The 42249-nt window shown below is 71.4% G+C and carries 33 protein-coding genes; 17 read left to right on the top strand and 16 right to left on the bottom strand.

Going from position 1 to position 42249, the window contains the following annotated elements; all coding sequences use genetic code 11:
* Positions 1-487: GTP-binding protein (locus HG543_RS18020; protein ID WP_169346030.1), on the bottom strand; the 487-nt coding region annotated here is incomplete at its 3' end.
* A gap of 289 nt (positions 488-776) precedes the next feature.
* Here HG543_RS18020 and HG543_RS18025 point away from each other — a divergent pair.
* The 3 genes from HG543_RS18025 to HG543_RS18035 all read left to right on the top strand — a co-directional run bounded on the left by HG543_RS18025 (position 777) and on the right by HG543_RS18035 (position 4379).
* The gene (locus HG543_RS18025) at positions 777-1313 is read left to right on the top strand and encodes a GNAT family N-acetyltransferase (protein ID WP_169346031.1); all 537 of its coding nucleotides are present in this window, start codon (positions 777-779) and stop codon (positions 1311-1313) included.
* Between the two features lie 281 nt (positions 1314-1594).
* Entirely contained in the window at positions 1595-3271 is a 1677-nt protein-coding gene (locus HG543_RS18030) for a type IV pilus twitching motility protein PilT (RefSeq protein ID WP_169346032.1), read from the top strand.
* A 1-nt stretch (position 3272) separates the two neighbouring features.
* Positions 3273-4379, top strand: coding sequence for a type IV pilus twitching motility protein PilT (locus HG543_RS18035; protein WP_169346033.1), 1107 nt, complete (start codon positions 3273-3275; stop codon positions 4377-4379).
* Between the two features lie 24 nt (positions 4380-4403).
* On the opposite strand, the gene HG543_RS18040 is transcribed toward HG543_RS18035, so the two are convergent.
* The gene (locus tag HG543_RS18040) at positions 4404-5507 is read right to left on the bottom strand and encodes a mannosyltransferase family protein (protein WP_169346034.1); all 1104 of its coding nucleotides are present in this window, start codon (positions 5505-5507) and stop codon (positions 4404-4406) included.
* Positions 5508-5645: 138 nt separating this feature from the next.
* Here HG543_RS18040 and HG543_RS18045 point away from each other — a divergent pair, with 138 nt between their 5' ends.
* Complete coding sequence (locus HG543_RS18045; RefSeq protein WP_169346035.1) at positions 5646-6044, top strand: VOC family protein; 399 nt, start codon at positions 5646-5648, stop codon at positions 6042-6044.
* 51 nt (positions 6045-6095) lie between these two features.
* Here the strand turns inward: HG543_RS18045 and HG543_RS18050 are convergent, their stop codons facing one another.
* Both HG543_RS18050 and HG543_RS18055 read right to left on the bottom strand, forming a co-directional pair.
* Positions 6096-6920 (bottom strand): SDR family NAD(P)-dependent oxidoreductase, encoded by an 825-nt coding sequence (locus tag HG543_RS18050; RefSeq protein WP_169346036.1) that lies wholly within the window; start codon positions 6918-6920, stop codon positions 6096-6098.
* 82 nt (positions 6921-7002) lie between these two features.
* On the bottom strand, positions 7003-7725 hold the full coding sequence (locus HG543_RS18055; protein WP_169346037.1) for a class I SAM-dependent methyltransferase: 723 nt from the start codon (positions 7723-7725) through the stop codon (positions 7003-7005).
* A gap of 283 nt (positions 7726-8008) precedes the next feature.
* Here HG543_RS18055 and HG543_RS18060 point away from each other — a divergent pair, with 283 nt between their 5' ends.
* The gene (locus HG543_RS18060) at positions 8009-8578 is read left to right on the top strand and encodes a regulatory protein RecX (protein ID WP_169346038.1); all 570 of its coding nucleotides are present in this window, start codon (positions 8009-8011) and stop codon (positions 8576-8578) included.
* Between the two features lies 1 nt (position 8579).
* Here HG543_RS18060 and HG543_RS18065 read toward each other — a convergent pair whose 3' ends face one another.
* Positions 8580-9968, bottom strand: coding sequence for a HEAT repeat domain-containing protein (locus tag HG543_RS18065; protein ID WP_169346039.1), 1389 nt, complete (start codon positions 9966-9968; stop codon positions 8580-8582).
* Positions 9969-10147: 179 nt separating this feature from the next.
* Here HG543_RS18065 and HG543_RS18070 point away from each other — a divergent pair, with 179 nt between their 5' ends.
* Positions 10148-11332 (top strand): cytochrome P450, encoded by a 1185-nt coding sequence (locus tag HG543_RS18070; RefSeq protein WP_169346040.1) that lies wholly within the window; start codon positions 10148-10150, stop codon positions 11330-11332.
* A 230-nt stretch (positions 11333-11562) separates the two neighbouring features.
* Positions 11563-11952 (top strand): response regulator, encoded by a 390-nt coding sequence (locus HG543_RS18075; RefSeq protein ID WP_169346041.1) that lies wholly within the window; start codon positions 11563-11565, stop codon positions 11950-11952.
* Positions 11953-11978: 26 nt separating this feature from the next.
* On the opposite strand, the gene HG543_RS18080 is transcribed toward HG543_RS18075, so the two are convergent.
* From HG543_RS18080 to HG543_RS18095, 4 genes are all read right to left on the bottom strand, one after another.
* A complete protein-coding gene (locus HG543_RS18080) occupies positions 11979-12656 on the bottom strand; it encodes a J domain-containing protein (protein WP_169346042.1) in 678 nt (225 codons plus the stop codon).
* A 187-nt stretch (positions 12657-12843) separates the two neighbouring features.
* Positions 12844-13650: a hypothetical protein gene (locus HG543_RS18085; RefSeq protein WP_169346043.1), complete on the bottom strand. Its 807-nt coding sequence runs from the start codon at positions 13648-13650 to the stop codon at positions 12844-12846.
* 26 nt (positions 13651-13676) lie between these two features.
* Entirely contained in the window at positions 13677-16877 is a 3201-nt protein-coding gene (locus HG543_RS18090) for a TonB-dependent receptor (RefSeq protein WP_169346044.1), read from the bottom strand.
* 182 nt (positions 16878-17059) lie between these two features.
* Positions 17060-17764: a hypothetical protein gene (locus HG543_RS18095; RefSeq protein WP_169346045.1), complete on the bottom strand. Its 705-nt coding sequence runs from the start codon at positions 17762-17764 to the stop codon at positions 17060-17062.
* A gap of 446 nt (positions 17765-18210) precedes the next feature.
* On the opposite strand from HG543_RS18095, the gene HG543_RS18100 reads away from it, so the two are divergent.
* Complete coding sequence (locus tag HG543_RS18100; RefSeq protein WP_169346046.1) at positions 18211-19200, top strand: ferritin-like domain-containing protein; 990 nt, start codon at positions 18211-18213, stop codon at positions 19198-19200.
* Between the two features lie 4 nt (positions 19201-19204).
* Here the strand turns inward: HG543_RS18100 and HG543_RS18105 are convergent, their stop codons facing one another.
* Complete coding sequence (locus HG543_RS18105; protein ID WP_246357123.1) at positions 19205-20950, bottom strand: hypothetical protein; 1746 nt, start codon at positions 20948-20950, stop codon at positions 19205-19207.
* Positions 20951-20958: 8 nt separating this feature from the next.
* A complete protein-coding gene (locus HG543_RS18110) occupies positions 20959-21609 on the bottom strand; it encodes a hypothetical protein (protein ID WP_169346048.1) in 651 nt (216 codons plus the stop codon).
* A gap of 534 nt (positions 21610-22143) precedes the next feature.
* Here HG543_RS18110 and HG543_RS18115 point away from each other — a divergent pair.
* The 3 genes from HG543_RS18115 to HG543_RS18125 all read left to right on the top strand — a co-directional run bounded on the left by HG543_RS18115 (position 22144) and on the right by HG543_RS18125 (position 24927).
* On the top strand, positions 22144-23085 hold the full coding sequence (locus HG543_RS18115) for a M28 family peptidase (RefSeq protein ID WP_169346049.1): 942 nt from the start codon (positions 22144-22146) through the stop codon (positions 23083-23085).
* Between the two features lie 149 nt (positions 23086-23234).
* Positions 23235-23960 (top strand): hypothetical protein, encoded by a 726-nt coding sequence (locus tag HG543_RS18120; protein WP_169346050.1) that lies wholly within the window; start codon positions 23235-23237, stop codon positions 23958-23960.
* A gap of 247 nt (positions 23961-24207) precedes the next feature.
* Positions 24208-24927: a type 1 glutamine amidotransferase gene (locus tag HG543_RS18125; RefSeq protein WP_169346051.1), complete on the top strand. Its 720-nt coding sequence runs from the start codon at positions 24208-24210 to the stop codon at positions 24925-24927.
* A gap of 79 nt (positions 24928-25006) precedes the next feature.
* Here HG543_RS18125 and HG543_RS18130 read toward each other — a convergent pair whose 3' ends face one another.
* Positions 25007-25675, bottom strand: a complete 669-nt coding sequence (locus HG543_RS18130) for a DUF2231 domain-containing protein (protein WP_169346052.1) — start codon at positions 25673-25675, stop codon at positions 25007-25009.
* A gap of 138 nt (positions 25676-25813) precedes the next feature.
* Entirely contained in the window at positions 25814-26638 is an 825-nt protein-coding gene (map, locus tag HG543_RS18135) for a type I methionyl aminopeptidase (RefSeq protein ID WP_169346053.1), read from the bottom strand.
* A 104-nt stretch (positions 26639-26742) separates the two neighbouring features.
* Here map and HG543_RS56355 point away from each other — a divergent pair, with 104 nt between their 5' ends.
* The 4 genes from HG543_RS56355 to HG543_RS18155 all read left to right on the top strand — a co-directional run bounded on the left by HG543_RS56355 (position 26743) and on the right by HG543_RS18155 (position 36864).
* Positions 26743-27021, top strand: a complete 279-nt coding sequence (locus HG543_RS56355) for a LysR family transcriptional regulator (RefSeq protein WP_169346054.1) — start codon at positions 26743-26745, stop codon at positions 27019-27021.
* Between the two features lie 311 nt (positions 27022-27332).
* The gene (locus HG543_RS18145; RefSeq protein WP_246357124.1) at positions 27333-29471 is read left to right on the top strand and encodes a TonB-dependent receptor; all 2139 of its coding nucleotides are present in this window, start codon (positions 27333-27335) and stop codon (positions 29469-29471) included.
* 161 nt (positions 29472-29632) lie between these two features.
* A complete protein-coding gene (locus HG543_RS18150; protein WP_169346055.1) occupies positions 29633-35737 on the top strand; it encodes a CARDB domain-containing protein in 6105 nt (2034 codons plus the stop codon).
* Between the two features lie 98 nt (positions 35738-35835).
* Positions 35836-36864 (top strand): Rpn family recombination-promoting nuclease/putative transposase, encoded by a 1029-nt coding sequence (locus tag HG543_RS18155; RefSeq protein ID WP_169346056.1) that lies wholly within the window; start codon positions 35836-35838, stop codon positions 36862-36864.
* A 35-nt stretch (positions 36865-36899) separates the two neighbouring features.
* Here the strand turns inward: HG543_RS18155 and yoaA are convergent, their stop codons facing one another.
* The 3 genes from yoaA to HG543_RS18170 form a co-directional block, all read right to left on the bottom strand.
* Complete coding sequence (gene yoaA / locus HG543_RS18160; protein ID WP_169346057.1) at positions 36900-38888, bottom strand: DNA repair helicase YoaA; 1989 nt, start codon at positions 38886-38888, stop codon at positions 36900-36902.
* 124 nt (positions 38889-39012) lie between these two features.
* A complete protein-coding gene (locus tag HG543_RS18165) occupies positions 39013-39807 on the bottom strand; it encodes a hypothetical protein (protein ID WP_169346058.1) in 795 nt (264 codons plus the stop codon).
* Complete coding sequence (locus HG543_RS18170) at positions 39804-40799, bottom strand: site-2 protease family protein (RefSeq protein WP_169346059.1); 996 nt, start codon at positions 40797-40799, stop codon at positions 39804-39806. The genes HG543_RS18165 and HG543_RS18170 overlap by 4 nt, the downstream gene beginning before the upstream one ends.
* Positions 40800-41010: 211 nt before the next feature.
* On the opposite strand from HG543_RS18170, the gene HG543_RS18175 reads away from it, so the two are divergent.
* Positions 41011-41358, top strand: coding sequence for a hypothetical protein (locus tag HG543_RS18175; protein ID WP_169346060.1), 348 nt, complete (start codon positions 41011-41013; stop codon positions 41356-41358).
* Between the two features lie 101 nt (positions 41359-41459).
* Positions 41460-42249 (top strand): hypothetical protein (locus HG543_RS18180; RefSeq protein WP_169346061.1); only part of this gene is annotated, 790 nt, incomplete at its 3' end.

Here is a 42249-nt window from a genome sequence, read left to right on the forward strand (position 1 = left end):
CCTCCCCACCCCGCCGCCGGGCCGCTTCGATTTCCGCTTCCGTCCGGGCGTCCGGCAAATCCCGCTTGTTGAACTGGATGACGACGGGCACCTGGTCCACGTCCAGGTTGTTCTCCTTCATGTTCTCCTGGAGGTTGCGCCAGTAGGTGTTGTTCTCCGCCGTGGCCGTGCGCCGGCTGTCGGCGATGAAGGCCACCCCGTCCGCCCCCTGGAGCACGATGCGGCGCGTCGCGTTGTGGATGACCTGGCCGGGCACGGTGAAGAGCTTCACCTTCACCTTGAAGCCGGAGGAGGTGGAGAAGAAGACGGGCAGCAGGTCGAAGAAGAGGGTCCGGTCATCGTGGGTCTCCACGGTGAGCAGGCGGCCTCGAATCTCGGCGGACGCCCGGGCGTGGAGATGGCGCAGGTTCGTCGTCTTCCCGCTCAGCCCGGGCCCGTAGTAGACGATCTTGAGCGTGAGCTCTCGCTGGGCGTGGTTGAGTTGCAAGGGCGGGACTCGGGCGGGCCAGGGGCGAGGTGGGCGCACCCGACCCTCGCACACGGCCCGGGTTTTTATAGTGGGAAGCAGGCCCACGCGGAAGCCCGGAAGGATTCCGGGCATGGAAGCAGGGCTCATCCCTGGAATGGGCTGAGCGCATGGGGGGTTTGGCGGAGTCCGGCTCCTCACAATTGAGGAAGACAGTCTCCTCACTTGTGAGGACAATGTGCGCGGAATCACCGCGTGCACGGGTGCCGGGAGAGCGGTTAGGATCTCAGCTCGACGGAGGAGCAAGGCGATGACGATGAAGCAGGTGGACCCGGGCGTGGAGACGACTCCAGCGCCGGTGCTGGATGTGGCGGGCCTGCCCAACGACTTGATGACGGCGGTGAAGTTCACCGCCCCCACCGACGAGGACATGACGGCGGTGGCGACCCTGCGCGCCGGCTCCGAACCCTGGAAGACCCGGGGTGAGACGCCGGAGGACAGCCTCAAGGCGCTGACCCAGCTGAAGCCCTACATCCACGTGGCGAAGGTGCAGAACCAGGTGGTGGGCTACGTGACGGTGGAGCGGGACGGCCCGGTGCCGGGCGCGGCGTACCTGCGCAACATCGTGGTGAAGCCCGAGCTGCGCCGGAAGGGTCTCGGCCACGTGCTGCTGGAGCAGGCGCTCAAGGCGGCCCGGGACATGTACCGGAAGACCATCGCCCTGCGGGTGGACCCGTCCAACTCGGCGGCGGTGAGCTTCTACCGGAAGGCGAACTTCACCACCGTGGCCACGGTGGTCTCGAAGAAGTCCGGCAAGCTTCGCCTCCTGATGTCCCGCGAGCTGTAGTCGGCGGCAGCCGGCTCTCGGGCGGGAGGTCCGTGCCTCCCGCCCCCCGCTCCGCGCGGGCCCTGGCAGCCGGGCCCCGGAGCCTGTGACTCCCACCGTGTAACCCACACGTTCTCCGGGTCTGGCGACCGGGCGGCGGATGACACCGCCAGGCGGTCGCCTGCCCGGAAGCTCTCGGGCCGGAGTGCGAGCGGACGGGCGTCACCCTCGGGTGACGCGCTCCGGGCGGATTGTCGATTATCCTGCCCTCCCCCCGTCCCCGTGGTCTGGATGGCCCTCGCATGAAACCCCTCGCAGAGCTGTTGCGGCATCTGGCGCGCCCTGGCGTCACCGAGCTGACCCTGGCGACCGGCCGCCCACCGATGATCCGCGGCAGCAACGGCTATGAGCCGTTGGACCCCACCGCCGTCACCGCCGAGGACGTCACCCGCGCCCTCCAGGCCATGGTGGGCGTGGCCCGCGCCAACACCGTGACGGAGACGCCGGTGCAGTGGTCGGTCAACGCCAACGGCCTGGGCGCGCTCTCCATCGCCGCCATGCGCAAGGGGGACCTCGTCCACCTGCGGCTGACCCGCGCCTCGGAAGGCGCGCCCGCGCCCGCCGCCGCGCCCGCGCAGCAGGCCGTGCCCGCACCAGCTCCGGCCGCCGCCCCGCGCGCGCCCGCGGCTCCGGCGGCCCCCGCGCCCGTGCCCGCCGCCGCGCGTCCGGCCCCCGCGGCGGCCCCGGTGCAACAGGCCCGGGCCCCGGAGCCCGCCGCGCAGCCGGCCCCCCGCGCCACCTCGCTGCCGCGCGCCTTCACCCAGACGCCGCGGGAGCTGACCGTGCTCCTGGAGTCGGCCCGGGGTCTCGGGGCCAGCGACGTGCACGTGGTCGCGGGCCGTCCCGCCCTCTTCCGCCTCGTGGGGGACCTGGTGCCCCAGGGCGAGCCGCTGGACCCGGCCCGGGTGGAGCAGCTGCTGCTCCCGGTGGTGCCCGAGCGACTGCGCCCGGTGCTGGAGAAGGACGGCAGCTGCGACTTCTCGCTGGAGTCGCCGGAGATGGGCCGCTTCCGCGTCAACGTGGGCCGCCAGCGCACCGGGCTCAAGGGCACCTTCCGCGTGATTGCGCGCGAGGTGCCCACGCTGGAGTCGCTGGGCCTGCCCATGGACATCGCCAAGGCGACGCACCACCACCAGGGCCTCATCGTCATCACCGGCCCGTCCGGTCACGGCAAGACGAGCACGCTGGCGGCCATCGTGGACATCATCAACCGCGAGACGACGCACCACGTGCTCACGGTGGAGGACCCGGTGGAGTTCGTCCACCCGCGCAAGAAGGCGCTCATCAGCCAGCGCGAGGTGGGCTCCCACACCCGCACGTTCGCCAGCGCGCTCAAGGGCAGCCTCCGCGAGGACCCGGACGTCATCGTCGTGGGCGAGCTGCGCGACACCGAGACGGTGCGCATGGCGCTGGCGGCCGCCGAGACAGGCCACCTGCTCATCAGCACCATGAACACGCCGAGCGCGGCGAAGACCATCGACCGGCTCATCGACCTCTTCCCACCCGCGGACCAGCAGCAGGTGCGCCTGTCGCTCTCCAGCGGGCTGCGGCTCATCGTCAGCCAGCGGCTCTTGCCGGCCGCGGACGGCAAGGGGCTGGTGGCGGCGGTGGAGGTGCTGCCGGGCTCGGTGGCGCTGGGCAACCTCATCCGCGACAACAAGACGTTCCAGATTCCCTCGCTGCAGCAGCGCGGCAAGAGCCTGGGCATCGTCCGCTTCGAGGACTCGCTGGCGGAGGTGGTCCGCTCCGGCAAGGTGAAGCTGGAGGTGGCGAAGGCGTTCGCGGACAACCCGGACGAGCTGGAGGCCGTGGTGACGGGCAAGCGCCCCGGCACCACGGTGCCGGCCCCGGAGACGGCGCAGGACAGCGCGCGACTCTTGAGCAAGATGGGCTCGCTGATGGGCAGGAAGGGCTCCTGAGATGACCACGCCTCGTATCGCCACCCTCTTCGACACGCTGCTGGACCAGAAGGGCAGCGACCTGCACCTGAGCGTGGGCTACCCGCCCCTGGGGCGCATCCGCGGCGAGCTGGTGCCGCTGCGCGAGCAGCCGCTCACCCAGGCGGAGATGGAGGCGCTGCTCTTCGAGCTCGTCACGCCGGAGCAGCAGCGCCAGATTCAAGAGGAGCTGGACCTGGACTTCGCCTACGGCTACGGGACGAAGGCCCGCTTCCGCGCCAACTACTTCAACAAGATGACGGGGCTGGCGGCCGTCTTCCGCACCATTCCCAGCAAGGTGCTGTCGCTGGAAGACCTCAAGACGCCCGAGGTGGTGCGCAAGCTGGCGGACCGGCGCAATGGGCTGGTGCTGGTGACGGGCCCCACCGGCAGCGGCAAGTCCACGACGCTGGCGGCGATGATCAACTACATCAACCACACCCGCCCGGCGCACATCCTCACCATCGAGGACCCGGTGGAGTTCGTCCACGAGTCGCGCAAGGCGCAGGTGACGCACCGCGAGGTGGGGCCGCATGCCTCCAGCTTCGCCACGGCCATCCGCTCGGCGGGCCGCGAGGACCCGAACGTCATCCTCATCGGCGAGCTTCGCACCAACGAGACGATGAAGCTGGCGCTGCAACTGGCGAGCTTCGGCGTGCTCGTGTTCGCCACGGTGCACACCAACAGCGCGCCGGCCACCATCGACCGCATCATCAACTCCTTCCCCGCCGATGAGCAGGGGCAGGTGCGCGGCATGCTGGCGGAGAGCCTCGCGGGCATCGTCGCGCAGCAGCTCATCAAGACGGCGGACGGCAAGGGCCGCGTGGCGGCGCTCGAAATCCTGGTGGGTGGCAGCGCCATCGCCTCCATGATTCGCGAGGGCAAGGTCTTCCAGATTGCGTCCAAGATGCAGGCCGGCCAGGGCCAGGGCATGCAGACGCTGGACATGCACCTGGAGCGGCTGGTGAAGGACGGGGTGATTACCCCCGAGGCCGCGCTGGAGAAGGCGCAGGACAAGGAGAACCTCGCCAAGCTCATCTCCCGCCTCAAGCCGGAGTGGGAGGTGCCCGAGTCGCTGAAGTCGCTGTGAGCCGGGGCCCACCCGTGCCCCGGGCTAGTTGATGGGGTACGAGTGGACGAAGAGGAAGACGAGCATGCCCTGGAAGAGCGCGAAGCCGAGCACCACGGGCCCTCGCAGCGCGGGGTGCCGGCCCAGCCACGCGCCCAGGGGCAGGAACGCGGGCCACACCGCCGCGCTGTAGCGGCCCAGGCCCACCAGCCCCACCGTCCACAACACGAGCATCAGCGGGATGCCGAAGGCGGCCAGCGGCCACCAGCGGCGGTGCCTCGCGAGCAGCAGGGCACCCACTCCCGGGATGAACGACATCGCCACGTAGAGGTTCACCTCGGGGGCCCAGTTGCCACGGAGCCAGTTCCCCAGCCCGGACCAGGCGCCCGCCCACTCGCTGTTGCGCACCTTCCACCAGAGCTGCGGGTCTCCGAACTGGCGCCAGAGGTAGACGAAGTAGAGCGACGTCATCACCAGCGGCAGCGCCAGCGCGAGGATGTCGCGGTGGAACCACGCCCGGAGCCCACCGCCGCGTGAGCGAAGCTGCTGGAACAGCAGGGCCAGGCCCGCCACGAGAGACAGGTGACGCGCCAGCCCTCCCAGGCCCAGGGCGAGCGCCGCCAGCCAGTGCCGCCCCCGCAGACTCAGCAACACCGAGAGCGCGGTGAGGCACACCAGCCAGGACTCGGGGTAGCCCGCGGAATGGAAGAAGGCGAACGGGTAGGCCGTGAAGAGCAGCAGGGAGACCCGGGCCGTCTCCTCGTCCTCCAGCGAGCGGAAGAGCCGGTACAGGACGATGAGCCCCAGGAGCCCGCCGAGATTCGCGATGAGCACCAGGGCGACCGGGATGCTCAACCCCGTGGCCTCGTGCAGGAGCCGCCCCATCAGGGGCAGGAGCGGAAAGAAGTTGGTGGCCTGGGGACGCACGTAGCCCTGCTGGGCAATCTCCGTGTACCAGCCACAGTCCCACCGGCAGAACGCGTCCAGCCCCGCGAGCCCCACCTGCTTGAAGGGCGCCCGGTGCAGCTGGTCATCGAACACGAGCGACACCCGCGCGAGCAGGAACAGCGCCAGCCGGCTGAAGAAGAAGAGCCCGACGGGAAAGGCCAGCTCCGCGCCCAGGACGCGCAAGCGGGTCATCCACCCCATGAACACACGGCCTCCCGCACGACGATACGAGTCCAGCCCACGGATGCCAGTAACCGGCCCACCTTCTTGCACAGCCCGGGGCCCGAGCGAAGGACGAACCCGCGGGCCGGCGGCTACAGTGCGCCGCCGGAGGCGCACATGAGCCAGGACAGCAAGCCGGTGGGAAGCGTGGGCTGGACGGACCTCACGGTGAAGGACGCCGTGGCGTTGAAGGACTTCTACCGGGACGTCGTCGGCTGGAAGGCCGTGGGCCTGGACATGGGCGGCTACGAGGACTTCCTCATGATTCCGCCCGGCAGCGACGCGCCCGCGGCCGGCATCTGCCACGCGCGCGGACCGAACGCGGAGCTGCCGCCCGTGTGGATTGTCTACATCACCGTGGAGGACCTGGACCGCAGCCTGGAGCGCGTCGCCGCGCTGGGCGGCAAGGCCCTCGGCAAGGTGCGCTCCGCCGGCCCCATGGGCCGCTATTGCGTCATCGAGGACCCGTCCGGCGTGGTGTCCGCCCTGTTCGAGTCCGCGAAGAAGCAGGGCTGAGCCGCCCGGGCCCCGTCATCCAGCAACGGGGCCGCTTCCGAGCCCGGCGTCTCACGAGTCGTGGGACGCCTTCGGGTCCTTCTCCGACATATGGCGGTGCATCGCCGTCTTCGCCGCGTCGGGGAGCACGCGCGAGGCGGCGGCCATGACCTTGTTGGTCAGCGCGCCGGCGACGACCTTGTCCTTGCCCGCCATGAGGGCCTCGAAGCCCTCGCGAGCCACCTGGGCCGGGTCGTCCTTCTCCTGCTGGCCCACGCGCGTGTCGTCCATGCCCGCGCGGTGGAAGAAGTTCGTCTCCGTCGGGCCCGGCATCAGCGCGGTGACGGTGATGCCCACGTCCTTCAGCTCGTTGCGCAGCGCATCCGAGAAGGACAGCAGGAAGGCCTTCGACGCGCCGTACACCGCCTCCAGCGGCGCGGGCAGCACGGCGGCGATGGACGACGTGAAGAGGATGCGCCCCGCGCCCCGCGCCACCATGTCGCGCACCACGCGCTTGGTGAGGTGCACGGCGGAGGTGATGTTGAGCTGGATGAGGTTGAGCTCGGCCTTCAGGTCCGTCTCGCGGGCGAAGTCACCGCCCACGCCCACGCCCGCGTTGACGGCGAGCACGTCCACCGGACGCCCCAGCGACTGGGCCTTCTTGTAGAGCTGCTCGACGCCGTCATGGGTGGCCAGGTCCACCTGGAGGGCTTCCACGAGCGCGCCGTTCTGGGTCGACAGGTCGGCCTGGGCGCGGGTGATGCCAGCGTCCTCGGCGGCGATGAGCACGTCGAAGCCATTCTGGATGAACTGCTTCGCCAGCTCGAAGCCGATACCACTGGAGGCGCCGGTGACGAGGGCCAGGGGACGGGTTCCGGGAGAGGTCTTCTGGGCCATGAGTGGGTCCTTCATGCGGGGAATGCTGCGGTGCACTCATGGGTGGGGACGGGGCAGGCTCCGGAAAAGGGCAGCAGGCTCGTCACTGGAGCGGCCGACCGGACGGGCCTCCATCCGTCGAAGCGAGCGAGTAGACGAGCAGGTGCTGCCAGGGCAATCCGTCGAAGCGCTGCACGCGCCTGAATCCCGCCGCCTCCAGCTCCGCGTCCACCTGCGCCACCGACATCTTGTGCTCCTGCTTGATGGGGACGTTCGGGTCCTCGGCGCGGAACTCCACCAGGGCCACGCGGCCTCCCGGCGCCAGCGCGCGCCGGAGCTTCGCGAGCATGCGCTCCGGCTCGGCCAGCTCGTGGAAGACGTCCACCATCAGCACCAGGTCGAGCTGTCCGTCGGGCAGGCCCGTCTCGTCCGGCTTCGTGAGGACGGGTGTCACGTTGTTCAGCCCCGCCGCCTCCACGTTGGAGCGCAGCCGAGAGACCATCTCCTCCTGGATGTCGGTGGCCCACACATGACCGCCAGGAGCCACGCGGCGCGCGAGCCGCACGGTGTGGAAGCCCACGCCCGCGCCCACGTCCGCCACGCGCATCCCGGGCTTCAGGCCCAGGGCGTCCAGCATCACCTCGGGCTGCTCCTCGGCCTCGCGCTCCTCGCGCGTGAGCCAGTCCGCGCCGAGCCACGACATGGGCTCCGCGGGCACCCGCGTCCGCGCGGGCGCGGCGGCGGGTACGGGAGGCGGAGGCGCCGGTGTCTCGCGCCGGCAGGCGGGAAGGGACAGCAGCAGGAGGGCCAGCAGCGACGCGCGCATGGGGCCTCCCTAACGGCCATCCCGCGTCGCCGCCGGGAGTACGGGCACCAGCTCACCAGCATCCCGAGCAGGGCCCCGACATCGCCGCCAGGCGTACGGGCACCAGCTCACCAGCATCCCGCTCTCACCCAGATGACCAGGACACCCGGCTGGCCACCGCCCGAAAGCGCACCACATCCCTCGGAGCGGGCATGGAGCCGCCCGGCTGCCCGGGAGCCCCTACCCGCCTGGGAGTCACCCCGGGCTTCTGAGCGTCAGACCCGGGTGGTAGACCCGTTCCGTCATGGACGAGGCGCGGGAAGGACAGGACAGGAAGCCGGCGGGGCCCCGCAAGCCCAAGCGGCCTCGCAAGGTGTCTCCGACGTACCTGGAGAACGCCGCGCTGCACTACCTCAAGCGGTACGCGGCCACGCAGAGCCAGCTCAAGCGCGTGCTCATGCGCCGGGTGGACAAATCCCTCAAGTTCCACGGAGGCGACCGCGCCGAGGCGCTCGGGTGGATGGACGCGCTCGTCGCCAAGCTCGTCCGCAACGGCCTCCTCAATGACGAGGCCTATGCCCGAATGAAGGCCCACTCACTGCGCGCCTCGGGCCGCAGCACGCGGGTGATTGCGCAGAAGCTGCGGCTCAAGGGCGTCTCGGCGGAGCTCGTCACCCAGAAGCTCGCGGACGCCACAGCCGAGGTCTCCGACGAGGAGGCCGCGCGCATCTGGGCCCGGAAGAAGCGCCTGGGCCCCTTCCGGAAGAACGCCAGCACCCGCGAGGAGAACCGCCAGAAGGACCTCGCCGCGCTGGCGCGGGCCGGGTTCTCCTTCGGCATCGCGAAGAAGATCATCGACTCGACGCCCGAGTAGCTCACTGCGTCTGGCGCGACAGCCATGCCTTCCACTGCTCGGGGGCCTCGTGCTTCTCCCCCGACAGCCGCTGGAGGATGAGGACCGCCGGCTCCCGGAAGTGGGGCAGCGCGAAGCCGGCATGGGCCACGAGCGACGCGCCCAGCCGCTGGATGAGCGTGGCCCGCAGCGCCCGCACCGCCTCGGGCTTCATGTCGTCCAGCAGCATCTGGAGCAGGTAGAGCGACTTGCTCCGGTCCGTCCCCTCCGGCATGGAGATCGCGTCCACCACCACGTCCACGTCCACGAGCGGGCGGTCCGCGGCCTCCTGGACGGCGGTGAGCACGCGCAGCACGTTGTTGCGCACGCCTCCGTCCGGGTCCCGGATGAACGGCACGAGGCTGGCGACGACCTGCTCCGGCGTTCCCGCGTACGCCAGCACGAAGGCGGCCGCCGCGCGCTTCTCCGGGTTGGCGTCCTCGCGCAGCACCTTCACCACCGCGTCCCTCAGCACCGGCACCCTCTCGACGAGGACGGGCTCCAGCGGGGCGAACTCGGGGTGGGCGAAGCCCCAGATGCAGTGCGCGACCCGGCAGGCCGGCCCCTCCTCCTGGTTGAGCGCCCCTCGTTGGAGGAGCTCGAAGCCCCGCTTCTCGTAGGCGCGCCACCGGGCGACCAGCCCCTCCGGGTCCTCCGGCGTGCCCTTCGGCGCGGGCAGGAACCGCAGCCGCTCCGTATCCCCCGTGTCCACGAGGTCCACGGTGATGTACGCCCGCGCCTCGGTGGGGCTGTCGAGCCAGTAGCTGAGCGACACGTCCGCCCAGGCCAGGTCGTACCGCTTGCGCAGCTCGGCCGCCTTGTCCTGGAAGAGCGCCCTGCTGTGGACGAAGGGCTTGCCCGTCTCGACTCCGAGCAGCGCGAGGACATCCCCCGGTTCCACCTGACGCGAGCCGTACGTGTCCACCGCGACGAGCACCGGGACGGGCATGGGCGGGTACTCCGCCTTGTCGCGGTTCGTCTGCACCGCCGCCAGCACGTCCCCCCAGCCCGGAAGCGCGTGGAGCGAGGCCAGCTCCGGATCCAGCTTCAGCTTCTCCGCGTTGAAGTAGCCACGCGCCACCGCGAGCTTCGCCTCTTCCAGCGCCGGGGCCGGCTGGCCGGCGAGCGCGAGGCAGCTCGCGGCCTCGTAGTGGGACCCGGCGCGGCAGTCATCGTCACCACAGCGCGCCACCCGCTGGCGGTACAGCGCCGCGCAGCCCGGGTAGTCGCGCGCCTCGTAGGCCGCCTCGGCCCGCTCCAGCAGCGTCTCCGCGCTCACGGGTTCTCCGGCGGCGGACTCCGGCGGCTTCTCGGGGACATGGGCACAGGCCGTGCCCAGGGTGAACAGCCACGCTCCCAGCGACTTCCGCATCGCGCTCCTCCTCGTTGGGGCTCCCATCGTCGAGCGGACCGCGACGGGGACGCAATCCCCCACCACAGCCAGCCGGACCGGCCCCCTCCGTATCCCTTCTGGAGCCCCTGCACTCGCGAGCCCGCGGTCCGCCGCCGCGCCGGGGCCCCGCCGCCGCGACCCACACCCCGGAGATGCCGTTGCAGACGTACGACCTGTTCGCCCCCACCAACGACGCCGAGCGCCATGCCCTCTACGCGCGGATGCGCGCCGAGCCCGGGCTCTTCCGCATCGAGCCCTTTGGTGCCTACGCCGCCGCCCGCTACGAGGACGTGCGCACCCTCTTCAAGGATGCCCAGCGCTTCTCGTCCGAGGCGCTCGCGGTGACGGCCGAGCCGCCCTGGCTGGGGCCGAACCCCGTGGCCCAATCGCTCCTCACGCAGGACCCGCCGCGCCACACCCAGCTTCGCGCGCTGGTCAGCCGCGCCTTCGGTGCCGCCGGCATGGCGCGGCTGGAGGCCCAGGTGCGCCAGGAGGCGGAGACGCTGGCCGAGGCCGCCGTCCGCCAGCGCGAGGTGGACTTCGTGGACGCGTTCTCCTTCGTGCTGCCGCGCAACATCATCGGCCGCATGCTGGGCCTGGACCCGTCCACCTTCACCGAGTTCAAGCGCTGGTCGGTGAACATGAGCCTCATCAGCTCCGCCGTGCCCTCGCAGCACCAGGGCATCCGCGACACGGTGAAGGAGATGGAGGCGTACCTCGGAGACATCATCGCCGCGCGCCGCCGCGCTCCCGGCGACGACATGGTGAGCGACCTGCTCCGGGCGGAGGTGGATGGACGCCAGCTCACCGACGCGGAGGTCATGTCCTTCCTCTTCCTGCTGCTGCCCGCGGGCATGGAGACGACGACGCAGCTCATCGGCAACGCGGCCATCCTCCTCGCCCGCTTCCCGGAGCAGTTGGCGCAGGCGCGCGCGGACCGGACGCACCTCCCCCGCTTCGTCGAGGAGGTGCTCCGCTACGAGTCCCCCGTCCAGTTCGCCTTCCGCATCGCCATCGCGGACGTGGAGCTATCAGGCACGCAGGTGCCCGCGGGCAGCCTGGTGATGGGGCTGGTGGCCGCCGCCAACCGCGACGAGCGCGTGTTCGAGCAGCCGGAGCGCTTCCTGCCCGGGCGGGACAAGGGCAACCAGCACCTCACCTTCGGGCACGGCGTGCACTTCTGCCTGGGGGCGCAGCTGGCGCGCATGGAGGCCCGGTTCGCGCTGGAGGCGCTCGTCCCGCGCATCCGCGAAATCCGCCTCCGCTCCCCGGACATCCAGTGGCTGCCCGGCCTCACCATCCACGGGCCGCAGGTGCTCCCGGTGGACCTCGTTCCCGCCTGAGCCCGCGCCCTCGCGTCACGTCCCGGGGGCCGGGAGCTTCCTCGTCCTCCCCGTGTCCGGAGCCGACCGATGTGACGGCGCCCCGTCCCAGGTCGGCCCCCCCAGGCTCCACCGTCCGCTCCGCGCCCGCATGAGCCTGCGAACAGAAAATGCCCGTTCACATTCCCGTGCTCGCGGTCCTGTCCATATGAACGGGGCGCGAGGGCGCCCACTGATGAACGAGGCGCACCATGAATTCACATCCCAGGGTCCTGCTGGTCGATGACGACGGTGACCTGCTCGAGGTCTATACGCTCGTCCTGGAAGACATGGGCTGCGTGGTCACCACCGCCAGGGATGGGCAGGAGGGGCTGGCCCGGGCGCTCGCGCAGAGGCCCGACCTCATCATCACCGACCTGAACATGCCGCGGATGAACGGCCTGGAGCTGTGCCAGCGGCTGCGCGAGGACGAGTTCCTGCGCTTCGTCCCACGCATCCTCCACAGCAGCGAGCCGCTGTTTCGCGCGCCCTACGGCGAGGTCTTCCTCCAGAAGGATGGCGACCTGGCGGGCTTCCAGTACCGGGTTGCCCTCAGCCTCCGAGGAGGGCGCGACGGCCCGGAGCTGGCCTCCGTGGCCTGACGGCACCGCGACCGCGCGAGTGCTTCCTACCCCCGCCGGCGTCCGCTCCGCGCGGGGGCCTGGAGGCTGGCGAAGGCGGCGTTGATTCTCTTCGTCTCCGCCTCCGCCACCTCGCGCAGCTTCGGCCCCAGCCCCGCGACCTTGTCCGGGTGGTACTGCGCGAGCAGCGCGTTGCGCGCCGCGCGGGCCTCCTCGAAGGTGGCCTGCGGCGACAGGCCCAGCAGCGTGTACGGGTCTTCCACCGGCTCCGGCGGAGGCTTCGCGCGCGAGGCCCGCTTCGCGCGGTTCTTCAACAGCCGCTCCATGTCCACCAGCTTCACGCGCGTGAAGATGGCCTCGTTGCGCTCGCGCTGCTTGAGCCGCACGTAGCCGTGCTGCGACAGCGCGCTGATGAACACGTTCACCGCCTGCGCCGCGAGCGCCTGCGTGTCCAGGTTCTGCGTCGGCTCGCTGCGCCAGCTCAGCTTCCCGTCCGCGAAGATGAAGACGTCCCCGGGCCGGGCGTCCTCCGCCACGCGCCGGAGCGCCTCGAGGCTGGCCGATGCCAGCCGCACGTCCGCGGACCACGCGGAGATGCGCTCCGCCAGGTCCTGCGGAAACGTGCCGTCCGAGTCATCCGTGCTCGCGAGCACCACCGACGTGCCGGTCCGGTGGGTGAAGCGGGAGAGCTCCGTCGCGGTGCCGAAGAAGGGAACCGAAAGCATGCGCAGGACCGTGCCGGGGCCACCGTGGCGCCCACCCCCGGCGAAGCGGCGCGACGATGTAGCGTCCCGCGCGCGAAATGTCGAGATGGGTCCTGAACGCGCGAGCACTCCCCTCTGAAAACGACGGGGACCGGTGGCCCGATGTTCCGGGCTTCCGGTCCCCGCTCGCGTCAGCGCGATGCGCGCGTCACGGTTGTTGCTGGTCCGACGGAACCTCGCCCGTGAGCACGCAGATGAGCGCGACGGGGTCGCACTTGACGGGGAACAGCGGATTGATTCCGGAGCCGCGCAGCCGCCCCGCGTCGTAGTCCGCGTACGGGTCGCACGCGGCCTCGTTGACACCCCCATCGGCGGTCCCGCAGCGCACCACCGGCCAGATGCCCTTGACGTTGTAGTCCGCCGTGCAGCCGTTCTCCGTGTAGCGCAGGTCCGCGGTGAACTGCGTGCCCGGAATCCCTGGCGTGTTGTAGATGCGCAGCTTGCTCCACTCGTAGGCGTAGCTCTGCGCGGGAAGCGCGGGCGGGCCGCCATCCTCGAGCGTGCCGCCGTCCGGCAGCCCCGCGGGCGCGGCGGGCACGTCCAGCCGGGCGGGTGACAACTGGGGGACGTCGCAGAAGTTGTCCGGCCCCGGCGCCTCGCTGGCGAACGAGCCCACCGAATATGTCCGGTGCGAGGTGTCCGGGTCTGGCCGGGAGGCGAAGCTCGAGACCAGCCTGCCCATCCGCTCACTGCGCACGGCGACGGAGTCCGGTGCGTCCGGCGTCTCGCCGAAGAACTTCTGCAGGCCCACCGGCTCTGGCGTGAGCTGCGCGCAGGCCCGGTCCGGGTTCTGCCCGGGCAGCAGGGTGTACGTCGTCGCGAACGAGCCGACGCCGTTGTTGACTCTCGCGCGGGCCACCACGCACTGCGGCTCCGGCTCTTCCGTGCCGCACGCGCCCACGGCGACGGCGGCCGCCGCCACGCCCAGGCTCAATCCCATCAATCGAAGCTTCATGGAGGTGTCCTCTCGAGGGGCCGGGCTCAGAAGCTGAGCCTCGCGCCGAGGCGGATGGAGCGCGGCGCCTGGTACGCCGTCGGCCGCTTGAAGTTGGGGTTGAGGTCTTCGTTGGCGATGCGGCTGGTGCCGCCGATGGGGATGACCCGGCAGTCCGCGCTGTCCTTGATGAGGCAGGCCGAAATGTCCCTCGGCGAGCCGCCCTGCTCGATGGGGAACACCTGCGTGAGCGTCACCGTCTGGTCCACGGCGGTGTACTGCTGGAAGTTGAAGAGGTTGAAGACGTCCAGGGACAGGTTCAGCACGTAGTCGCCCGCCAGCTTCTGGTTGATGCCCACGTTCGAGTCGATGTTGTGCACCCAGGGCAGGCGGCCGGCGCTGCCACGGGGCAGGATGAACGTCTCCGAGCCACTGCGGCGCGGGTGCGCGCCCAGGTAGTTGAGCGGCGTGCCCGAGCGCCCCCGGTAGCTGGCGCCCAGGACGACGCTGGTGCGGTCCGTCAACTGGAGTTCGCGCGCGCCGAAGGCCTTGAACACGTGCGTGCGGTCACCGGGCAGCGGCCCGTCGCGGTTGGTGGTGAGCGACAGCAGGTCGAAGTCGCGCGTCAGGTTCGGCGACAGCTGCCCGGTGTCCGCGCGGAACAGGCCGGAGTAGTTGCCGCGCAGCTTGGACCACGTGTAGCTGGCCTGGGCCAGCCAGCCGTTGGAGAAGAGCTTCTGGTAGTACAGGTTGACCGCGTCGTAGTCGCGGCGCGCGAGCGGGAAGTCCGTCGAGTAGCCCTGGCCGGGGTTGCCCAGGAAGAACGTGCTGCCGTCGTCACGGCTCATGTCCTCGATGACGTTGTTGAGGACGCGCCGGGTGTACGCGACGCCCACGCGCCCCAGCCCCAGGTCGTACTCGCCACCCACCATGATTTCGTCCGAGGACTGGGCGCGGATGTCCGGGTCCACGGGCACACGGTCGCCACCGCTCGCGTCCCAGTACTGGTTGGGGCGGTCGCTGTTGGTGCCGAGCGGCCGGCGGTAGCGGCTGTCGGTGCACCCCGTCAGCAGGGACTCGCGGTTGCTGGGGTTGCACCCCGTCGCCTCGTAGGTGGCGGACAGGAGCTGCTGCTGCGGGAAGGACAGGTCCGCCAGGTCCAGGGGCACGTTCTCGTAGAAGCGCGCGAAGTTCACGAACAGCTTGGAGCGGCCCTGCTGGGTGAAGTCGTAGATGGCGCCAATGCGGGGCGACCACTGGTTGGGCAGGTGCAGGCCCACCTTGTCATCCAGGCCCCAGATGGTCTGCACGTCGTAGCGCAGGCCCACGTTGACGGTGACCTTGTCCAGCACGGACCAGCTGTCCTGGATGAAGCCGCCCAGCGTCATCGACGTGGACGTGCCCTCCTTGCTGGCGAGGAACACCGGCGTGTCCGGAGAGGACAGGTAGCCGTACTCGTCCACGCTGGCGAAGCAGGTGCCATTCGTGCACTCCTGCCAGGGGGTGCGGCCCGTGCGCGCGCGGTTGTTGTAGAAGCTCGTGCGCTCCGCGTCGAAGCCGGCCTTGATGATGTGGTGGCCGAGCGCCTGCACGAGGAGCGTGCCCATCACCTTGCCCTGCACGCGGTCCAGCTCCTGGACGCTGATGGTGTTGGGGCCGCCCGTCGTATAGGTGCTGACGGGACAGTTCCTGGACTGCTCGGCCAGCGTGGCGCCACAGACGGACGGGTCGGGCAGCGACTCGAACTCGGTGATGGAGTGAAAGCCCGGAGCCCCTGAGCGGCGCCAGAGGACGCGGGACTGACCGGCCAGGCCCTGGGTGGAGCCCAGCGCGGAGCCGTCCGACGGGAGGATGTCGTCGGCCTGATGGTGCCAGCCCAGCGTGGCGTCGAGGAGGAGCTTCTTGTCGAAGAACGACGAGGCCTGCTTCGCGACGATGTCCAGCACGCCGTTGGAGCGCCGGGTGGCGATGGATTCGTAGGCGCCCTGGACGAAGCCGGTGCAGGACAGGCCGATGCACACCTCCGGGTCGCCGTCGCGGCTGAAGGAGTACCTGCCGCCGCCACCGGACGAGCGCGGCGCGCCGAAGACGGACACGGACAGGTTGTGGTCGGGGTTGAAGAGGTACGTCAGCTTGCCCAGGTACTGCACGCTGCGCTCATCCGCGAAGCGGCTGGTGCGGGTACCCTCGATGGGCGTCGCCAGACCGAAGCCGGTGGTCGGGTCCCTGCGCCGGGCGCCCACCTCGTCGCAGCCGTTGGCCGGGTCCTCCACGTCGCAGATCTCCAGCTTGCTGAGCTGGCGGTCCACGCGGATGCGGTTGAAGGACGGCGCGACGCCCACGTAGAACCAGAGCTTGTCCTTGAGGATGGGGCCGCCCAGGTCGAAGCCGAGGTCCCCCTGGTTCCACGGAGTGCCCTGCGCGGAGATGACGCTGCCCTCCTGGCGGATTTCCCGGCCGGAGCGCTGGAGGAAGCCCGGCGCCATGTTGGCGAACACGGAGCCGTGGAACTCGTTGGAGCCGGACTTGGTGACGACGTTGAGCACGCCGCCGGTGGAGCGGCCGTACTCGGGCATGTAGCCGCCGGTGATGACGTTGACCTCCTGGACGAACGACACCGACAGCGGCGTGCCCAGGGTGCCCACGCTCGGGTCGTTCACGGACAGGCCGTCCACCACGTACTGGCTCTCCGGCGAGCTGCTGCCGCTGACGCTCACGCCGTAGCGGTCCTCCACGGCGCCCGGGGCCAGCTCGGCCAGCGACTCGAAGGAGCGCGAGGCGGAGCCCTTGGTGCCCGGGCGGATGACGGCGATGTTGCGCAGGAAGTCCGCGTCCACGCTGAGGCCCGCGGTGCTGGAGCCCACGTCCAGCGTGGGCGCGGCGCTGACGGAGATCGTCTCGCCCAGCGACGAGGGCAACAGCTGGATGTTGACGCGCACGGTGCGGTCCAGCCGCAGGACGACGTCGCTGCGCACAAAGGGCTCATAGCCCTCGCGCTCCACGCGCAGGGTGTACGTGCCCGGCGGCAGCTGGGGAATCCGGTACAGGCCGCTGGAGTCCGACACCACCACCTGCTCGCCCTGGAGGCGCGGCGACGTGGCCGTCACCACCGCGTCCGCGAGTGGCTTCTGGTCGGCCGCGTTGGAGATGGTGCCGGTGATGACCGAGGTGCCCTGGGCGAATGCCCCCACACCGCATAGCAACATCGCGAGACACAGCCCGCGAGCGAGACCCACGCGTCTGGACAAAGCTGACTCCCCTCCAAGGTAGGGAGCCCCACTCTGTCTCAACTCACGAGAAAGCAACAATACTGAAAATACCGGGCAGCTGAGACATCACTGACAGTGCGTCTCCTCTCGTGGAAGGGGACGCATTGACGCCGGGAGTCATGCGGGCGCGGACACGGGAGATGCGCCAGCGTCCGGGCGCCTCACCGTGCGGGGCGCTGCTCGCGCAGCCCCTCGCGCCACAGCGTGAACACCGCCTGCCCGCAGCGCCCCGAGACGCCGGCCCGGGCGCGCGCCACGCGGACCTCGTAGCGGAGGCCATCCAGCGTGAGCGGCATCGCCTCCCCGAGGCGGACGACCGCCGGAATGGAAGTTCCATTCCGCGACCGGGTCGCCTCGAAGCGCAGCCGGACACCCCGTGTGCGAGCGCCCTGCTCCGCCGCGCAGCCGGCTTCCTCCCATTGGACCCGCAGCTCCGGGACGAGCCCCGGGGGCAGCAGCACCTCGCCTGCCGCGGTCGTCGGTCCGCTCGGCACGTTGAGCAGCAGGAGCCGGCCCTGCTCGTCGCGCAGCGTGTCGCCCGCGAGCAGCGCGGGTTCCTCGCCGTCGCTGGACATGCAGCCCGCCGGCTCGCGGTGGCTCGCCCACGTCACGGTGCGCCCCTTCAGGTCCGCGAGCACGTCCGGCACCGTGAGGCTGAAGCTCACGCCGCCGCGCACCGGGCCCGACTCGTACTCCAGCACCGAGGCCCACTGGTCGTTGTAGCGGTACGCGCCCTGGAGCTGCCGGGCCACCGTGAAGCGCCGCTCCAGTCGTGAGCCCGCGCGCCGCCCGGCCGCGTCCTCCGGTTCCTCCTTGAAGGCCACGTCCACCCGCGCCTCGCGCCACACGTCGGCGCAGGGGTGCACGGGTTCCGTCGATGCAGGCGACGCGACCGCCACTCCCGCCTCGGGAGTCACGAGACCCGACCGGGCCCCGGCGGTCGAGACCGGGCCCGCGTCGGGGTTCATGGCGTCAGGACGTGCTCGACAGCCCGCGAGACCGAGGATGAGCAGGGAACATCCCAGCCTCCACGCGACACGCCCACGCCTTCCAACGCCGTGCGGCCCGCGCATCCGTGGAAGGTCCCGCGTCAGAAATCCCAGCGCCTGGAGTGCTTCCATGAACGCCCTCCTCCCGAGGGTCGAGACCACCCCAAGACATCGCAGTCGTGGCACGCTCGCCATATCTCTCGTGGCGACATTCGGAATTCTGAGGGGACTCCTCCTGTCACGCGGGGTGCTTGCCCATGGCCTGACACATGCAATCAGGCGGGTCGGGCCGGCAGCGCAGTCATCAGGTGCCAGGAGCGTCCATGTCCCGAAGCAAGGTCTCACTTCTTCCCGCCAATCCCCTTCTGCGTCACACCGTGTCCCGGCTGCTGGTCGCCGTTCCCCTGCTGACCCTCGTGGGCTGCGGCTCCGGCGAGGAGGAGGGTCCCTGCTTCAGTCGACAGACTCCGTTCACCGAGAGCTTCACCGGCGCCACCCTGGCGGATGGCGGCGTGCCCCAGCAGGAGGACTGCATGGCGCTCTGTGAGGTGAAGAAGTCCTACGGCACCATCGAGTCCTGCAATGTCAGGGTCGTCCCCGCCTCCGACGCGGGCACCGGGGCGACCGTCTCGGTGCTGGATTGCCGCGGCTTCTATGAAACGTGCTCGGACGGACGCAAGCCGGAGGGACTCCAGGAGCCGCGGCTCGACGCGCACTGCTCGCTGGGCGCGCTCTTCGCCCGGATGGCCTGGCTGGAGGCGGCGTCCGTCCCCGCCTTCCTCCGGCTCGCGAGGGAGCTGAAGGCCCACGGCGCGCCCGAGGTGCTGGTCCGCGCCGCCCGGCGCTCGGCCGGGGAGGAGGTCCGCCACACGCGCGCCATGACGGCGCTGGCCCGGCGGCATGGCGCCTCCGCGCCCGAGGTGGAGCTTGCGCCGTTCCCCACCCGCTCCCTGGAGGACATGCTGGTGGAGAACGCGAAGGAGGGCTGCGTCCGGGAGACCTTCGGCGCGGTGGTCGCCGGGTGGCAGGCCCGCGCGGCGGAGGATGCGCGGGTGCGGGAGGAGTTCGAGCGCATCGCCGAGGACGAGCTGCGCCACGCCGAGCTGGCCTGGGCCGTGGACGCGTGGGCCGCGGAGCTGCTCACGCCCGAGGCGCGCCAGCGGGTGCGCGACGCGCGTCGCGAGGCCTTCGAGGAGCTGAAGCACCTGCTCGCGCGCCAGGAGCCCGACGCCACGCTCGTGCGTCAGGCGGGAATCCCCTCGCGTGACGCCGCCCTCCAGCTCCTCGGCGGGCTGGAGGTCCTCGTCGCGTAGCGCCTCACGGGCACTCGGCGTAGAGCCCCGTGCCGTCCGGGGACACGTGGAAGTCCCTGCCCTCCACCTGTCCCCGGGCGAGCAGCCGCTCCCGCTTGCGCCGCACCGCCTCCCGCTTCACCGCCTCCGGCCGCTCCACGTGCGGCACGAAGGGCTGGAGCCGTGCCGGCCCGCCCTTGTCGTCCGGCGCGTACGCCGCCAGCACCGTGCGCCGCTTCACCGGCCCCGTGCCGTCGTCCGCCTCGCCGCTGTCCGAGAAGTCCAGCGCCAGCGAGCCCCACTCGTTCACATCGCAGTCGCACGAGCCACACCCCGGGAAGCCGCAGCCCAGGAACTCGTTACGGCACTCGATGCACTCCGCCTTCGGCGAGGCACTGCACGCCGCGCACCCGTTGCCTCCGAACGAGTACGAGTGCCACCCCGAGTGGCTCACGCCCGTGAGCTGGTAGCGGTAGTTCATCACGCTGTTGTGCACCTCGCTGTACTGCCCCGCCGCGTCGTTGCCGTTGTGGCTCAGCGAGAGGTTGTGCCCCAGCTCGTGGATGAAGGTGCCGCGCTGCTCGGCGGCGCTGGGGCTGCTCCAGCACCCCATGCTGATGATGACGTCATTACCCAGCATCTCCGCCCGCCCGGACGAGCAGCTCGTGAGGCTGGAGTGCCGGTTGGCCCACACCACGTAGTGGAAGTACGGCCGCCGCTCGGGGTTCCCCGAGGAGAAGTAGCTCGCCTTCAGCGAATAGAAGTCCACCCCGCCGCTGCACGCGCCGTAGCAGACCACCTCGTGCCAGGGCAGCGCGCCGTCGATGAAGGCGTGCAGCCGTATCCCCGAGTCCTGGGAGAACACCGCCGCCGCGTCCGCCACCAGCGCCGCGTAGGGCTGCCGCGTGAGGTACGGGTTCGTCGGGTGCTGCATCCAGTCCACCTCCACGTAGAGGTCCCTCACCGAGGGGCTCCCCCACTCGGAGAACGAGAAGCCGTCGTTGCCGAACAGCTCCATCGCGTCCGGCACCATGTCCCCGTCCGAGTCCTCCTCCTCCGCGTTCAGTCCGACGAGCGGCTCCAGCGCGTCGGAGATGCCGTCCTCGTCCTCGTCGTTGTCATCGAAGATGGTGGACCACAGCTCCTCGTCGTGGATGAAGCTCGCCGTCCCCGTACTGCCCGGGTAGCGCCCCACCACCACCCGCTGGCCGCCGCCGTTCTGCGCGCTCGCCGCGACGACGCGCGGGTAGTGCTTCGGGCCGCTGTCGTCGTCGTGCTGCAGGTACTCCGTGTTGGAGCGCAGCAGGAAGAGGAGGTGGTCCCCCGCGTTGGGAGTGGTGGACGAGGCCCGGAAGGTCTCCTTCGCCTTCCACGTGAAGGAGATGGGCACGCCGCCGAAGGGCTGGTTGGACAGCAGCAGCGTGCCGTTGCGGTACACGCTCGCGGTGCCGCCGCGCCCGTCCGCGTACGCGCGCACCCACACGCGGTAGTAGCCCGAGTCCGGCGCGGTGAAGGTCACACACGAGCGCGTCGACCCCGAGCAGTCGTCGCTCACCGCCACCTGGCTCCAGCCGTTCCTGTCGCGCAGCACGTGCAGCACCGTGTCCGGCGCCGTGCCCGTCAAATCCCGCGTCTCGAAGGTGTAGGACTGGCCGGCGTCCAGGTACGTGCTCAGCCAGATGAAGCTGCCCCAGTCGCGCGGGGCCACGTAGTGCGGCACCGCCAGCGCCACCGCGGGCGCCAACAGCACCAGCGCGTGGAGTGCTGCCATGAATGCCCTCATCGCGTCTCCTCCCGGCCGAAGAACCACTCCTTGAATGCGTCCTGCTGGCGGGCCTGCTCCTCGGGGGGCAGGTCCTTCCACTTCCCCCGCTCCTCCGCGAGCGCCCGCTGGTAGCGCGCGTCCACCTCTCGTGCCCGCGCGTCCGCGGCGGAGGGCTCGGGCGGAGTGGCCAGCTTCGCGGCGAGGTTCAGCGCGGCCAGATAGCGACGCTCCTTCTCCGCGCGCGTCTGGGGCGTCGCGTCCTGGAAGGCGCGCTCCGTGCGGGCCACGAGCGCCGCCAGGTCGTCCACCGGCTCCTCGCGCAGCAGCGCCTCCTCGTCCGGCGTCAGCGGCACCAGCGCCTGCTTCGCGAAGCGGGCCAGCGGCGCCGGTTCCTCCCGCGCGCGCGCCACCTCCACCGTCACGCCCTCGCGGCCCCGGGCCAGCTCCACCTGGAGGCCCGGGCCCTGCGCGTCCTTGCGCTCGGGGGGCGCGGCCTCCGCCCGTGCGACCGCGGGAGCCTCCCGACGGGGATGGCCCTCCGGCGCCGGGCGCGGCGGCGCGTCCTCCAGCATCCATGTGGGAACCAGCAACGGAACGCCGGCCGCGAGCATCACGATGCCCAGCACCACGCCGCCCAACCCCACCATGTCCCACCGTGCGCGCATGCATCCCCCGCTCGCTGCCACGCAGCCTTAGCGCCATTTACCGGCCAACTCAAACCTCCCGCGTGTGTCCCGTGACACCCATGTGCCGCGACTGTCCCGTGCCAGGACGCGTGCCCCGTCCTTCCGGACAGTCCTCGGCGGTCCGAGGTGAACACTGGCGAACCCTCCACGGCACGGCCCCGTCCCGGAGCACGCGCCATCCGGGACACCTCGGCATTGCCACCTGGCGCTGGGAGGCGGCCTCGCGGCCCGCGGCTGAGCAGCAAGGTGCGCGCGTGGGTTTCCGTCGGCCCCCGCCCCCGGGCATCGCCGTGGCTCATGACGGCGCCGCGCGTCCCCACGCGGCAGGTCTCCTTCCCCGGGAGCGGGCAGGCGAGGCCGGCCCGTGCTCCCGTCCCTGCCCCGCGCATTCCGCGTCCCTAACTCCCAGGGACGGGTCCCGAGCACGCCACCCCGCGCCACGCGAGGGCAGGCAGGCAGCAGCGGGGCCCGGGATGCGCCGCCCCGCGCGGGCGGACGAGCGGGGGAGCACGCATGGACCGCCTGGAGACCTGGGAGCCGGGAAGCACTTCGCGCACGGGCATCGCGGTGCAGCCGGAGGCGCTGCGCGAGGACGTGATGGCGCTGGCCGTGGACATCGGCGAGCGCAACCTGCGGGACACCCTGCGCGCCCGGCGGCTCGGGCTCACGCGGGACTACCTCGTCCAGCGGCTGGAGAGCGCGGGCTACGCGGTGAAGCTGCACGGCTACGAGGCAGGCGGCCATCGGGTGGAGAACGTGGAGGCGGAGCTGCCGGGCACCTCGTACCCCGACGAGGTGCTGGTGGTGGGAGCGCACTACGACTCCGCTCACGGCAGTCCGGGAGCCAATGACAACGGTAGCGCGGTGGCGTCATTGCTCGCGCTGGCGGGACTCTTCCAGGTCGGCGCCATGCCGAGACCGGCCCGCACGGTGCGCTTCGTCGCCTTCGCCACGGAAGAGCAGCCCTTCACCCGTACGCCGGAGATGGGGAGCTTCGCCTACGCGCGGCGCTGCCGGGAGCGCCACGAGGACATCCGGGCGATGCTCAGCCTGGAGACACTCGGCAGCTACGCCCACGCGCACCGCTGGCCCGAGGGGCCCTTTCCCCTGAACCTCTATTCCCCGCTGAGGGGGGACTTCTTCGCGGTGGTGGGCAACCTCGCCTCGCGCGCGCTGGTGAGGCGGTGCGTGGCGGCCTTCCCGCAGGGTCCGGGCGCGCGGTGCGCGGGCGTGGCGCTCCCGGGACTCCTCCCCGGCGTGAAGTCGTCGGACCACTGGTCCTTCTGGCAACACGGTTACCCGGCCGTGATGCTGACGGACACCGGGCCCCTCCGCTACCGCCACTATCACCGGCACTCGGACATCCTCGACCGGGTGGACTTCACCACCCTGGCCACGGTGACCACCGGCCTCGTCTCCGTGGTGCGGGAACTGGCGACGGGCGAACCCGTCTGACGGGCACCAGCCCCATGGTGCCCTCCCGCGCGAGCACGCAGGACGGCCTGCCGTGCGGCGTGCGCCGCATTGGCCTGGGGTTCAATACGCGTCTGCCAATGAGGACCTCAGCCTTGAAGGGCATCCCCGGAATTCAAGAGGAGAGGACCATGAAGGCGAAAGGCTTCAAGGGAGCGATTCTGATTGGCGCACTGGCCTCGGCGGCGCTCGTGGGCAGTGGCTGTGAGAGTCGCCAGCAGGGCGGCGCGGACCAGCAGCAGCAACAGGGCACCGGCGGCGCGGGTGCCTCCGACCAGATGGGAGGTAGCTCTGGAGGCAGCGGAGGCACGGGAGGGAGTGGCAACACGACTTCCACCGGAGGCACCACGGGCGGCGTGCCCGACCAGGGCAGTGCCGGCACAGGTGGAGACCTGGGCTCCGGACAGGGAGTTGGAGGCGCCACGGGCAGCGGCGGGTCGGGTGGTGACACGGGCGGCGCCGGCAGCGGAAGTACGAGTGCGACCGAGGGCGGCACGGGCGGCTCCGGCGATGATGGCTCGGGGAGTGGCCTCGGCACCGGTGGCACCGGTGGCAGTGGCACGACGGGTGGCTCCGGAAGCACGGGCACGACGGGTGGCTCCGGAAGCACGGGCACGACGGGTGGCTCCGGAAGCACGGGCACGACGGGTGGCTCCGGCGGCAGCGGCGCGACGGGTGGCTCCGGAACGACGGGTGGCGGGGGCAGCGGGAGCACGGGCGGCGGCATCGATGCCTCGGGCGGCGGTTCCGGCGGCTCGGGCACGGGCGGCACGGGTGGCAGCGGCGGCTCGGGCACGGGCGGCACGGGTGGCAGCGGCGGCTCGGGCGGCGGCTCCGGTGGCGGCATGATGCTCTGAGACACGAACGAGGTCAGCGCGGGCGGGCGGCCCCTGGTGACGCGCGGGTGAGGTGCGGCACTCACGCGTCCCGGGCCGTGCCGCGCCGCGCCCTCTTTTCGACGCCCGTCGCGTGAAGCTCCAGGGGCCAACATCCCCACTCGGCTGAATGTCACGAGGGCGACGGGCTATCGGCAGCGCGGACACACCGCGGGACGCGGGCCGTCGTTTCCCTTGCGTCGCGAGCCTTGCTCCGGATGATTGCCGCATGACTCGTCCAGCACCGCGCGCGATCCTCTTCCAGCATGACGTCCCGGTGAGCGCGGGAGCGCTCGAAGGGGCGCTCGCCCGGGCCGGGTTCGTCCTCGAGACCCGCTTCCGCGAGGTCCGTCCCGGCGATGCCAACGCGGACCTCGTGGTCGTCCTGGGTGGCTTCATGGGCGTCTACGAGGCCGACCAGCACCCCTACCTCCGCGAGGAGCTCGCGTTGATGGAGCGGCGGCTCCACGAGCGGCGCCCGTGCCTGGGCATCTGCCTCGGCGCGCAGATGCTCGCGGCCATCTCGGGCGCTCGCGTCTATCAGGACCCGAAGGGCATGGTCCTGGGTGCACAGCCCATCCACGTCACGGCCGCGGGCCATGCGCACCCCGTGTTCGCGGGGGCTCCGGCGTCCCTCCTCGTTCCCCAGTGGCACGGGGACACCTTCGACACCGTGCGCGGCGCGGAGTCCCTCGCGGGCTCGGAGCGCCAGCCGCAGGAGGTCTTCCTGCTGTCGAACTCGGTGGGCTTCCTCTTCCACCCGGAGGTGGAACCCCACACCCTGGAGTCCTGGGTGCGGAGCTTTCCCGAGGCGCTCACGCGCTCGGGGCGCACGCTCGACGACGTGCTCGCGAGGGACCTCCCCGCGCTCCAGGCGGCACGGGCCGAGAGCGAGGGCCTGCTGCGGCGGGTGTCCGAGCACTTCGCGCGCGAAGTCTCCCGGGCCTGAGCATCTTCCGGACACACGTCCGCCAGGGCGGCCCCGGTCCAGACGGGAGCGGCCCTGGCGGCGAGCACCACGCGCCTCGTCACGCCTGCGGCATCGTGTGTCCCGGCACTGGTGACATGCCGAGCGGCAGCGGCAGCGTGGCATCCTCGGGCGACCTCAGGCCCTCGGCGCCTGGCGCGAGCGGACGCTCTCCGGTGAGCAGCTCGCGCGCCCGCGAGATCAGCCACTTCACGCCCTGGAGCGCGTCCGTCACCAGCGCCACGGGCGCCCGGGTCGACAGCAGGGGCGGTCCCTTCAGCGTGCCCTGCGCGGCATCCTCGGGCATCGGGTTGATGCCCACGCCCAGCTCGTAGACCATCTTCCCGCCGAGCGACGCCGTGTAGAGCGCCAGCCCGCACGCGCCCAGTCCCAACAGCGCCGTGGTGAGGGTGGGCTCGCGCCGCAGCCGCCACGCCGTCACGCCCATGGCGCCCAGCATGATGATGGAGTTGCCCACGCCGTGCAGGAACGTCATGTCCCGGGCGCGTGGAGAATCCATCCGGACTTCCTGGCTCGCCGCCAGCCCCGCCACTCCCGCGAACAGCCCGCTCAGCGTGCCCGCCACCCACAGCCGGCGCGCCACCTTCCCCCAGGCCCGGTCCCCCGAGACCACCGAGATGCAGTCCGCCACCGCCGCGGTGGGCAGCAGTGCCAGCGGCGCGTGGACCACTGACGGGTGCAGCTCGTGCAGCAACATCTCCCTCTTCATCGACCGCCCTCCTGGCACTGACGGTGAGGGTGTGCATCCCACGGAGCCACGGCAGGCTCGGCCGCCTGCTCGCCCGCTGGCCGGAATGGACGTTCCATTCCGGAACGGACATTCCCGTCCGGAGGGGGCGCCGCCCGTTCAGCCGCCGTGAAGCGCGCTGGCTTCGGCGATGAGGCGCGGGAGCGTGGGCACGGGAATCTCCAGCACCAGCTCCTGCCGGGTGAGCACCTCGCAGCCGTCACCCGTGACCAGAATCGTGTGCTCGAACTGGGCGGAGAGGCTCCCGTCCTCGGTCACCACCGTCCACCCGTCCGGCATCAGGCGGATGCCCGGGCGCCCCAGGTTCACCATGGGCTCCACCGTGAGGACCATGCCCGAGCGCAGCTTGATGCCCGTGCCGCGCTTGCCCGTATGCGGCACCGTGGGGGGCGCATGCATCTGGTGGCCGATGCCATGGCCACCGAACTCCTCCACCACGCTGCAGCCCTCCTTGCGCGCCAGCTCCTCGATGGCCGCGCCGATGTCTCCGAGTCGCGCGCCATGGCGCACCACCGCGATGCCCGCGTCCCGGCACCGGCGTGCCACGTCCACCACGTGACGGGCCTCGGCGGAGACCTCGCCGATGAGGAACGTGGCCGAGGTGTCCCCGTGGAAGCCATCGAGGAACGTCGTCACGTCCACGTTGATGATGTCTCCCGGGGCGACGTACTCATCCGGCCGGGGGATGCCGTGGCAGACCACCTGGTTGCGGCTGGTGCAGACGGTGGCGGGGAAGCCGTGGAAGCCCAGCTGGCTCGGCTTGCCGCCCCGGCGCGCCGTGTCCTCGCGCACCCAGGCGTCGATGTCCGCCGTCGAGATGCCGGGGGCGAGCCGCGAGGCCACATACGCCAGCGTGCCCGCCGCGGCCTGGCTCGCGCGGCGCAGGCGGTCCACCTCGGAGCCCTTGAACAGGGGAATCGTCATGGCGCCAAGGTGGCGTCTCCCTGGCCGGAGCGTCCAATGCTGTTTCGGTATGGCCGCCGCCCCCCACGTGTACCGGCAGCCGGGAGCGCGCTAGAATGTGGAGCGTGAGCCTCACGCACCTCCAGTCCTTCGTCGCCGTGGCCGAGGAGGGCCACGTGGGCCGGGCCGCTCGGCGGCTGCACCTGACGCAGCCTCCGCTCAGCCGTCACATCCTCGCGCTCGAGGACGAGCTCGGCGCCCGCCTCTTCGAACGGACCCGCAGCGGTATGCGCCTGTTGCCCGCCGGTGAGGCCTTCCTGCTCCACGCCCGCCGCATCCTCGCGGAGGTCGACGCCGCCGTGCACACCGTGCGGGGCGTCACGGGAACACGCTCCGGCGGGTGACGCGGCCCATCGCGCCGTTCAGCGCGTGACGATGAGGCCCTCGGGAGACCGCCTCCTGAAGTCATCACGTGCCTGCCTGCCCGGGCATCCGCTAGAGCGGTCCCATGTCCGCACCGCGCGCCCCGCATACTCCTCGGATTCCCTCACGGCGCCTCACTTTCGCTCGTGCCCTCATTCCCTGGGCCGTGCTGCTGTCCTCGACAGACGCCCGCTCGCAGCACGCGAACACCGGAGCAGGTGACTCCGCGCATCCAGCGACCTCGGCTCACGCCGTCCAGGATGCCCCCACACCGCCGAGCGTCGATTCCGGCATGAGCGCGCGGGAGGACGACGAGGCCGCCCCCACACCGCCGACCATCGATTCCGGCATGAGCGCGCGGGAGGCCGCCGGAGATGCCCCGACCCCGCCGGGTGCCGCTCCCATCGCGACCGCGGAAGCGGCCGACGCGGAAGTCCCCGTCCCGTCTCCCGCCGAGGATGGCCGGCCCTCCGCCGGCACCGTCGTCACGGGCACGCGCCTCCCGCGTCCCATCCGCGACGTGCCGGCCACCACCGTGGTCATCCCCCGCGCGGAAATCGAGCGCAGCCCCACGCTCACGCAAGACGCGCTCGTGCGCACCCTGCCCTCCGCCGCCACCTTCCGCCGCACGCCGAGCCTCGTCGCCGACCCCACCGCGCAGGGCCTCAACCTCCGCGGCCTCGCGCCCTCGGGTGTCGCGCGCAGCCTCGTCCTGCTCGACGGCATCCCCGTGAATGACCCCTTCGGTGGCTGGGTCTTCTGGCGCTCCCTGCCCCGGCTCGGCCTCGACCGCATCGAGGTCGTCCCCAGCGGCGGCTCCGCCCTCTACGGCAGCGCCGCGCTCGGTGGCGTGGTGCAGCTCGTCTCCCGCCCCGTCACCGGCCCCACCCTCGACGCCGCCGTCACCTACGGCAACCTCGACACCGGCCTCCTCGCCGCCCGCGCCGCGGAGCGCTTCGGCCCCGTGCGCGCGTCGCTGGAGACGGAGCTGCTCACCAGTGACGGCTACCCCATCGTCGTCGCCTCGCAGCGCGGCGCCATCGACACCGCCACGCCCAGCAACCACGCCGTGCTCAACGGGCGCGTGGACGCGGACGTCTCCGAGTCCCTCACCCTCTCCGCCCGCGCCGGCCTCTTCCGCGAGAACCAGAACGGCGGCACCCGCGCCACCACCGCCCGCGTGGACTTGGCCCACTTCGCCGCCGGCGCGCGCCTCTCCACGGAAGCCCGCGGCACCTTCACGCTCGACCTCTTCGGCCGCGTGCAGCGCTTCGAGCAGGGCCGGGCGCGCGTGGCGCAGGACCGCTCCAGCGAGGCCCGCGCCGCCTTCCAGGACGTGCCCGCGGACGACCAGGGCCTCTCGCTCGCCTGGACGTCCCCGAGCGCGACGTGGGGCGGCACCCACGTGCTCTCCGCCGGCCTGGACGCGCGCCGCATGGCGGGCACCTCCGACGAGCGCCTCTTCCCGCCCGAGCCCATGCCCGGCTCCACCCTCGTGCGCGCCGCGGGCGGCACCCAGCTGTCCGGCGGCCTCTACCTCCAGGACCTCTACACCGTCTCCCCCGCCCTGGAATTGTCCGCCGCGCTCCGCCTGGACGTCTGGCGCAACCTGAACGGCGAGCAGCGCGTGGAGCGCGCCAGCGGCGCCGTGGAGACCACCGCCTTCGAGGACCGCACCGAGGAGCAGCTCAGCCCTCGCCTGGGCCTGCGCCTGCGTCCGGTGGACTGGCTCACCGTGCGCGCCTCCGGCTACCGCGCCTTCCGAGCCCCCACGCTCAACGAGCTGTACCGCCCCTTCCAGGTGGGCACCGTGCTCACCGCCGCCAACGCGGACCTGCGCGCCGAGCGGCTGTGGGGCGCCGAGGCCGGCGTCGAGGCCGAGTCCCCGCTGGGCCTCACCGCGCGCGTCACCGGCTTCTGGAACGTGCTCGACGACCCCATCACCAACGTCACCCTCGAGGACGGCACGCGCCAGCGCCAGAACCTGGGCCGCGCCCGCGTGCGCGGCGTGGAGACGAGCGTGGACTGGCGCCTGTCGCGCCGGTGGACGGCGCTGCTCGCGTACACCTTCGTGAACCCCACCGTCACCCGCGCGCCGGGGCAACCCGAGCTCGTCGGCAAGCAGCTCGCGCAGGACCCGCGCCACCGGGGCACCGCCATCCTCACCTTCGACGACCCCGCCATCGTCACCGCCACCGTGCAACTGCGCGTCACCGGCCCCCAGTACGAGGACGACCTCAACGAGCGCGGCATGGGCGGCTACGCCGTGGTGGACGTGTCCGCCAGCCGCCGCCTCTTCTGGAAGGTGGACGGCTTCGCCGCCGTGGAGAACCTCTTCGACCGCGAGTACCTCGCGGGCCGCGCCGGCATCGACACGCTCGGTCCGCCCCTGCTCGCACGCGTGGGCCTGCGGCTGCGCGGGCTCCCCTGAGTCCCACGAGCCCCACCCCGTCTCGTGTCAGTCCGCCACGCGCCCTTTCGTGATGAAGGGGCGAAGCTTAGGAGCCCGCGCGAGCCCGCGGTGTCCGACCCGCCTGGGAGACTGGACGGCAGGACGCCACGGAAGCGTGGGCCTGGCAGGGACAAGGACACATGAGACGAGACTTCAGACGAGGAACCCTCGGCGCGCTGGCGCTGGGGACGCTGGTGGCATGCGGAGGCGAGGGAACGCCTTCGCCGGACGCGACACCCACGAGGACACGGCAGGGGCTGTTGGACGGACCGGACCTCGCGGTGACGTCGCTGAGAGCGCCGCCCAGCGCGCTTTCCGGCAGCACCTTCCCGGTGAACCTGACGCTCTGCAACCAGGGGAACTGGAGCGCCGGGATGGAGTTGATGCTGGTGCTGTCCGAGGACAGCGACCTGTCCGTGGTGACGGACCCCGTGGTCGACAGCGTGTATTTCGGCTACCAGCCCCCCGGACAATGCGTGCAGCACATCGCCTGGGTGACGGCGCCGCAGCAGGGCACGTGGTACCTGGGCGCCATCGCCGACCCGTATGGCTACGAGCCCGAGTCCAATGAGGGCAACAACACGCGGCTCCACGGGCCCATGGGCATCGGGTACGGGCCGGACTTCGTCATCACCGAGGTGAAGGGCGACGCGAGCAGCGCGCCAGGCGCGGCCTTCGAGGCGTCCGTGACGGTCTGCAACCAGGGCACCGCGTCCGACGCGGCCATGGTGCAGCTCTACCTGTCCACCGACGCCACGGGACCCCGGCCGGAGGACCCGCCCGTGTGGGGCGCCTGGACCGACTTCCTCTCCCCGGGCCAGTGCCGCGCCGTGCCGATGATGCTCCCCGCGAACCCTCCCCCGCCGGGCACCGAGGGCGCGTACTTCCTGAGCGCCATCGTGGACCCGGACAACGAGCGCTTCGAGCTCATCGAGGACAACAACGCCCACGCCGGCTACCGGATGGGCGTGGGCCACCGGCCCGACTTCACCGTCACCCACGTGCGGGCGCCGGCCAGCAGGATGCCCGGGCAGCCCCTCGTCGTGGACGTGACGGTCTGCAACCAGGGCACCGAGGCGGACTTCCTGGACGTGGAGGTCTACCTGTCCGCGGATGCCACCCTCCGCCCGTCGGATGGCACGCAGCCGCCGGAGGACTTCCTCGTGGGCGCGGTCTCCCTCGGCCACTTCCCGCCGCACCAGTGCCACACCACGCAGGTGTACGGCCACGCCGAGCTTCCCCCTTCGATGACCGGGGGTGCCGTGTACCTGGGCGCGGTGGTGGACCCGCATGATCAGCGGGCCGAGTTCTTCGAGGACAACAACACCGGGCCGCTGCACCGGATGGGCGTGGGCTACCAGCCCGACTTCATCATCACCTCCGTGAAGGGCCCCACCGCCGTGCGGCCCGACGCGCCGTTCCAGGCACGGGTGACGGTCTGCAACCAGGGGACCGCCGGTGACTCCACCGAGGTGGAGCTCTACCTGTCCGCCGATGCCACCCTCCGGCCGTGGACCCAGGACGGCCCCCAGGAGGACGCGCGGGTGGGCCAGGCATTCGTGGGCTATCTGAATCCGGAGCAGTGCACCACCGTGCCGGTCTCCGGCACCGCGACCGTGCCCTACGCCTCCGGCCCCGGTTCCTTCCATCTGGGCGCCGTGGTGAACCCGCATCCGCAGTGGCCCGAGTTCCTCGCGGACAACAACACGTACACCGGCGACCGCATGGGCGTGGGCAACGCGCCGGACTTCACCGTCGCGGAGGTGAAGGGCCCGGGCGGCGTCGCGTTCGGCCAGCCGCTCACCGCGCGGGTGAAGGTGTGCAACCAGGGCACCGAGACCGGCCAGGGCGACGTGACGCTCCTGCTGTCCGCCGATGACCGCATTCCTCCCATCGACGAGCCGGGCCCCATCGAGGACCGGCCCGTGGGCTCCGCGCCCGTGGGCCCGCTCGCGCCGGGCCAGTGCGTCGACGTGTCCGTCTCGGGCTCCGCGTACCCGCCGGCCCCCGGCGGCGAGGGCCCCTACTACCTGGGCGCGGCGGTGATGCCGTCCCTGGGCGACCTGAACCCCGAGAACAACACCCGCGTGGGAGACCGCGTGGGCCTGGGCAGCCGGCCCGACTTCGTCGTCACCGGCGTGAAGGGACCTCCCAGCGCGCTGCCCGGGCAGTCCTTCACGTCGCAGGTAACGGTGTGCAACCAGGGCACCCAGACCGACAACGCCGAGGTGATGCTGCTCCTCTCCACGGATGACGTCATCCTCCCCTGGCAGCAGCCGGGAGTGGACAGCGACGTCTTCCTCGGCGCGACGATGGTGGGGGCCCTCGCTCCCGGCCAGTGCTCCACCGTGTCGGTACCGGGCTCCTTGAACTCGCAGCCCTACTGGCAGAGCGCGTATCACGTGGGCGCTTTCGTGGACCCGGGCTTCATGCGCTCCGAGCTCATCGAGGACAACAACGCCCATCCGGGCTACCGGCTGGGCGTGGGCAACGGCCCCGACTTCATCGTCACGAACGTGAAGGGCCCCGGCAGCGTGCGCCCCGGCCAGCCGCTCACCGCGCAGGTGACGGTGTGCAACCAGGGCACGCAGCCCGACGGCGCGGACGTGAATCTCTACCTCTCCGCCGAGCCCCTGTCCCCGCCGGACAGCGGGCCCTCGATGCCGCAGGTCCGCATCGTGGGCTCCGCGCCCACCCCGTACCTGTCGCCCGGGCAGTGCGCCCAGGTGCCGGTGACGGGCCCCGCGAACCTGCCGTCCCCGGACCAGGAGGGCGCGTGGCACCTGGGCGCCATCGTGGACGCGGGCAACCAGCGCCTCGAGCTCATCGAGGACAACAACCTCCATCCGGGCTACGTGCTCGGCGTGGGCAACCGCCCCGACTTCATCGTCACCGGGGTGACGGGGCCGACCAGTGTGCAGCCGGGCCAGCCCCTCACCGCGAAGGTGACGGTGTGCAACCAGGGCACGCAGCCGGGAGACCTGCACGTGGCGCTGTTGCTCTCCGCGGACGAGGTCATCCGCCGGCCTGAAGGCACGAGCCCGTACGAGGATGTGCTCGTCGTGGGAGCGCAGTTCGGCTCGCTCCCGCCGGACCAGTGCGCCACCGTGCCGCTGACGGGCTCCGCGACCGCGCCCCCTCCGGGCCCGGACCACCCCTTCCACCTGGGCGCCATCGTGGACCCGGACAACGCCACCGCCGAAATCCTCGAGGACAACAACACGCACGCCGGCTACCGGCTGGGGGTGGGCTCCCGCCCCGACTTCGTGGTCACCGAGGTGAAGGGCCCCGCCAGCGTGTTGCCCGGCCAGTTGCTCACGGCGCGGGTGACGGTGTGCAACCAGGGCACGCAGCCCGAGACCGCCGAGGTGGAGCTCTACCTGTCCGCCGATACCCTCCTCCGCCGGTCCACCACGTCCGTCGGAGGCGAGGACACGCGCCTGGGCAGGGCGCTCCTCGGCGCGCTCGCCCCGGGCCAGTGCGCCACCGCGTCCGTGTCCGGCAACGCGTACCTGCCCCCGCAGGGAAGCGAGGGCCTGTACCACCTGGGGGCCTGGGTGGACCCGGCCAATCAGCGCCCCGAGCTCATCGAGGACAACAACGTGCACACCCTCACCCGCGTGGGCGTGGGCGAGCGGCTGGACTTCGTCATCACCGAGGTGAACGGCCCCGGCGCGGTGAAGCTCGGCCAGCCCCTCACCGCGTGGGTGACGGTCTGCAACCAGGGCACCTGGGCGGGTGATGCGAGCGTGGGCCTCTTCCTGTCCCAGCAGGGCAGCGCCTCGACGTCGACCCGAAGCCCCGTCGGCTTCACCTCCACGGGACTGCTCCAGCCGGGCCAGTGCGCTCCGGTGCCGGTGACGGGACCGGCGTATCCTCCCGCTCCGGGGCTCGAGGGCCTGTACCAACTCGGCGCCGAGGTGGACCCGGGCAACCAGCGTCCCGAGTTCAACGAGGACAACAACACGCACGCGGGCTACGGGCTGGGCATTGGCAACCTGCCCGACTTCGTCGTCACGCACGTGAAGGGCCCCGCCAGCGTGACGAGCGGTCAGTTGCTCACCGCGCAGGTGACGGTGTGCAACCGGGGCACGGAGCCTGGCGACATCGACGTGGGCCTGTTCCTGTCCGCTGACGCCGTCATCCAGCCGGGCACCGCGGGGCCCACGGCGGGCGACATGCCCGTGGGCTTCGCGCCCACGGGTCCGCTGAATCCCGAGCAGTGCGCCACCGTGACGGTGAAGGGCTCCGCGTACCTGCCGCCTCCGGGGACGGAAGGCGCCTGGAACCTGGGCGCCTTCGTGGACCCGGGCGCCCAGCGTCCCGAGCTCAACGAGGACAACAACACGCACCCGGGCTACGTGCTGGGCGTGGGCAACCGCGCGGACTTCATCGTCGCGGCGGTGAAGGCGCCCGCCAGCGTGCAGGCAGGCCAGACGCTCACCGCGCTGGTGACGGTGTGCAACCAGGGCACGCAGCCCGGTGTTCCGGAGGTGTTGCTCGCCGTGTCCGCCGACACCGACATCCGGGTGGCCACGGGGCCGACGCAGCCGCAGGACGACCGCATCGTGGGGAGCACCCTCATGCCCGCCATCAACCCGGGCCAGTGTGGCAGTGCGCGCGTGTCCGGCACCGCGTACCCGCCCGCGCCGGGCGACGGCCCCTTCTACCTGGGCGCCCTCGTGGACCCCGACAGCAGGGTGGCCGAGCTCATCGAGAGCAACAACGTCCTCGCCACCCACCGGCTGGGCGTGGGCAATCGCCCGGACTTCACCGTCACCGCCGTCACCGGCCCCAGCAGCGTGACACCCGGCGCGCCGCTCACGGCCCAGGTGACGGTGTGCAACCAGGGCACGCTGCCCGGTAGCGCCGACGTGGGCCTCTACCTGTCCCCGGATGCCAACCTCCTCCCGTCGGGTCCCGGGGGCTTCGGGGAAGACATCCTCGTGAGCCGGGTGACGTTGGGCACCCTCTCCCCGAGCCAGTGCGTCACCGTGCCCATCTCGGGCAGCGCCCAGCGGCCGCCGCCGGGGGTCGATGGCGCATACCACCTGGGTGCCATCGTGGACCCGGGCAACGCGGTCCTGGAGCTCAATGAGGACAACAACACGCATGCCGGCTACCGGCTGGGGCTGGGCTACCAGCCAGACTTCGTCGTCACCGAGGTGAAGGGCCCCGCCCGGAGCGTCGCGCCGGGGAGCGGCTTCTCCGTCAGCGTCACCGTTTGCAACCGCGGCACGCAGAGCGACCTGACGGACGTGTACGTGTACCTGTCCGCGGACGACACCCTCCATCTCGCGGAGGACTTCCGCGTGGGCGTCCTGGCGGGCATGGGCGGGACGGCCGGCAAGTGCGTCTCCCGGATGCTGAACGCACCGGGGCTCCCGATGGTACCGGAAGGGGGCTACACCCTCATCGCGGTGGTGGACCCCGAAAACACCCGCATGGAGCTCATCGAGGACAACAACACGCTGGCCGGTGACCGGCTCGGCCTGGGCAGGCAGCCGGACTTCGTCATCGAGTCCGTCACCAGCCCCTCCAGCGTCAGGGCGGGCGCCAGCCTCAACATCGACGCTGCCATCTGCAACAGGGGGCTGACGAGCGGCAGCGTGGACGTGGAGTTCTTCCTCTTCGCGAGCCCCGGCACGGGCACCCGGACGGCGCCTCCCGACGCCATCTTCCTGGGGCGGGTGACGGGTGTACCCATCTCCGCGGGCCAGTGCTTCGACCATTACTCCAGCAGAGCGGTGCCCTCCTGGTTGCCGGAGGGCACGTACTACGTGGGCGCGGTGGCGGACCCGACCAACACCCGTGTGGAGGTCATCGAGGACAACAACGTGCGGGTCGCGGGCCGCGTCGGCGTGGGCCTGAGGCCGGACTTCGTCGTCACCTCGGTGACGGCTCCCACCAGCGTGCAGCTCGGCGCGGCGCTCACCACCACCGTCACCGTGTGCAACCGCGGTACGGTGACGGCCACCACGGACGTGGACCTGTTCTTCTCCGTGGACACGTACGTCCGAGCGCCCATGCCGTCCCTGCCCGCCGAGGACACCTTCCTCGGCACGGTGGCGAACGTGTCCGTCGGTGCCTCCCAGTGCGTCACCCGCACTGTCCCGGTGAATGCCAACGCGCCCGCCGCTGGCTCCTACTACGTGGGCGCGGTGGCGGACCCGCGCCACTCCGCCATGGAGCACTTCGAGGACAACAACACCCTGGCGGGCACGTTCGTCTCCGTCATGCCTTGAGCCGGAAGTGAAGCCCCGCGGTGTCCGCTGTCCGGGGACATCGCGGGGCTGTCCGCCGGGCTTCGACTGGCCCGCGATGTGCTCTGACCCGGCTCTCCATGTCGGGACCGCATGACCTCTTCGTCCGCTACACCTTTGGCAATCCCGAGCGCGCCGCCGCCGAGCTGCGCGCCGTGCTGCCCGCGCACGTCGTCTCGGAAGTGGACTGGGCGTCCCTGCGCGTGGAGTCCGGCAGCGTCGTGGACCCGGAACTGAGGGAAACGGAGAGCGACCTGCTCTTCACCGCGCGCCTGCGCACGGGCCACCCGTTGCTGCTGTACGTGCTGCTGGAGCACCAGTCCTCGGTGGACCGGTGGATGGCGCTGCGCATGCTGCGCTACGTGGTGCGCCTGCTGGAGCGCTGGCGACAGCAGCACCCGGACAGCCCGGGGCTTCCGCTCATCGTCCCGCTCGTCATGTACCACGCGTCGGAAGGAGCCTGGACGGCGCCACGCCGGGTGGAGGAGCTCTTCGAGCTGCCCGAAGAGACGCGGGAGCAATGGCAGGCACTGGCGCCGCGCTTCGAGTATCTGCTCGATGACCTGACGGCCGAGCGGGAGGAAGCACTGAGGGCACGCCCCGGTCCGCCGCTGGTCCGGCTGGCATGGCGGGTATTGCGCTATGGGCGGAGCGGTGAACTGGTTCTGAAATTGCCTGAGTGGGCGGCGCTCTTCGCCCAGGTGCAGGCAGGCGCTGAAGGCGCCGAGCATCTGAGCGTGGTCATCCGCTACCTTCTGTTGATAGGAGACGAGGCGACGCGTGAAGCGACCGGACGGGTATTAAAGTCGGTGCTGGGTCAGCAACGAACGGAGGAACTCATGCGTGCGGACGAAGTCATGCGTGTCTTGGAGGAGCAACTCATCGAGAAGGTACTCCAGGAGGGGCTGGCGCGGGGCCGGAAAGAGGGAATCCTCCGCGAGCGTGCCGAGTCCATCCTGCGAGTCCTGACCGCCCGGGGCGTGCAGGTGGACAACGCGTCCCGGCAGCGCATCCTCACCTGCGCGGACGCGGCCACGCTGGACCGCTGGTTCGACAAGGCCCTCAACGCCACCACCCTGTCCTCCGTGTTCGACGGGCCGGCGCGGTAACGCAGCACCGGACCTCGAACGCGGGCCCGTGCCCTTCAGCGAATCGTGCGCACCGGCCGCACCGGGCCGTTGAACCAGCGGCTCAGCTCCACCACGTCCTCCAGGCGGCGAGCGTCCGGCAGGCTCGACAGGAACACCCGGCCGTACGCCTTCGTCACGATGCGCCGGTCCAGCATGGCGACGATGCCCCGGTCCGACTGCGTGCGGATGAGCCGCCCGAAGCCCTGCCGCAGCGCTAGCGCCGCCTGCGGCAGCTGGTACGCCTCGAAGGGCTCCTCGCCCCGCTGCTGCAACTGATTGATGCGCGCCGCCACCAGCGGGTCCCCCGGTGACGCGAAGGGCAGCCGGTCGATGATGACCAGGCTCAGCGCGTCTCCCGGCACGTCCACGCCCTCCCAGAAGCTGTGCGCCGCGAAGAGCACGCTCGGCGTCTCGCGGAAGGCCTCCAGGAGCTGCTGCTTCGGCCGCTCCCCTTGCAGCAGCGCCTGGTACGGCAGCCGGCCCACCGTCAGCTCGTACGCGCGCACCATGTTGCGCAGCGACGTGAAGAGCACGAAGGCGCGGCCTCCCGTCACCTCGCACAGCTTCAGGATTTCCTCCGCCGCCGCCTCGATGAAGCCGGGGGCCGCCGGGTCCGGCAGGTGCGTGGGCAGGTACAGCGCCGCCTGCGTCGGGAAGTCGAAGGGGCTCGGCACCGCCAGCGTCCGCACCTGCGTCACCGGCTGCCCGTCCTCCCCGTACAACCCCATGCGCCGGGCGAAGAAGTCGAAGCGGCTGTCCGCCGCCAGCGTGGCCGACGTGTACACCACCGTGTCCAGCGCCCCGTACATCCGCTCGCGCAGCTCCTTCGCCACGTCAATCGGACTGGCCCGCAGGAAGAGGCCCTTGCCCCGCTGCTCCGCCCAGTACACGTGGTCCGGCGACTCCGCCTTCTCCAGGAAGCCGAGCTGCTCCTCCATCTCGTCACCGCGCCGGGTGACGGCCGCCAGCTCCGGCTCGCGCTCGCCCACCGTGAAGGCCGTCAGCGCGCCCAGCGCCTCGCGCACGCCCTCCAGCGCCGTGGACAGCTTCTCCATCGTCTCCGGCTTGAGCGCCACCGAGGACTCCGCCCCGGACAGCCCCAGCGCTCGCGGCGCCTGTGCGAACAGCGCCTCCGAGCTGCTGCGCAGCCGCGCCGCCAGCGCGCGCAGCATGGCGTGCCGCGAGTCCTCCTCCTTCAGCGTCGCCACCGCGTCGCGCGCCAGCTCCTCCAGCCGGTAGTTGGAGACGCTCACCCCGAAGTGGCCGCTGGCCGCGTCCTCCAGCGCATGCGCCTCGTCGAAGATGACGGCGTCGTACCAGGGCAGCACGCCCTCGGTGCGCTTGCCGGAGCTGCGCAGCGCCAGGTCCGCGAAGAAGAGGTGGTGGTTCACCACCAGCAGGTCCGCGCCCTCCGCGCGCTTGCGCATGCGCGTGACGTGGCAGTTCTCGTACAGCGGGCACTTCGTGCCCATGCACGTCTCGGACGTCGTCGACAGCCGCGACCAGGCGCTGAAGGACTCGGGTAGATCCAGCTCGGCCCGGTCGCCCGTCTCCGTCTGCTGCGCCCACTTCTTCAGCTTCGGCCAGTAGCGCGACTCCTCTCGCGAGGAGAACTGCGGGTCCTTGGAGAAGCTGTCGTACCGGTGCAGGCAGAGGTAGTTGCCGCGGCCCTTGAGGTACGCCGCCTCGAAGCGCAGCCCCATCTTCTCCCGCATCATCGGGAGGTCCTTGAAGAAGATCTGGTCCTGCAGCGTCTTCGTCGCGGTGGACACCACCACCCGGCGCCCCGACAGCAGCGCGGGGACCAGGTAGGCGAGCGTCTTGCCCGTGCCCGTGCCCGCCTCGGCCAGCAGGTAGCTGCGCTCGTTGAAGGCGCGCTCCACGGCGCGCGCCATCTGGAGCTGCTCCGGGCGGTGCTCGTACCCGGGCAGCGCGGCTTCGAGCGCCCCGCCGGGACCGAGGAGGCTGTCGACGGAGTGGGACGTGGAGCGGGGGAGCGACATCGGCACCGTGAGGAGAACGGGGGCGGCCGAACAAGATAGCAGCGCTCGCCGCTTCCGGCGCGTTTCTGGCCACCTTCTCCCCTGCTTCCGAGAAAGGCCGGCCGCTCCCCGGGAGAGCGTCAGCTCACGAACCGGCGAACAGCGCCGTCAGGTTCCGGAAGATGAGCGCCATCAGCACCAGCACCACCAGCAGCGAGACCCCTATCACCACCGCCTTCAGGCGCTTCGGCTTGGGCGAGGCCGCCGTCTGCTCCGCCGGTATCTGCACGGCGAGGGTGGCCAGCCGCACCACCTCGTCCCGCCCGCGCCGGGCCATGACGTCATCCGGCTCCCGCGCCAGCCGCAGCCGGTACAGCCGCCCCACCGTGGCCAGCTCGCCCCTCGACATGGCGAGCGTCAGCAACCGGTCGTGCGCCGCCTCGTCCTCCCAGTGCTCCGCCAGGGAGCGCCAGGCGGTCGCCAGTGTCCCGGAGGGGCGATGCTCGTCCGCGATGAAGTTGACGTAGACGAGCCCACACTGAGAACAGGACTCCAGCCCCTCGCGCCGCTGCGACACGCACTTGGGGCAGAAGCCGGCGGGCACCTCGAAGAGTTCCTCGTCCGCCAGGGGGCCCCCCGGCGGCTTCCCCGCCCCCGTCCGCACCACGCGCAGGGCGGGCGAGCTGGCGCGAGCGACAGGCGGCGCCGGCGGGACAGGCTCGGCCGGTGGGGCGCTGGCGGGAGCGCTCCCTGGCACCGGCCCCTCCCTGGGCGGAGGCGAGGCGGCGCCGCCTCCCATCACCACGGACGACGCGGACGCGGACGCGCGCGCACGGCTCTCCGCGCCGCAGCGGTCGCACTTCACGACGAGCACCCCCGCCTCCACCCGGAACACCTCCAGGGGAACGAGCCGCTCGCACGCCTCGCACTGGAATTTCATGTCACCACCTGACGCAGGGGGATGGGCATCGCGCAACCGATGAGCGCCAAGAAGCACAGCGCGCAGATGACTTTACGCCCGGGGCTGAGCGGCTCCAGTGGCTCCGTCACCTCCGGATGCCCGAAACCCACCAGCTTGCTCGTCACCAGGAGCCACAGGCCCCAGGACGCGGTGACGAAGACGGTGAGGAACAGCAGCACCAGCGCCACCGCGCGCCCCACCCACCGCGCGCGCGGCCCCCAGAGGGCGAAAGCCAGGTGCCCGCCGTCGAGCTGCCCCACCGGCATCAGGTTGAGCAGCGTGACGAGCAGGCCGAACCAGCCGGCGATGACCACCGGGTGCACCAGCACGTCCTTGCCCTCGGGGATGGGGCCCAGCGCCAGCCACGTCAGGCCCCGCATGAGCAGGCTGTCTCCGAAGACGGTCTGCACGCTGTGGATGGCCTCCTCCGGCGCGGGCGGCGCGTGGGTGATTTTCGCCATCACCCAGGCGAACGCATCCCGCCCATACGCCCACAGCGAGTCGTCTCCGGGGAACGGCGCGTCCATGCTCGGCGCGTCCACCACCGTGGAGTGGGCCAGCCCCCAGAAGAGGATGGGCAGCGCCACCACCAGCCCCGCCAGCGGCCCCGCCGCGCCAATGTCCACCAGCGCGTTGCGGTGGGGGATGCGGTCGCGGATGCGGATGACCGCGCCCAGCGTGCCCACGCCCAGCACCGGCAGTGGGATGAAGTACGGCAGCGACGTGTCCACCCGGTGATAGCGCGCCAGCAGGTAGTGCCCCATCTCGTGCGAGCCGAGGATGGTCAGCAGCGACAGGCTGAAGGCCAGCGCGCGGTGGGCCGCCTCGGGCGACACCTCGTCCGGCGAGTAGGGCCGCTGGAAGTGGAAGTACAGCAGGTACGAGGTGAAGGTGGTGCCCACCGTCAGCACGAGGAGCAGCAGGTGTACCCAGTACCGGGGAGCGGGACGGGCAGCGGGGGCGGATTCCATTCGAGAGGGCCTCGCGGTTGGCTAGCAAGGGGAGGTGTGCATTGCAACGGCTCCCCGGCCAGTCCCGCTGAGACAGTGTGTCCCGGACGGACCTTGACATGGAGTCGACATCTGCTACGACCCGCCCCGCTTGAGGTTCCATCGAACGGCGGGGCGCTCTCCAAGGACGCTCTGCCACCGCACAAGCGCCTTTTCGAGAGAGGGGAAAGCCATGAAGAAGTTCATCCTGTCCGCCGTCGCCGCCAGCAGCCTGGTCGCCTGCACCAGCGTGGAGAGCGCCGTCGTCTCCGGCACCGAGATCGCCTCCAATGGAGAGGCCGTCGCCGTCGTCCAGGCCAACGCCCTCGGCCTGACCGCCATCTTCCACATCATCGACATCGTCCAGAGCGACCTGGACACCGTCGTCAACAAGCTGCTGATCGCCGAGGCCAAGGCCATGGGCGCCTCCAAGGTGGAGCTGCTCCAGGCCGGCACCACCCCCCGTCACGGCATCTACGCCCTGACCGGCACCATCATCGGCATCACGTCCTCCAGCGTGACCGGCGTGGCGGTGAAGTAGTCCACACCCCGGCTCATACCGGCGGTACGCGGGAGGCCCCCTGGCGACAGGCGGGCCTCCTTGCTTTTCGGCCCTCCCCTCCCTTCTCCTCGCCCCTGCCCATGCGCGTCCGCCTCCTCGTGTCCTGTGCCCTGCTGTCCCTCGCCGGTTGCTCGCGCAAGGGCGCGGACGAGTCCGCCACCCTGGTTCCGGAGGTGCGGACGCGGCTGGCGGAGCGCGACGCGAAGCTCACCAGCTACCGCCTCTCGGGCACGGTGAAGGACGAGGGCCAGCCGCCGGTGGGCTTCACCTTCGACTACCGCGCGCCGCAGCGCATGCGCGGCACGCTGGGCCCGCCCGCCTCGCGCACCTTCGCGTGGGACGGCACGCACCTGTTCCAGCGACTGGACGGCGAGAAGCAGTTCAGCACCTTCAAGTCGGAGCTGCCGCCCGCGAAGCTGGCGGAGTTCCTCACGCGCACCTTCGGCCCCTTCACGCCCGAGGGCTTCCGCACGCCGCTGCTGTCGCGCAGCGCCACCGCCCGTCGTGCCACGCACCCGCGCGCCCCGGAGGCGGTGGAGCTGGTGCAGAAGCTGGAGGGCGAGGCCGCGGGCGTGGAGATGGTCTACGTGCTGCGCTGGCCCCGCCTGGACTTCCTCGGCCGGCGCACCCGCGCGCCGGATGGCACCGAGGCCGAGGAGCGCGTGGAGGACGAGCACTGCGACGAGAAGCTCGGGCTGTGCGTGCCGAAGCGCCTCACGCGGTGGCTGGCGGGTAGGCAGGTGGGGGAAACCGTGCTTGGCGGCGTGGAGCTGAACGCGCCCCTGCCCAACGACGCCTTCACCCTCACCGCCCCGGAGGGCTACGAGGTGCAGTCGCGGACACTGGTGGAGTCCCCGCCCACCCCGCCGC

This window comes from Pyxidicoccus fallax, from assembly GCF_012933655.1.
Classification (GTDB): Bacteria; Myxococcota; Myxococcia; order Myxococcales; family Myxococcaceae; genus Myxococcus; species Myxococcus fallax.

What these genes read in the sequence shown, in the direction of transcription:
- HG543_RS18025 (WP_169346031.1), top strand. Translation starts at nt 777, where the DNA reads ATGACGATGAAGCAGGTGGACCCGGGCGTGGAGACGACTCCAGCGCCG.
- HG543_RS18030 (WP_169346032.1), top strand. Translation starts at nt 1,595, where the DNA reads ATGAAACCCCTCGCAGAGCTGTTGCGGCATCTGGCGCGCCCTGGCGTC.
- HG543_RS18035 (WP_169346033.1), top strand. Translation starts at nt 3,273, where the DNA reads ATGACCACGCCTCGTATCGCCACCCTCTTCGACACGCTGCTGGACCAG.
- HG543_RS18040 (WP_169346034.1), bottom strand. Translation starts at nt 5,507, where the DNA reads ATGGGGTGGATGACCCGCTTGCGCGTCCTGGGCGCGGAGCTGGCCTTT.
- HG543_RS18045 (WP_169346035.1), top strand. Translation starts at nt 5,646, where the DNA reads ATGAGCCAGGACAGCAAGCCGGTGGGAAGCGTGGGCTGGACGGACCTC.
- HG543_RS18050 (WP_169346036.1), bottom strand. Translation starts at nt 6,920, where the DNA reads ATGGCCCAGAAGACCTCTCCCGGAACCCGTCCCCTGGCCCTCGTCACC.
- HG543_RS18055 (WP_169346037.1), bottom strand. Translation starts at nt 7,725, where the DNA reads ATGCGCGCGTCGCTGCTGGCCCTCCTGCTGCTGTCCCTTCCCGCCTGC.
- HG543_RS18060 (WP_169346038.1), top strand. Translation starts at nt 8,009, where the DNA reads ATGGACGAGGCGCGGGAAGGACAGGACAGGAAGCCGGCGGGGCCCCGC.
- HG543_RS18065 (WP_169346039.1), bottom strand. Translation starts at nt 9,968, where the DNA reads ATGCGGAAGTCGCTGGGAGCGTGGCTGTTCACCCTGGGCACGGCCTGT.
- HG543_RS18075 (WP_169346041.1), top strand. Translation starts at nt 11,563, where the DNA reads ATGAATTCACATCCCAGGGTCCTGCTGGTCGATGACGACGGTGACCTG.
- HG543_RS18080 (WP_169346042.1), bottom strand. Translation starts at nt 12,656, where the DNA reads ATGCTTTCGGTTCCCTTCTTCGGCACCGCGACGGAGCTCTCCCGCTTC.
- HG543_RS18085 (WP_169346043.1), bottom strand. Translation starts at nt 13,650, where the DNA reads ATGAAGCTTCGATTGATGGGATTGAGCCTGGGCGTGGCGGCGGCCGCC.
- HG543_RS18100 (WP_169346046.1), top strand. Translation starts at nt 18,211, where the DNA reads ATGTCCCGAAGCAAGGTCTCACTTCTTCCCGCCAATCCCCTTCTGCGT.
- HG543_RS18105 (WP_246357123.1), bottom strand. Translation starts at nt 20,950, where the DNA reads ATGGCAGCACTCCACGCGCTGGTGCTGTTGGCGCCCGCGGTGGCGCTG.
- HG543_RS18110 (WP_169346048.1), bottom strand. Translation starts at nt 21,609, where the DNA reads ATGCGCGCACGGTGGGACATGGTGGGGTTGGGCGGCGTGGTGCTGGGC.
- HG543_RS18115 (WP_169346049.1), top strand. Translation starts at nt 22,144, where the DNA reads ATGGACCGCCTGGAGACCTGGGAGCCGGGAAGCACTTCGCGCACGGGC.
- HG543_RS18120 (WP_169346050.1), top strand. Translation starts at nt 23,235, where the DNA reads ATGAAGGCGAAAGGCTTCAAGGGAGCGATTCTGATTGGCGCACTGGCC.
- HG543_RS18125 (WP_169346051.1), top strand. Translation starts at nt 24,208, where the DNA reads ATGACTCGTCCAGCACCGCGCGCGATCCTCTTCCAGCATGACGTCCCG.
- HG543_RS18130 (WP_169346052.1), bottom strand. Translation starts at nt 25,675, where the DNA reads ATGAAGAGGGAGATGTTGCTGCACGAGCTGCACCCGTCAGTGGTCCAC.
- map (WP_169346053.1), bottom strand. Translation starts at nt 26,638, where the DNA reads ATGACGATTCCCCTGTTCAAGGGCTCCGAGGTGGACCGCCTGCGCCGC.
- HG543_RS18145 (WP_246357124.1), top strand. Translation starts at nt 27,333, where the DNA reads ATGAGCGCGCGGGAGGACGACGAGGCCGCCCCCACACCGCCGACCATC.
- HG543_RS18150 (WP_169346055.1), top strand. Translation starts at nt 29,633, where the DNA reads ATGAGACGAGACTTCAGACGAGGAACCCTCGGCGCGCTGGCGCTGGGG.
- HG543_RS18155 (WP_169346056.1), top strand. Translation starts at nt 35,836, where the DNA reads ATGTCGGGACCGCATGACCTCTTCGTCCGCTACACCTTTGGCAATCCC.
- yoaA (WP_169346057.1), bottom strand. Translation starts at nt 38,888, where the DNA reads ATGTCGCTCCCCCGCTCCACGTCCCACTCCGTCGACAGCCTCCTCGGT.
- HG543_RS18165 (WP_169346058.1), bottom strand. Translation starts at nt 39,807, where the DNA reads ATGAAATTCCAGTGCGAGGCGTGCGAGCGGCTCGTTCCCCTGGAGGTG.
- HG543_RS18170 (WP_169346059.1), bottom strand. Translation starts at nt 40,799, where the DNA reads ATGGAATCCGCCCCCGCTGCCCGTCCCGCTCCCCGGTACTGGGTACAC.
- HG543_RS18175 (WP_169346060.1), top strand. Translation starts at nt 41,011, where the DNA reads ATGAAGAAGTTCATCCTGTCCGCCGTCGCCGCCAGCAGCCTGGTCGCC.